General features: G+C 58.2%; 48 protein-coding genes and 2 tRNA genes (1 of these 50 only partly in view). 30 read left to right on the top strand and 20 right to left on the bottom strand.

The features are described from left to right. Window positions 1-67: 67 nt before the first annotated feature. From ispF to glmS, 23 genes are all read left to right on the top strand, one after another. On the top strand, window positions 68-1234 hold the full coding sequence (gene ispF / locus ACNSPV_RS12215) for a 2-C-methyl-D-erythritol 2,4-cyclodiphosphate synthase (protein ID WP_418268283.1): 1167 nt from the start codon (window positions 68-70) through the stop codon (window positions 1232-1234). A 16-nt stretch (window positions 1235-1250) separates the two neighbouring features. Beyond that, the gene (gene cdaA, locus ACNSPV_RS12210; protein ID WP_249236962.1) at window positions 1251-2150 is read left to right on the top strand and encodes a diadenylate cyclase CdaA; all 900 of its coding nucleotides are present in this window, start codon (window positions 1251-1253) and stop codon (window positions 2148-2150) included. Continuing rightward, a complete protein-coding gene (locus ACNSPV_RS12205) occupies window positions 2147-3451 on the top strand; it encodes a YbbR-like domain-containing protein (RefSeq protein WP_348583195.1) in 1305 nt (434 codons plus the stop codon). Before cdaA ends, ACNSPV_RS12205 begins: the two co-directional genes overlap by 4 nt. A gap of 20 nt (window positions 3452-3471) precedes the next feature. Next, window positions 3472-5067, top strand: a complete 1596-nt coding sequence (locus tag ACNSPV_RS12200) for an NAD(P)/FAD-dependent oxidoreductase (protein WP_348583197.1) — start codon at window positions 3472-3474, stop codon at window positions 5065-5067. Window positions 5068-5077: 10 nt separating this feature from the next. Next, entirely contained in the window at window positions 5078-6415 is a 1338-nt protein-coding gene (locus tag ACNSPV_RS12195; protein ID WP_348583199.1) for a 5-bromo-4-chloroindolyl phosphate hydrolysis family protein, read from the top strand. Next, the gene (recJ, locus tag ACNSPV_RS12190; protein WP_348583201.1) at window positions 6412-8544 is read left to right on the top strand and encodes a single-stranded-DNA-specific exonuclease RecJ; all 2133 of its coding nucleotides are present in this window, start codon (window positions 6412-6414) and stop codon (window positions 8542-8544) included. Before ACNSPV_RS12195 ends, recJ begins: the two co-directional genes overlap by 4 nt. A gap of 1 nt (window position 8545) precedes the next feature. Next, window positions 8546-10885, top strand: coding sequence for a bifunctional (p)ppGpp synthetase/guanosine-3',5'-bis(diphosphate) 3'-pyrophosphohydrolase (locus ACNSPV_RS12185; RefSeq protein ID WP_348583202.1), 2340 nt, complete (start codon window positions 8546-8548; stop codon window positions 10883-10885). A 3-nt stretch (window positions 10886-10888) separates the two neighbouring features. Beyond that, window positions 10889-11350 carry a D-aminoacyl-tRNA deacylase gene (dtd, locus tag ACNSPV_RS12180; RefSeq protein ID WP_249236956.1) on the top strand — a complete coding sequence of 154 codons (462 nt, stop codon included), beginning with the start codon at window positions 10889-10891 and terminating at the stop codon, window positions 11348-11350. A 5-nt stretch (window positions 11351-11355) separates the two neighbouring features. Then, window positions 11356-11967: an MBL fold metallo-hydrolase gene (locus tag ACNSPV_RS12175; RefSeq protein ID WP_348583204.1), complete on the top strand. Its 612-nt coding sequence runs from the start codon at window positions 11356-11358 to the stop codon at window positions 11965-11967. A 149-nt stretch (window positions 11968-12116) separates the two neighbouring features. Next, window positions 12117-13586, top strand: coding sequence for a coproporphyrinogen dehydrogenase HemZ (hemZ, locus tag ACNSPV_RS12170; RefSeq protein ID WP_348583205.1), 1470 nt, complete (start codon window positions 12117-12119; stop codon window positions 13584-13586). After that, window positions 13552-14514: a uridine kinase family protein gene (locus ACNSPV_RS12165; RefSeq protein ID WP_348583207.1), complete on the top strand. Its 963-nt coding sequence runs from the start codon at window positions 13552-13554 to the stop codon at window positions 14512-14514. The genes hemZ and ACNSPV_RS12165 overlap by 35 nt, the downstream gene beginning before the upstream one ends. 169 nt (window positions 14515-14683) lie before the next feature. Further along, window positions 14684-15118, top strand: a complete 435-nt coding sequence (locus ACNSPV_RS12160; RefSeq protein WP_348583208.1) for a zinc ribbon domain-containing protein — start codon at window positions 14684-14686, stop codon at window positions 15116-15118. Window positions 15119-15290: 172 nt separating this feature from the next. After that, on the top strand, window positions 15291-16001 hold the full coding sequence (locus tag ACNSPV_RS12155; RefSeq protein ID WP_348583209.1) for a MazG family protein: 711 nt from the start codon (window positions 15291-15293) through the stop codon (window positions 15999-16001). Window positions 16002-16055: 54 nt separating this feature from the next. Further along, a complete protein-coding gene (locus tag ACNSPV_RS12150) occupies window positions 16056-16325 on the top strand; it encodes an HU family DNA-binding protein (RefSeq protein ID WP_249236950.1) in 270 nt (89 codons plus the stop codon). A 73-nt stretch (window positions 16326-16398) separates the two neighbouring features. Continuing rightward, window positions 16399-16644 (top strand): RNA-binding S4 domain-containing protein, encoded by a 246-nt coding sequence (locus tag ACNSPV_RS12145; protein ID WP_339395148.1) that lies wholly within the window; start codon window positions 16399-16401, stop codon window positions 16642-16644. A 57-nt stretch (window positions 16645-16701) separates the two neighbouring features. Next, a complete protein-coding gene (locus tag ACNSPV_RS12140; protein WP_249236948.1) occupies window positions 16702-16989 on the top strand; it encodes a YabP/YqfC family sporulation protein in 288 nt (95 codons plus the stop codon). Then, window positions 16986-17414, top strand: a complete 429-nt coding sequence (locus ACNSPV_RS12135; RefSeq protein ID WP_339395146.1) for a hypothetical protein — start codon at window positions 16986-16988, stop codon at window positions 17412-17414. Before ACNSPV_RS12140 ends, ACNSPV_RS12135 begins: the two co-directional genes overlap by 4 nt. 44 nt (window positions 17415-17458) lie before the next feature. Next, on the top strand, window positions 17459-17764 hold the full coding sequence (locus ACNSPV_RS12130) for a septum formation initiator family protein (protein ID WP_249236946.1): 306 nt from the start codon (window positions 17459-17461) through the stop codon (window positions 17762-17764). A gap of 39 nt (window positions 17765-17803) precedes the next feature. Then, window positions 17804-18373 carry a S1 RNA-binding domain-containing protein gene (locus tag ACNSPV_RS12125; protein WP_249236945.1) on the top strand — a complete coding sequence of 190 codons (570 nt, stop codon included), beginning with the start codon at window positions 17804-17806 and terminating at the stop codon, window positions 18371-18373. Between the two features lie 103 nt (window positions 18374-18476). After that, the gene (locus ACNSPV_RS12120) at window positions 18477-19682 is read left to right on the top strand and encodes a class I SAM-dependent RNA methyltransferase (RefSeq protein WP_348583211.1); all 1206 of its coding nucleotides are present in this window, start codon (window positions 18477-18479) and stop codon (window positions 19680-19682) included. 270 nt (window positions 19683-19952) lie between these two features. Further along, window positions 19953-20822, top strand: a complete 870-nt coding sequence (locus ACNSPV_RS12115; protein ID WP_348583212.1) for a DUF5685 family protein — start codon at window positions 19953-19955, stop codon at window positions 20820-20822. Continuing rightward, complete coding sequence (locus ACNSPV_RS12110; protein ID WP_348583213.1) at window positions 20819-21376, top strand: hypothetical protein; 558 nt, start codon at window positions 20819-20821, stop codon at window positions 21374-21376. The genes ACNSPV_RS12115 and ACNSPV_RS12110 overlap by 4 nt, the downstream gene beginning before the upstream one ends. A 301-nt stretch (window positions 21377-21677) precedes the next feature. Continuing rightward, window positions 21678-23498 carry a glutamine--fructose-6-phosphate transaminase (isomerizing) gene (gene glmS / locus ACNSPV_RS12105; protein WP_348585182.1) on the top strand — a complete coding sequence of 607 codons (1821 nt, stop codon included), beginning with the start codon at window positions 21678-21680 and terminating at the stop codon, window positions 23496-23498. Window positions 23499-23633: 135 nt separating this feature from the next. On the opposite strand, the gene ACNSPV_RS12100 is transcribed toward glmS, so the two are convergent. From ACNSPV_RS12100 to typA, 6 genes are all read right to left on the bottom strand, one after another. After that, window positions 23634-25163, bottom strand: a complete 1530-nt coding sequence (locus tag ACNSPV_RS12100) for an Ig-like domain-containing protein (protein WP_348583215.1) — start codon at window positions 25161-25163, stop codon at window positions 23634-23636. Window positions 25164-25212: 49 nt separating this feature from the next. Next, window positions 25213-26325 carry an HlyD family secretion protein gene (locus ACNSPV_RS12095; RefSeq protein WP_249236939.1) on the bottom strand — a complete coding sequence of 371 codons (1113 nt, stop codon included), beginning with the start codon at window positions 26323-26325 and terminating at the stop codon, window positions 25213-25215. A gap of 2 nt (window positions 26326-26327) precedes the next feature. Further along, window positions 26328-26777, bottom strand: coding sequence for a hypothetical protein (locus tag ACNSPV_RS12090; RefSeq protein ID WP_339395140.1), 450 nt, complete (start codon window positions 26775-26777; stop codon window positions 26328-26330). A 241-nt stretch (window positions 26778-27018) separates the two neighbouring features. Further along, window positions 27019-29352: a peptidase domain-containing ABC transporter gene (locus tag ACNSPV_RS12085; protein ID WP_339395139.1), complete on the bottom strand. Its 2334-nt coding sequence runs from the start codon at window positions 29350-29352 to the stop codon at window positions 27019-27021. 458 nt (window positions 29353-29810) lie between these two features. Continuing rightward, a tRNA-Asn gene (locus tag ACNSPV_RS12080) sits at window positions 29811-29887 on the bottom strand. 161 nt (window positions 29888-30048) lie between these two features. Next, window positions 30049-31872, bottom strand: a complete 1824-nt coding sequence (gene typA / locus ACNSPV_RS12075; protein WP_005945857.1) for a translational GTPase TypA — start codon at window positions 31870-31872, stop codon at window positions 30049-30051. A 375-nt stretch (window positions 31873-32247) separates the two neighbouring features. On the opposite strand from typA, the gene ACNSPV_RS12070 reads away from it, so the two are divergent. Then, the gene (locus ACNSPV_RS12070; RefSeq protein ID WP_348583217.1) at window positions 32248-33855 is read left to right on the top strand and encodes an MBL fold metallo-hydrolase; all 1608 of its coding nucleotides are present in this window, start codon (window positions 32248-32250) and stop codon (window positions 33853-33855) included. A gap of 178 nt (window positions 33856-34033) precedes the next feature. Here the strand turns inward: ACNSPV_RS12070 and ACNSPV_RS12065 are convergent, their stop codons facing one another. The 10 genes from ACNSPV_RS12065 to ACNSPV_RS12020 form a co-directional block, all read right to left on the bottom strand. Further along, a complete protein-coding gene (locus ACNSPV_RS12065) occupies window positions 34034-38323 on the bottom strand; it encodes a PolC-type DNA polymerase III (RefSeq protein ID WP_348583218.1) in 4290 nt (1429 codons plus the stop codon). A gap of 73 nt (window positions 38324-38396) precedes the next feature. Next, a complete protein-coding gene (fic, locus tag ACNSPV_RS12060; RefSeq protein ID WP_348583219.1) occupies window positions 38397-39011 on the bottom strand; it encodes a protein adenylyltransferase Fic in 615 nt (204 codons plus the stop codon). Window positions 39012-39025: 14 nt separating this feature from the next. Then, window positions 39026-40072, bottom strand: a complete 1047-nt coding sequence (ispG, locus tag ACNSPV_RS12055) for a flavodoxin-dependent (E)-4-hydroxy-3-methylbut-2-enyl-diphosphate synthase (protein ID WP_249236932.1) — start codon at window positions 40070-40072, stop codon at window positions 39026-39028. A 16-nt stretch (window positions 40073-40088) separates the two neighbouring features. Continuing rightward, complete coding sequence (locus ACNSPV_RS12050) at window positions 40089-41201, bottom strand: M50 family metallopeptidase (RefSeq protein ID WP_348583221.1); 1113 nt, start codon at window positions 41199-41201, stop codon at window positions 40089-40091. Window positions 41202-41275: 74 nt separating this feature from the next. Beyond that, window positions 41276-42427, bottom strand: coding sequence for a 1-deoxy-D-xylulose-5-phosphate reductoisomerase (gene dxr, locus ACNSPV_RS12045; protein ID WP_348583222.1), 1152 nt, complete (start codon window positions 42425-42427; stop codon window positions 41276-41278). A 15-nt stretch (window positions 42428-42442) separates the two neighbouring features. Beyond that, the gene (locus ACNSPV_RS12040; protein WP_249236927.1) at window positions 42443-43303 is read right to left on the bottom strand and encodes a phosphatidate cytidylyltransferase; all 861 of its coding nucleotides are present in this window, start codon (window positions 43301-43303) and stop codon (window positions 42443-42445) included. 112 nt (window positions 43304-43415) lie between these two features. Continuing rightward, window positions 43416-44129, bottom strand: a complete 714-nt coding sequence (gene uppS / locus ACNSPV_RS12035; RefSeq protein WP_339395133.1) for a polyprenyl diphosphate synthase — start codon at window positions 44127-44129, stop codon at window positions 43416-43418. A 111-nt stretch (window positions 44130-44240) separates the two neighbouring features. After that, window positions 44241-44795 (bottom strand): ribosome recycling factor, encoded by a 555-nt coding sequence (gene frr, locus ACNSPV_RS12030; protein ID WP_249236924.1) that lies wholly within the window; start codon window positions 44793-44795, stop codon window positions 44241-44243. A gap of 80 nt (window positions 44796-44875) precedes the next feature. After that, window positions 44876-45586 (bottom strand): UMP kinase, encoded by a 711-nt coding sequence (gene pyrH, locus ACNSPV_RS12025; protein WP_249236923.1) that lies wholly within the window; start codon window positions 45584-45586, stop codon window positions 44876-44878. Window positions 45587-45706: 120 nt separating this feature from the next. Next, the gene (locus tag ACNSPV_RS12020) at window positions 45707-46402 is read right to left on the bottom strand and encodes a DNA alkylation repair protein (protein ID WP_348583225.1); all 696 of its coding nucleotides are present in this window, start codon (window positions 46400-46402) and stop codon (window positions 45707-45709) included. A gap of 145 nt (window positions 46403-46547) precedes the next feature. Here ACNSPV_RS12020 and ACNSPV_RS12015 point away from each other — a divergent pair. Next, window positions 46548-46622 (top strand) — tRNA-Gly (locus tag ACNSPV_RS12015). A gap of 223 nt (window positions 46623-46845) precedes the next feature. On the opposite strand, the gene ACNSPV_RS12010 is transcribed toward ACNSPV_RS12015, so the two are convergent. After that, window positions 46846-48540 (bottom strand): DAK2 domain-containing protein, encoded by a 1695-nt coding sequence (locus tag ACNSPV_RS12010; RefSeq protein WP_339395131.1) that lies wholly within the window; start codon window positions 48538-48540, stop codon window positions 46846-46848. Between the two features lie 72 nt (window positions 48541-48612). After that, entirely contained in the window at window positions 48613-48963 is a 351-nt protein-coding gene (locus ACNSPV_RS12005; protein WP_249236920.1) for an Asp23/Gls24 family envelope stress response protein, read from the bottom strand. 439 nt (window positions 48964-49402) lie between these two features. Here ACNSPV_RS12005 and ACNSPV_RS12000 point away from each other — a divergent pair, with 439 nt between their 5' ends. Then, complete coding sequence (locus ACNSPV_RS12000) at window positions 49403-49852, top strand: CBS domain-containing protein (protein WP_348583227.1); 450 nt, start codon at window positions 49403-49405, stop codon at window positions 49850-49852. 701 nt (window positions 49853-50553) lie between these two features. Then, entirely contained in the window at window positions 50554-52332 is a 1779-nt protein-coding gene (locus tag ACNSPV_RS11995; RefSeq protein WP_249236918.1) for a Na/Pi cotransporter family protein, read from the top strand. Window positions 52333-52402: 70 nt separating this feature from the next. Here the strand turns inward: ACNSPV_RS11995 and ACNSPV_RS11990 are convergent, their stop codons facing one another. Then, window positions 52403-52573 carry a hypothetical protein gene (locus ACNSPV_RS11990; RefSeq protein WP_154255643.1) on the bottom strand — a complete coding sequence of 57 codons (171 nt, stop codon included), beginning with the start codon at window positions 52571-52573 and terminating at the stop codon, window positions 52403-52405. Between the two features lie 132 nt (window positions 52574-52705). After that, window positions 52706-53080: a hypothetical protein gene (locus ACNSPV_RS11985; protein ID WP_339395130.1), complete on the bottom strand. Its 375-nt coding sequence runs from the start codon at window positions 53078-53080 to the stop codon at window positions 52706-52708. Between the two features lie 268 nt (window positions 53081-53348). Here ACNSPV_RS11985 and ACNSPV_RS11980 point away from each other — a divergent pair, with 268 nt between their 5' ends. The 3 genes from ACNSPV_RS11980 to ACNSPV_RS11970 all read left to right on the top strand — a co-directional run. Next, window positions 53349-55877 carry a transglycosylase domain-containing protein gene (locus ACNSPV_RS11980; RefSeq protein WP_348583229.1) on the top strand — a complete coding sequence of 843 codons (2529 nt, stop codon included), beginning with the start codon at window positions 53349-53351 and terminating at the stop codon, window positions 55875-55877. 187 nt (window positions 55878-56064) lie between these two features. Continuing rightward, on the top strand, window positions 56065-56505 hold the full coding sequence (locus ACNSPV_RS11975) for an ACT domain-containing protein (protein ID WP_005945891.1): 441 nt from the start codon (window positions 56065-56067) through the stop codon (window positions 56503-56505). Between the two features lie 47 nt (window positions 56506-56552). Beyond that, window positions 56553-57671, top strand: partial view of a homoserine dehydrogenase gene (locus ACNSPV_RS11970; RefSeq protein WP_249236912.1) — the 5' portion only. The gene runs 117 nt beyond the window's last position; only the first 1119 of its 1236 coding nucleotides appear in the window; its start codon is at window positions 56553-56555; its stop codon lies beyond the right edge, outside the window.

The raw sequence follows: 57671 nt of genomic DNA, 5'->3' as shown, positions 1-57671 counted from the left end.
TGCAGTTTGAGAAGTTATACGCTATAATAAAATATGGCTTATTATAGGGATCGGGCAGGTGAAGAGATTGGAAAAGAAAGTATCGGCGGTATTGGTGGCGGCAGGCTCCTCCACGCGCATGGGTTTTGATAAGCTCAGCTTTGATCTGGGCGGGGAGACGGTGCTGCATCGCAGCATCCGCGCATTTGCGCAGTGTCCGCTGGTGGACGAGATCATTCTGGTGGCAGGCAGTAACCGTGCCTTTGCCCAGCAGCAGGCCGCAGACTGCACAAAGCCTGTATGCGTTGTGGCGGGCGGTGCCACCCGCGCAGAGAGCGCGAAAAACGGTGTGCTGGCAGCTTCCGGTGCGCTTGTGGCTGTGCACGATGCGGCCCGGCCTTTCGTCAGCCAGCAGGTCATCACTGCTGCGCTGGAAGCTGCAGCCCGATGCGGTGCCGCAGCGCCTGCCGTGCCGGTGAAGGATACCATCAAGGCGGCAGTGCGGGGCAGCGGAAAGACGGTGCCGGAGGACTGTTTTGTACATGCCACCCCGGACCGCAGCACCCTGTATGCGGTGCAGACGCCGCAGTGCTTTGACCGCGCAGCCTATCTGGCGGCGCTGGAAGAGCTGGACGCCGAAAAAGCCCGCCTTGTCACGGATGACTGCAGCCTGTTCGAGCTGACCGGGCGCCCCGTGCAGCTGACGCAGGGCGATTACGCGAATCTGAAGATCACCACCCGCGAGGACCTGCCCCGCCCGGAACAGAAAGAGGAACATAAAATGCGCATTGGACATGGTTATGACGTGCACCGTCTGGTGGAAGGCCGCAAGCTGATCCTGGGCGGCGTGGAAGTGCCCTTTGAAAAGGGCCTGCTGGGCCACTCGGACGCCGATGTGCTGGCCCATGCTGTGATGGATGCAGTGCTGGGTGCAGCGGCGCTGGGCGATATCGGCCAGCATTTCCCGGACAATGACCCTGCCTACTCCGGCGCAGACAGCCTGAAGCTGGCCCGCCGTGTGGCTGAAATTTTAAAGGAGCACGGCTTCCGCATTGAAAATATCGACGCAACGCTGCTGTGTCAGCGGCCCAAGCTGGCACCGCACATCCCGGCCATGCGCCGGAATCTGGCCGATGCCTTCGGCCTGCCGGTGGACGCGGTGAGCGTGAAGGCTACCACCGAGGAACATCTGGGCTTTACCGGCGAGGGGCTGGGCATTGCCGCCCATGCCGTTGCCCTGATCGAAACACTGTAAACGGGAGCGTGTACCAATGACTCTGAACGCGATCATTGCAAATTTCCAGACCTTCAAACTGGTCGATTTGCTGGATATCATCATCATTTCCTTCCTGATTTACCAGCTGCTGGGCATTGTCAACCGCACCCGTGCCGGTCAGCTGTTCAAGGGTGCGCTGCTGGTGATGGCAGTCTATCTGGTGGCGGAAACGCTGAACATGCGTACCGTCACATGGCTGCTGAACTCACTGCTGCAGGTGGGCCTGCTGACCCTGGTGGTGCTGTTCCAGCCGGAGATCCGCCGTGCGCTGGAGCGCATGGGCCAGACCGACCAGTGGGCTGCCAAGCTGTTCAATGTCAAAGGCCGCTACAACGACCCCAGCCTCAAGGGCGCATGGCGCAGTGCCATCATTGCCATCTGTGACGCCGCCGAGCGCTTTTCGGAGACCAAGACCGGTGCGCTGATCGTGCTGGAACGCCACACGAACCTTTCTGAGATCGTGCGCACCGGTACGCCGGTGAACAGCGCCGTCAATCTGGAGGTGCTGGGCACCATCTTCTATGAGGGCACGCCTCTGCACGACGGTGCCGCCATCATTGAGAATGGCCGCATCAAAGCGGCGGGCTGTGTGCTGCCGCTTTCCAATAATCTGGATCTCGGCAAGGATATGGGCACCCGCCACCGCGCCTGCCTTGGCATTGCCGAAAATTCCGACGCCATCGCTATCGTGGTCAGCGAGGAGACCGGCATCATTTCCATGGCGAAAAACGGTGTGCTGATCCGCCACTTTGACCGCCAGACCCTGTATACCCGTCTGGTGGACGAGATGATCCCCAAGGAGACCGCTGCCGAAAAGACGACGGTCAGCGGCTGGCGTGGTCAGCTGGACCGTCTGTGGAAATGGGTCAGCCAGAAGGAGGACGATGCGCAATGAACAACGAACCCAACAAGAAAAACGGCGCAAAGCCGGCGGTCGCCCATAAGAAAAACATTCTGGACGACCGCCGCATCCGGCTGGCACTTTCGGTGCTGGGCGCCATCGTTGCATGGATGGTGGTCACGATCATCGTCCAGCCCGGCACCACCAACACCATTTATAATGTGCCGGTGGATTATACCTACGATTCCGCTGCTTACACCTCCCGGGGCCTGAGCATCGTCAGCGCACAGGACAAGACCGTGAACCTGAAGATCTCCGGTGACGGCTACACCATCGGCGGCCTGACCGCTTCCGATTTTGTGGTCTACCCGGATTTTTCCAGCGTGCGCGACAGCGGCGAAAAGACCCTGCGCCTGCTGGTGCGCGGTGCCAACGGCCTGCTGAACGGTGTTACCGTGACCATGGAAGGCAATGATAACACGGTGGACGTGGTGTTCGACGTGGTGGAGGAAAAGACCCTGCCCGTTACCGTTACCACCAACTACCTGACCATTGCGGATGGCTATATCCTCTACAGCACCGATGTTTCCAAGGAGAACATCACCCTTTCCGGCCCCAGCAGTGAGCTGGACAAGGCCGTTACCTGTACCGCAGAGGTGACCTACAGCGGGGAGCTGACCGAGTCGGTCACACTGAGCACGCCGCTGCGCTTCTACACCTCCGGCGGCAGGGAGGTCAAGTTTGAGTACACGGAGCTGGAAGAAAACAGTGTGGACGTCACCCTGCAGGTGTACAAGATGGCCACCCTGCCGGTGAATGTGAATTTCATCAATGCACCGCGCGATTTTGATGATTCGGTGCTGGTATACGCGCTCAGCCGCAAGCAGCTCAAGGTGGCCGGCCCGGAGGCTAAGATCGATATGCTGTCCACATTGCCCATTGGCAGCATCGACCTTTCCACCTTTACGCTGAACAAGAGCTACGAGCTGCCCATCGACCTGCCCACGGACATCTATCTGCTGGATAACATCTCCACCATCACAGTCAGCTTTGACTGCTCTGCTCTGGAGACCAAGACCATGAACCTGCCCAACACCTGTGTGCAGGTGGTCAACCTGCCGCCTACCTATCAGCTGACGGTGCAGACCGAACGCTTGATGAACGTGACTCTCTGCGGGCCCAAGGCCGCCATGGCGTCCCTGACCCCGGAGCAGGTGGTCATTGAGATCGATGCAGAGGACTTCTCGGTGGCAACGGGCGAACAGAACATCGCCTGCCGCCTGTATGTGCCCTCCAACGGCAAGATCTTTGCGCTGGGCAGCTATGTGCTGCAGTGCCGCATCGACAGCAACTGAAAAAAGGAACACACGATACTATGATTCTGGTTCGCAATATCCGTCTGCCGCTCTCTGCCGGAGAGCCGCAGGCATTTGAAAAAGCCCTGCACGCTGCCCGCATCCCGCGCGGAAAGGTGCAGCATCTGGGCGTGGCAAAGCTCTCGGTGGATGCCCGCCATGGTCAGCCCAAGCTGGTGTACACGGTGGCCGTCACCCTGAAAGAGCCTGCCGAAGAAGCAGCGTTTGCTGCCCGCTGCGGCGATGCATCGCTGCAGAAAAAGGTGAATCTTTCGGTGCAGAATGGCACGCTTCCGCTGGCGCACCGGCCTGTGGTGTGCGGCCTTGGCCCGGCGGGCCTGTTCGCGGCGCTGTTGCTGGCCCGGCAGGGCTACCGGCCCATTGTGCTGGAGCGCGGCCCGGCGCTGGACGAGCGCGTAAAGGCGGTGGAGCACTTCTCTGCCACCGGCGAGCTGGATGTGAATGCGAACATTCAATTTGGCGAGGGCGGTGCCGGTACTTTTTCGGACGGCAAGCTGACCACCCGCATCGGCGATGAGCTGTGCGGTTTTGTCACCGAGGTGTTCCTGCAGCACGGTGCGCCGGAGGAGATCGCCTGGAAGCAGAAGCCCCATGTGGGCACCGACCTGCTGCGCGGCGTCATCACCTCCATCCGCAAGGAAATTGAAGCTCTGGGCGGCGAGGTGCACTTCAACACGGCCCTGACCGGCTTTGAACAGAAAAACGGCACGCTCACCGGTATTTTTACCACCAGCGGTACCTTTGCCTGCGAAGCTCTGGTGTTTGCAGTGGGCCATTCGGCCCGGGACACCTTCGGGATGCTGATGGATGGCGGCTTTGTGCTGGAGTGCAAGCCCTTCAGCGTGGGATTCCGCGCCGAACACCTGCAGAGCGAGATCGAAAAAAGCCTGTATCACGAAGCTGCCGGGCACCCGGCCCTGCCGCGGGGCGAGTACCAGCTCTCCCAGCATGTGGGGGAGCGGTGCGTGTACACCTTCTGCATGTGCCCCGGCGGGCAGGTGGTGGCATCGGCCAGCGAGAAAGGCTGCGTTGTCACTAACGGCATGAGCTACCACGCACGCAGCGGCAAAAATGCCAACGCGGCTGTGGTGGTGAGCGTGGGTGGAAAAGATTTTGGGGACGACCCGCGCCGGGCCATCGCATTCCAGCGGGAGCTGGAAGCCAGAGCCTACACCGCCGGGCGCAGCGCAGGGGAGTATGCTGCCCCGGCTGAAAATATCCAGAGCTTTCTGGAAGGGCGCGGTCAGCTGAACATCGGCCGTGTGCAGCCTACCTACGACCGCGGCGTGACAGCCGCGGATCTGGGTGCACTGCTGCCCGGGGAGCTGGCCGATACGCTGCGGGCAGGCCTGCGCGCCTACGAGCGCAAAATTGCAGGCTACACCGCACCGGAGGCCATCCTGACCGGCCTTGAGACCCGCACCAGCAGCCCGGTGCGGCTGAAACGGGAAGAGAATTTTGAGTGCTCTCAGCTGGCAGGCCTGTATCCCTGCGGCGAGGGTGCCGGATATGCGGGCGGCATCATGAGCGCCGCCGTGGATGGCCTGCGGGTGGCCCGCGCCATCATCAGCCGGTATGCACCGGCAGAAGGGTGAGAAAATTTTGATGAACGATCGTGAAAACGATACAAAAAAACAGACCGATGGCCGTCAGGTGCAGCAGGAGCTGGAATCCCAGCTGCGCGCCTTTGGCGATACCATGTCCGATGCGTTTGCCCATGGCTTTGAGGGCAGAGGCGAGGACATTGGCGACCGCGCCTATGGCGTGGGCCGTGCTGCGGTGGATGCCGCGAACTATGGCATCAACGAGGCGGCAAAGGCTTTCCGCAGCCGCCGGAATGCGCACAGCGGTGCACCGGAACAAAAGGAACAGGGCCTGAACGAAGAGCACCGCGCCCCGCAGGCCGCCGGGATGCCCGGCTGGTTCCGGCAGATGTTCGGCAAGGCAGAGATGACCCCGGCAGACGAGATCCGCGCCAGCGCCAAAAAGCGGTACAGCGCAGGCTGTGCATTGCTGGCAGTCGGCATCACGTTTACGGTGATCTTTGGCATCACGGCAGTCTCCTGTCTGGGTGCGGCGGGCCTGTTTACGCCCAATACGGCTGTTCTGCAGGCCATTCTGCAGGACAGCTTTATGGCAGAAAATGCTGCAGCCATGGGCAGCTTTGCACTGGGGGCGGTGCGCATCACCGGCTGGTGCTTTGCGGCTGTCACCGCCGTGTTCGTGTGGATGATCACTGCCGGTGCGTCCCGCCTGAAGGCCAGCAAGACACTGCTCCGTCTGGCCGAGGCGGCGGAAGGCTTTGACTGCAAAAAGGGCCTGCCGCTGGAAGCCGTGGACGAGAAAAAGACCCGGGCCCTCAAGTGGGTGCGCAGATTCATCCGCAATGGCTGGCTGAGCGCATGGGTGGACGAAAAAACGGAAAAACTCTATCTGACGGCAGAGGATTACCGTGCCGCGCAGGAGGCCGCTGCGGCCCCCAAAGAGCCGCAGCCGGAACCGGTAAAGGAAAAAACAGACGATGTGTCGCTCAATCTGGAAACGGCCCGCCGCTTTGCCGTCGTGCTGCAGCAGGAAAAACAGCTGATGCAGGATGCGCAGGGCCGCGAAGAGCTGGACCATATGCAGACCACCACCACCGCCATCTGCGACTGGCTGGAGGCACATCCGGAAAGCCTGCCCAAGGCCCGCCGCTTTGCGGAATACTATATCCCCACCACCCTCAAGCTGCTGCACACCTACAACGACGTGCAGGGCCAGCAGGGCGAAAACGCCGAGACCATCCGCCGCGATATCGCGGGCATCCTTCACACGCTGAATCAGGCGTACGACACCCTGTATGATACGCTGCTCTCGGATGTTGCTATGGATGTCTCCTCGGAGATCGCCGCATTGCAGGGTATGCTGGCCAGCGATGGGCTGACGGGAGGGGATTTTCAATGACCTACCGTGCATGGGAGCTGAAAAACCTTGACCGCGCTGCCCTGCGGGAACTGACCGCAGCCATTGCGGAGCAGGCAGCTGAAGAACTGGAATACAATGCGCAGGAGGGGGAACCCTGGAGCGAACAGAAATACAAGGCCGTGCTTGCTGCCCAGCAGAAGGAAAACGCCCTGCTGGCGGGCGTTCTGACGGCCCGCGGCGTCACCGACCCCACCGACGCGCTGACCCTGCTGGCCGGTGAGGAAGAGCTGAGCGACCCGTTTTTGCTGACCGATATGCAGAAGGCCTGTGAGCGCATCTGGCGGGCCATCGATGACGGGGAGACCATCGTGGTGTTCGGCGATTACGATGTGGACGGCGTGACCGCTACGGCCCTTTTGTACCAGCATCTCAAGGGCATGGGAGCGACCGTCAAGTGTATGCTGCCCAGCCGCGAGGGCGATGGTTACGGCCTTTCCAAAAACGCAATCCGCTCCATCCACGACAAGGGCTGTCAGCTGATCGTGACCGTGGACAATGGCATTTCTGCCGTGGAAGAAGCGGACTACGCTGCAGAATTGGGCATCGACCTGATCATCACCGACCACCATCTGCCGCCGGATACATTGCCGAAGGCGGCTGCTGTGGTGGATCCCCGCCGCAGGGATGATACCAGCCCTTTCAAGGGCCTGTGCGGTGCGGGCGTGGCCTTTAAGCTGTGCGCCGCGCTGGACGGCTGCCCGCCGGAGGAAATGCTGGATTACTGCGGCGACCTTGCCGCTGTGGGCACGGTGGCAGATGTGATGCCGCTGACCGGCGAGAACCGCACACTGGTAAGATCCGGCCTGCATCAGCTGCAAAACACCGACCGTCCCGGGCTGGAAGCCCTGCTGGAAGAGGTGGGCCTTACGGGCAAGCCCGTTACGGCGGAGAATGTCAGCTATGCCATTGCGCCGCGCATCAACGCGGCGGGCCGTATGGACAGCGCCGTGACCGCCCTGCAGCTGGTGCTCTGCGAGGATCCCGACCGTGCTGAAGAGCTGGCCCGCAAACTGAACGAGATCAACGCCCGGCGTCAGGAGATCGAGCTGCAGATCTTCAATGCGGCGCAGGAGCTTCTGGAACAGGAGCCGGAACGGCTGGAAGACCGCGTGATGCTGCTGTGGGGCCGCGACTGGCATCCCGGCGTCATTGGCATCGTGGCCTCCCGGCTGGTGGAGCGCACCGGCCGGCCGGTGATCGTGGTGACGGTGGACGAGCACGGCGAGTGCAAAGGCAGCGGCCGCAGTGTGCAGGGATTCAACCTCCACGACTGTATCGGCTCCTGCGCAGACCTGCTCATCCGCTACGGAGGCCACGCCATGGCGGCGGGCCTTTCGGTGCGGGAAGAAAACCTGCCTGCCCTGCGCCGCCGCCTGAACGAGTGGGCCGCGCGGGAATGCCCGGTGCTGCATGCGACCCCGCTGGAATGTGACCTGTCCATTCATCTGGACCGGGTCACGGTGGAGAGCGTGCGCAGGCTGGATCAGCTGGCACCCTATGGTGCCGAGAATCCCACCCCGGTGTTCCTTTTGCAGAACGCCGTGGTGGACGGGGTGTATCCGGTGTCGGATGGCAGGCACAGCCGCCTGCGCCTGCGGCAGGGCAACGCCAGCGTGTATGCGGTGTGGTTCGGCATGCACCCGGAGCAGCTGCCCTACACCACGGGAGACGTGGTGGATGCGGCGCTGAATCTTTCGGTCTACGATTCGCCCCGGGGCGCACAGCTTTCGGGCCGCATCCTGGATCTGCACCCGGCGGGCCTTGGCGGCAAGCTGGCGGAACAGGCCGCACTGGTGGCGGCGCTGCGCCGGGGCACGCCGCTGACGGCAGAACAAAAAGCACTGATCACGCCCGACCGCAGCCACATGATCACGGTATATCGTGAGCTGCAGGCACGCCGCTGGCATGCAGAGGATCTGCAGCCGCTGTGTGCGAAGCTGGGCGAGGAAAATACAGGCAAAACGCTGGTGGCAGTGACGGCTCTGGAACAGGTGGGCCTGATCGCCGCTGTGGAAAAGGGTGGGGCAAAATATCTGGAGCTTGTGCCTGCGCAGGGTAAAAAGAACCTTGCGGATGCCCCGGTCCTGAAATGTTTGGAGGGAATGTAAAATGCCAGAGGGAAAGAAAGCTGCGGTTCCGGCACCCAAGCCGGTACGGGACGAAGATCTCTACTCCGCAAAGACCCACCTGCATCAGCCGATGCCAGTGCAGGAAACGGCCACCGTTTCAGCCACGGCCCAGCTGGCTGATGCACCGGAAGGCGCTCTGCCTTCGGAGGTGCGGCCGGAGATTGTTACCTGGGAAAAGCTGTGCGAGGCCATCAAGGCAAGCGGCCGCTCCTATAACATGGAAATGATCGAAAAGGCCTACGACCTTGCTAACACTGCCCACAAGGGGGTATGCCGCCGCAGCGGCGAGCCCTATATCTGCCATCCGCTGGCCGTGGCCCGGCTGGTGCTGGATCTGGGCATGGATACCGAAAGCATTGCCGCCGCCCTGCTGCACGATGTGGTGGAGGATACCCCCACCACGCTGGCAGACCTGACCGACGCCTTTGGCGAGGAAGTGGCCCTGCTGGTGGACGGCGTGACCAAGCTGACCAAGATCCAGTTCTCCAACATCGAAGAGCTGCAGGCTGAAAACCTGCGCAAGATGCTGCTGGCCATGAGCCGCGATGTGCGCGTGATGATCATCAAGCTGTGCGACCGGCTGCACAACATGCGCACCGGCGATGCATGGCCGGAGCAGAAGCGCCGCGACAAAGCCCGCGAGACCATGGAGGTGTATGCCCCCATCGCCAACCGTCTGGGCATCCTGAACGTGAAGGAAGAGCTGGAGGACCGCAGCCTGCATTACCTCGACCCGGTGGGGTATGAGGAGATCAGCCGGATGCTCAGCGAGCGCGCCGGCGAGGAATTCCTTGCCAGAGTGTCCGGGGTCATTGAGCAGCGTCTGGTGGAAAGCGGCATCGAGGGTGCCACCATCAAGCGCCGTGTCAAGAGCATCTACGGCATCTACCGCAAGACCATCATGCAAAACAAGTCCTTCGACGAGATCTATGATATCTATGCGGTGCGGGTCATTCTGGATACGCTGGCCGAGTGCTACAGCACTCTGGGCCTCATCCACGATATGTACCACCCGCTGCCCAACCGTTTCAAGGACTATATCTCCACCCCCAAGCCCAACGGCTACCAGAGCCTGCACACCACCGTCATCGGCCACGAGGGCATCCCCTTTGAGGTGCAGATCCGCACCCGCAAGATGGACGAACAGGCCGAGTACGGTGTTGCCGCCCACTGGAAGTACAAAGAGGGGCTGGACGGCCACGACAAGCTGGACGAACGTCTGGCGTGGGTGAGCCAGCTGCTGGAAAACCAGCGCGTCAGCGAGGATTCCGGCAACCTTCTCCACGACCTCAAGAGCGACCTTCTGCCGGAAGAGGTGTTTGCCTTTACCCCCAAGGGCGATGTCATCAACCTGCCCACCGGTGCCACCTGCATCGATTTTGCCTATGCCATCCATTCGGCGGTGGGCAACCGCATGGTGGGCTGCAAGGTGAACAACCGCATGGTGCCCATCGACCACATCGTTTCCACGGGTGAGATCATCGAGGTCATCCTTGGCCCGGCAGACAAGGGCCCCAGCCGTGACTGGCTCAAGATCGTGCGCACCAGCGAGGCCAAGAGCAAGATCCGCAACTGGTTCAAGAAGATGCGCCGCGAGGAAAACATCACGCAGGGACGCGATGCGTTGGCCCGTGAGCTGCGCCGCGAAATGATCATCATTCCGGACGACCAGCTGGATGATTTTATCAACAGCTGCTCCCGCCGCCTGCGCCAGAACAACGCCGAGGAGCTGTATGCAGCCATCGGTTACGGCGGCATGACCATTGCGAACTGCCTGCCCAAGATCAAGGAAGAATGGCAGAAGCTGAAGGCCGCCGAGGATAAGAACGAGGAAGATCTGCCCAAGGTGGATCTGAGCCGTGTGCATGCCACCGACGGCGTGGTGGTGGAAGGCTTCGACAACACGCCCATCAAGTTTGCCAAGTGCTGCAGCCCGCTGCCGGGCGACCCCATCGTGGGCTTCATCACCCGCGGCTTTGGCGTGTCTATCCACAAACAGAGCTGTGCCAATGCCATTTCCAGCATGAAGGACCCCACCAACGCCCCACGCTGGGTCAAGGCCTACTGGGCCGACAGCGTCAAGGACAGCTATAAGGCTGGCATCGAGATCATCGCACTGAACCGCAACGAGCTGCTGCAGGATGTGCTGGCTGCGCTGGCAGACATCCGGGTGCCCATCTATGCGGTGAACGCCCGTCAGGTGGAAAACGGCTGTGCGATGGTCAGCCTGACCATCGGCATCAACAATACCGAGCACCTCAACCGCGTGGTCGCAAGACTTTCCAAGGTGAAGGACGTGCTCAAGGTGACAAGGAGCTAAAACATGCGTGCAGTCATTCAGGCAGTCTCTTCCGCCAGTGTGCGGGTGAACGGCGGCGAGCCCCGCGCCATCGGCCCGGGACTTGTGATCCTGCTGGGGGTCAAGGATACCGACAGCCTTGACATCGTGCCCAAGCTTGCCGACAAATGTGCGGGTCTGCGCATCTTTCCGGATGCTGAGGGCAAGCTGAACCTCAGCGCCCGGGATCTTGGCTATTCCGCGCTGGTGGTGAGTCAGTTCACCCTTTATGGTGACACGAAAAAAGGCTACCGTCCCAGCTTTATCAAGGCCGCAAAGCCGCCCCTTTCGGTGGATGCTTACGAGCTGTTCCTTGCCGAGATGAATAAGCACGGCCTCAAGGACGTGCAGCACGGCGAGTTCGGCGCGGATATGCAGGTGTCGCTTGTGAACGAAGGCCCCTGCACCATCATCATCGACACCGACGAGTGGAAGAAAAAGGAGTAAATGCCATGCAGGCTTTTCATATTCCGGGCGCTGCGCCGCTGTATACCAATACCTTCCTGCTCATTTCCGATGCAGGCCATGCCGTGGTCATTGACCCGGCGGCAGATGCGCAGACCTACGATAAAATTTTAAAAGAGAACCATGCCCGGCTCACCACCATCCTGTGCACCCACGGACACTACGACCATGTGGGCAGTGCCGAGGCCCTGCGCACCGAGTGGAACGCAAAGCTCTACTGTGAGGCTGCCGACCTTGCAGGCGACCGCATGTATCCGCTTTCTGCGGCAGACTGCGGCTATGCCGAGGACGGCACCGTGACGGTGGATGAACTGGTCTTTACGGCATGGCACACGCCCGGACACACCCCCGGCAGCGTGGTGCTGCTGTGCGGCGGTTATCTCTTCTGCGGTGACACCCTGTTTGCAGGCAGCATCGGCCGTACCGATCTGGAGGGCGGCAGCAGTGCACAGATGGCTGAGAGCCTGCGTAAACTGGCAAAGCTGCCTATCCCACGGGAAACGCAGGTGCTGCCGGGCCATGGTGAGTTCTCCGCCTTTGGCGATGAACTGGACAATAACTACTATATCCGCAGCGCTCTGCGCGGCGGCGAAATTTAAAGAAAACCCTCTCCGTCATCGCTGCGCGATTCCATCTCTTCCTAGGATGGAGGCTTTATGCATCTGACGGTGATGCAGAATAAAAGCTCCCCTTTCGGGGGAGCTGCCGAGCGGATGCGAGGCTGAGAGGGTTGAAAGAGTGAACGAAAATGAAGATCTATATTACCGGCCTGCCCTCCGGCTACGAAGTGGAGCATCTGGTGCGTTTGTTTTACCCCATGGCACCGCTTACCCTCACCCCACCGGAGGACGCCGAGGACTGCGTCTGGGCAGAAAAAACGCCGGACGGCCTGCATGCGCTGGTGCGTCAGGGCGGCAGAAGTGCTGAACGGCACGCACCGCTGCCTGCGCCTGTGGAACAGGGCGGCGAGACCCCGGAATTCAGCCTTGCCAGCCTGACTTATGATCTGCTGCGCCAGTGGACGGGGCTCCGCCCGCCCTGGGGCAAAATGACCGGCGTGCGCCCGGTGCGGCTCATCCATGACAAGCGCGCCGCAGGCTGGACGGAAGCGGAGATCGACCGCTTTTTTCTGGAGCGGTTTGATTGCTCGCAGCAGAAATACACCATGGCCAAGGCCATTGCAGATCTGCAGGAGCCCATCCTGAAGGTGGGCAGTGAACCCAAGACCTACAGCCTGTATATCGGCATCCCGTTCTGTCCGTCCCGGTGCAGCTACTGCAGCTTTGTCAGCTGCAATCTGGACCGCGACCGCAAGATGGTGCAGCCCTATGTGGACTGTCTGTGCCGGGAAGTGGAGGAGATCCGCATTCAGGCCGACAAGGCGGGGCTTACCCTTTGCAGCATCTACATTGGCGGCGGCACGCCCACCAGCCTGTCTGCCGACCAGCTGCGGCAGCTGATGGGCACGGTCCGGGCGAATTTTGACCTCTCGAAGGTCGTGGAATATACGGTGGAGGCGGGTCGTCCGGACTGTACGGACGCGGAAAAGCTGGCCGTCATCCGGGAATACGGCGCTACCCGCATTTCCATCAACCCGCAGACCTTCTCGGACGAGGTGCTGGCCGGCATCGGCCGTAAGCACTCGGCGCAGGACATTCTGGACTGCTATGCCGAAGCCCGCAAAGCCGGTCACGATGACATCAACATGGATCTCATTGCCGGCCTGCCCGGCGACACGGTGGAAAGCTTTGAGCACAGCCTGCGGCAGGCCATTGCGCTGGACCCGGAGAACATCACCGTGCACACCCTGACCCTCAAGCGGGCTTCCCGCATCGTCATCGAGGACCAGAGCACCAACGACTACGCCGATGTCGCCGCCATGCTGGAAAAATGCCGTCTGCTGGCAGAAGCGGGCTATCGGCCCTACTACCTCTACCGCCAGAAAAACACCCTGCAGAACCTTGAGAACGTGGGCTGGTGCAAGCCGGGCCACGAGGGATATTACAACATCTATATCATGGAGGAAGTCCAGACCATCCTCTCCGCCGGTGCAGGCGGCAGCACCAAGCTGGTGGCCGACGGCGGCAAACGGATGCAGCGCATTTTTAACTTCAAATATCCGAACGAATATATCCAGCGTTTTGCGGAGGTGCTGGAACGCAAAAAAGGAGTGGCTGATTTTTATGATCACGATCTGGGTACCGAAACGTCTGGTTGAGGTCGATCTGTACAATGTGGCGGCCCGCAGCCCGCAGATGCTGGCAGATTTGAGCGAGCGGAGCTACAGGCAGCGTGTGGATTATGCCGCCCAGAAGGTGCAGCTCTCCGGCGCAAAGATCGTCATGCTCACCGGCCCGTCGGCCAGCGGCAAGACCACCAGCGCCCACTGTCTGGCAAAAGCTCTGCAAAAGCGCGGGACTCCGGCGCAGGTGGTCAGTCTGGATAATTTCTTCAAAGGGGCAGAGTTCTACCCCCGGCTGCCGGACGGCACGCTGGATTACGAAAACCCCGATACGCTGGACCTGCCCCTCATCAAGCAGTGCCTGCGGGAACTCAGCGAGACCGGAAAGACCGTGCTGCCGGTCTATGATTTCTCTGCAGAGAAGCGCTCGGAGCAGGTGGAGCCCATCGACCTGCAGGGCGGTGTATGCATCGTGGAGGGCATCCATGCCCTGAACCCGGAGCTCACCGGCCTTGTGAAAGGCGACGATATCTACCGCGTGTATGCCGGCCTGCGGGAGGAATACTGCATCGATGGCCGGAGAGTCATCAATACACAGGATATCCGCCTGTGCCGCCGCACCCTGCGCGATGCTGCCGCCCGCGGCCGCAGCCCGGAAAAGACCCTTGCCATGTGGGACCGCGTGCTGGACGGTGAAACACGCTATATCAAGGGCTTCAAATCCACAGCGGACTTCCTGCTGGATACCTCCTTTACCTACGAGCTTGGCCTGATCTCCAAGCTGCTGGGCGTGGTGCGCCGTCAGTTCACGCTGGAAGGCCACAATGCCGAGCTGTGGGATGAGACTGCCCGCCGGTTTGAGCATGTGTCACCGCTGGAGCTGGAGCTGCTGCCGGAAGACAGTATGCTGCGGGAATTCTACGGCGGCGCGGCCGACCGCATGGCACAAGATGCCAATGTGTGAAAATGTCGTGTAAATTTAGTCTGAATGCGAAAAAACTGTTTCCAAACCGGCACCAAACTGTAAAAAATGCGGCCCGTTCGTTGCAAACGGGCGGCCTGTGCGCTATAATGGAGATAACATCCGCACATGGCCCACGATAAACAGGCCGATAGTAAGAGAGGTGTCTTTTATGGATTTCAACAGGATCAAGGAAATGGGTCTGGAATATGCCGAAAAAGGCAAGAACGCTGCACTGGATCTGGCCGAAAAGGGCAAAACGCAGGCTTTGATCGTCAACGAACAGGGCAAGCTGCTCAAGGCACAGCGTCAGCTGGGCGCATTGGTGTACAGTCTGGCCAAGGGCAAGGAAGAAAACCAGCCGCTGGTGGATAAGTATATCGAAATGATCGATAACATCGAGAAGGAAATCACCCGCCTGAAGGCATCGCTGACCCCGGCAGAAGCCGCAGAGGTGGACTATGTGGTACACGAGGAGGAGCCTGCTGCAGAGCAGGAAGCTCCTGCCGCCGAGGTTGCGCATGCAGAGCACAAGAGCTGCCCGCAGTGCGGTGCGCCCGTTTCGGACGATGCACTGTTCTGCAACAAGTGCGGCGCACAGCTGTAATCTCCGTCAGGCAACAGGGCGGCGCTCCCCGCAGGGCACCGTCCTGTTTTTTGCGGGATAGGCTAAAATGCAGAAAATAAAGGCAAATTGCCGGAATTTGCCGGTGCTGTCTTGAAAAAACGCGGAAGATGCGGTACAATATGCAGTATCTTTTGCAAGGAGTGTGAGCACTGTGCTGGACTGGCAGCCCAAGGCCCCTTACACGGCAGAACAGCTGCTGGAGATCCTGCGCATCCTGCGGGACCCGGAGAACGGCTGCCCGTGGGACAAGGTGCAGACCCATGCCTCCATCCGGAAGAACTTTCTGGAGGAGACCTGTGAGGTGCTGGAGGCCATCGATGCCGATGACCCGGTGCTGATGCAGGAAGAGCTTGGCGATGTGCTGATGCAGGTGGCGTTCCATGCCGTGATGGAAGAGGAGCGCGGACACTTTACCTTTGAGGATGTCTGCCGTGAGGTGTGCGAGAAGCTCGTGTTCCGCCACCCGAACATTTTTGCATCCTCAGCAGCGCAGAATGCCGGTATAAATGGCTGGGATGCGCTCAAAAATAAGGAAAAGGGCCGCACCACTCTGGCCGATGAGCTGGGCACGGTGCCCGCCACCCTGCCTGCACTGATGCGTGCTCAGAAGCTGCAGAAGCGTGCCGACCGCTGCGGTGCGGCGCAGCCGGACAAGACCCGGGCGCAGCAGGCTTTGCAGGATGCTCTGGACGGCTGGAGCCGGGAACAGGATGCCCGGACGGCGGGGGAGCTGCTGTTTGCTGCAGCCAACGCCATGCGGCTGGCCGGAGTGGACGCAGAGGAGGCGCTGACCTTTGCCTCCAAGCGCTTCTGTGCAGGGCTGCTGGAACAGGAGCCACAAAGCGGTACTCAGGTCGAGTGACCTGCTCCGATAGAGAAAGAAGAACACCAAGGAACAAATTTGGAGGGTATTTTTATGACGAAGACCGATCTGATCGCACAGGTTGCTGCGAACACTGAGATGAGCAAGAAAAATGCTGAGCAGGCTGTCAATGCCATGTTCGAGGCACTGGGCAAGGCCATGGCCGAGGGCGAAAAGATCACCATTTCCGGCTTTGGCACCTTTGAGGTGCGCGAGCGTGCAGAGCGTCAGGGCATCAACCCCCGCACCCGTGAGCCCATCACCATTGCTGCTTCCCGCAGCATCGTGTTCAAGCCCGGCAAGTCCCTGAAGGACACCCTGTAAGAAGCTGTTTTCTTTTGCCGCCGCTGCCTCGCAGGAGGTGCGGCGGCATTTTTCATCACAGGAGGATAAGACGATGCGTCTGGATAAGTATCTGAAAGTTTCGCGGCTCATCAAGCGCCGCACTGTGGCAAACGAAGTGGCCGATGCAGGCCGCATCCTCATCAACGGCAAGATCGCCAAGGCCAGTCAGGCCGTCAAGGCGGGTGATGTCATTGAGGTGACCTTCGGCAACCGTCCCATCAAGGTGCGGGTGCTCTCGGATGTGGAGCCCCGCACCAAGGATGTGGCCCGCGAAATGTACGAGATCATCAGCGAGTAAACGGTATAAAAGCTCTCGTCTGGTGCATAGGATGCACCAGAAAAGGGGAGACGAGCAATGCCGGAAAAAAACACCAGAAGCCCGCAGCCTGCGCCGCCGCATGACCTGATCTTAGAGGGCCGTGCACGCCTGACCGTGACCGGCGTGCAGAAGGTTTTGCATTGCAATGCAGACAGTGCCGCAATAGAGACCGGCAGGGGCATCCTGCATCTTGCCGGGGCACAGCTGAGCATGGCGGCACTGGACTTGGAGGCCGGGGAGGCAAAGTTCACCGGCCGCATCGACGCACTGGAATACACGGCCAGCGCCCCGGCGGGCAGCTTTCTGCACCGCCTGCTGCGATGATCCCGGTCCTGCCGCCCTCAGCCATTGCGCAGGAGCTGACCGCCTGCACGGTGTTGGGCGGGTGCACCGGTGTGGTGCGGGCCGTGTTCCCGGTCAGGGGCCGGGCGGCGTGGGTGCCCGATTTTCTATGGGTGGGCACGGTGCTGACCCTGCTGCAGAGCTATGCGGCGGGGCAGAGCCCGGCGGGCGTGCTGCGCTGGTACATGGCAGCAGCTGGCTTTGCCGGAGCAGGCGCTGCGGCCTTTGTTCTGGGCGTGCCGCTGCGCGCGGCAGGGAAGGCTTTGCAGCGGCGGGTGCTCCGGCCTGCCGCACAGCGGCGTGTCCGGCAGCAAAATGCCCGCAAATTACGCCGCAACGCAAAAAGAACCGCAAAAAAGCGCAAAAAGAACTTGCCAAACCAGCGCCGGATGATGTATAATTCATAAGTGACATCAGTAAGAACCAAATTGCAATGGGGGCAGAAGAAACAATGGCAGCACCGGACCGCAGAAAACGCAAGAAGAAAGTGGTCGTTAAAACGCTTGTGCGGGTGTTTTTTGTCCTGTTGCTGCTGAGCATGCTGGCAGCGTACATCTCCAATCAGGTCAGCATCAGCTCCAAACGCGCAGAGCTGGACACACTGAACGAGCAGATCGACCAGCAGAAAACCGAGAATGAGGAAATGCAGCGTATCCTCAGCGGCGATTCGGATCAGATCACAGAATGGGTCGCGCGGGATTCTTACAACTACGCCGCACCGAACGAGCGCATCTTTGTGGATGTGACCGGCAGCTGAACGGCTGCCGATACTATGGAAAACAAGGAGTATTGAGTTTTGGCAATTGAGGTAGGGAACGTATTTGAGGGCCGTGTTACCGGCGTAAAGCCGTTTGGCGCATTTGTCGCACTGCCGGAGGGCGGTACGGGCATGGTCCATATTTCCGAGGTGTCCAATGAATTCGTGCAGGACATTGCAGCAGTCCTGCACATTGGGGATACGGTCAAGGTGCAGGTCATCAATGTTGCACCGGACGGCAAGATCGCGCTGTCCATCAAGCGTCTGCTGCCTCCTCCTCCGCGCCAGCCGCGTGAGGGCAGAGGCCCCGCAGGCGGAGCACGTCCCGGCGCTCCGCGCCCGGGCGGCCCCCGTGAGGGTGGACACTTTGGTGCAGGCCGCGGCGGCAATGGCCGTCCCCCCCGTGAGGGCGGCAGAGGCCCTGCCCGTGACAGCGCACCCCGTGTGTGGCAGCCCAAGGCTCCGGTCCATTCCGACAATATGAGCTTTGAGGACATGATGAGCCGCTTCAAGAGCCAGAGCGAAGAGAAGATGGCAGATCTCGACCACGAGACCAACAACCGCCGCGGCGGTGGTTATGCGCCCCGCGGTCGTGGCGGACGCCGCTGAGAAACGGCACTTCTTCTCAGTCTGCTCTAAGTCAAAAGGATGGAACAGACCTGTCTCATTTGATCGGGCAGGTCTGTTTTTTCGCTGAAAGAAAGGAATTGCAATGCCTGCAAAATTTGAATTGATCGCTCCCTGCTTTTTTGGGTGCGAGTCCACTGCAAAATTTGAGCTGACCCGCATCGGCGCAGAGAACATCCGGGTAGAGGATGGCCGTCTGAGCTTTGCCGGCGGTGCTGATATGATCGCCGCAGCCAACCTCAACCTGCGCACGGTGGAGCGCGTGATGCTGCTGCTGGCCCGCTACAGGGCCGCCACCTTCGATGATCTGTTCGACGGTGTGTACGATATCCCGTGGGAGGAGCTGCTGCCCGCAGACGCTGCCTTTCCGGTCACCGGCTCTTCGCTGAACAGCCAGCTGTCCAGTGTGCCCGCCTGCCAGAGCATCATCAAAAAAGCTGTGGTCAAGCGCCTGATGACAAAGCACCACACCTCTGTGCTGCCCGAGACCGGTGTCGAGTACAAGATCCGCTTCATGCTGCGCAAGGATCAGTGTGAGATCATGCTGGATACCACCGGCGATGGTCTGCATAAGCGCGGCTACCGCCGCAACGCCATGGAGGCGCCCATCCGCGAGACCCTGGCAGCCACCATTGCAGACCTTGGCCGTGTACGCCGCGACAGTCTGGTGGAGGACCCCTTCTGCGGCAGCGGCACACTGCTGATCGAAGCCGCTCAGAAGGCCATGAACATTGCCCCCGGCCTGAAGCGCCGCTTTGCTGCCGAGCGCTATGGCTTTGTGCCGACAGCCATCTGGGCCGAGCAGCGTCAGAAGGCGCTGGCCGAGGCCAAGCTGGACGTGGGCTTTGAAGCTTTCGGCTATGACATCGACCCTGCTGCTGTGGCGCTGGCCAATGCCAATGCCAAGCTGGCCGGTGTGGAAAAGCGCTGCCACTTTGAAGTGGCTGATGTGGCCGACTTTGCCGCAAAGCAGGAGGCCATCGTGCTGACGAATCCCCCCTACGGCGAGCGCATGAGCACCATTGAAGGTGCCGCTAAGCTGGCCCGCACGCTGGGCCGGCAGATGGAAGCACACCCCTGTGCAGGCGTGTACGCCATCACTGCCGATATGGATTTTGAGACCCACTACGGCAAGCGTGCCAACAAGCGCCGCAAGATGTATAATGGCATGATCCCCTGCCAGCTGTATATGTACTACAATGCACCAAAGTTTGAGCACACCGCAAAGCCCATGCCGAAAAGCGGTTTTGACGGCAAGCGCACTGCGCCGAACCGCTTTGACAAGAAGTAATTGATAAATGTTACCTGCCGCACCGGAGCTGTCCCGTGCGGCTTTTTACATTACAGCCGGTAATTACCGGAAAAATCAAAACGGGAAAATTCCTGCCAAAGCAGGGGAAACGGACGCACACACAGAAAGTTTTATCCCATGTTCAGTGCCGTGTGCTGCAAAGATGAGACAAATTCATGCTCTTTTTACAAAGGATGGTTGAACCCGGGCTGAAAATGGATTATACTTACCTTACTATTCTGCGGTTCTTCCGAGGAGGAAAAGGTGTATATGAAGGGTAGGATGCGGCCATATCTGCCGGAGCTCACCATCCGGGATTACAATATCTACCTGCGGTATCTGCGCGGGGTGCGGCGCCAGCTGTACGAGGCATACGGACTATATTCCTGCCATCTGCTGCGGAGTAACGGCGTGCTGTTTGCCATCCTTTCGGACAGTCTGGCCGGGCGGCAGGCCACCTGCCAGCGCAAGCGGGTCCCGGGCACAATGGCCTGGCGCAGGCTCATGTGCCAGACCCAGGGCATCCGGCTGGCCGCACAGGTGGAGGTGCTGTTGGGCTGGCACAATTTGCAGGATCGCAAATACAGTGAGCTGAAGCCGCTCAAGCGCCTGCGCCGTGCGGTGGACCGGCTGCTGCTGCGCCGCGCCTACATGCGTGCTGTGGAGGAGAACCCGGCACTGGAACGCCTGTTCGTGCAGGAGCGGGAGCAGGCTGTGACGCAGATGGAACTGAGCGCCAAAAACTACACCCTCGCAGCGGAACCCATGAGCAACATCTATGGTGCCCTGTATTCCACCCTTGCCACCGATGATCCCAGCCAGCGCAAGAGCATGCGCTACATTGGCAGCAGCATCGGACGCATCTTCTATCTGCTGGATAAGGCTGAGCGGTTTGAAACGGACAAGCGCAGCGGCCGCTACAACGTGTTTGTGGTGAACGAGCTGAAAGGTCAGTCTGCTGCGATGGAAAATGCCCGCCGTCAGGCGCTGGCGGTGGCCAACGACCTGATCCGGGTGTACAGTATGCTGGATATCAAGCTGAACCGCAGTCTGCTGGATAATATCATGCTGCTGGGCCTGCATCATGCGGTGGAGCCGCTGGAAGCAGGCGTTGAGAGGGAAAACTGGGAGATCCCATGAATCGGAAACATCAAAAAAGCTGGGGCATGGCTTACTGCGGCATCGTGACGGCACTGTGTGTCGCCCTGATGCTGCTGGGGGCCGTGATCCCCATTGCCATGTTCATTGCGCCTGCAGTGGCGGGCTTTCTTGTTGCAACAGTCTGCGTGGAGTGCGGGATGCAGCTGGCCCTGACGGCCTACGTTGCGGTCAGCCTGCTGGCACTGCTCTTTGTGCCGGATAAGGAAGTGGCGCTGATCTTCATGTTCCTGCTGGGGTATTACCCGCTGGCAAAGCCGAAGTTTGAGCGCATCCGCCCTGCTGTTCTGCGCATTGTCTGCAAGCTGCTGCTGTGCAACGGCGCAGTGCTGGCCATGTATGGACTGGTATTTCTGCTGGTGCCGGCAGGCAGCATTTCGCAGGAGCTGCGCACCACCGCGCTGGCTGTCTCGCTGGCAACGCTGGTCATGGGCAATGTTGCCTTTGTGCTGTACGACCGGGCATTGCATAACATGCTCATGATGTACCGGCTGGTCTGGCGGCCGAAACTTCATAAAACTTTGGGCTGGCGCTGAGCCAGCCTTTGTGCTATAATGGGGCATCAGAAAGGGGAGAGCGCAGCACACAGGTAACGCAAAGCGCCGGGCCACGCGGGTGACAGCCGCGAGGGTGACGAGGAGAGGAATCATCGAAAGATTCGGCGGATGTTTCTCCGGCTGAGGGCTAGACCAGCCGCAGAGAAGGGCAAAAAACGGCAGCAATACCGCAACAGATCCCTTCAAAGAAAGCCATACAAGAACATAAACTGTACAAGAGAGCTGACCGTGTGTCACTGCGCCTTTCTGCGTGGGAGCGGTCGGTATGGAGGTGTTTTGTATGTGCGGCATTGTTGGTTATGTCGGTAAGCGCAGTGCGCAGGACGTGCTGCTGGATGGTCTGGAAAAGCTGGAGTATCGCGGATATGATTCCGCCGGTGTGGCGCTTGCGCTGGACGGGGGGATCTGCGTAGTAAAAAGCAAGGGGCGGCTCACAGCCCTGCGGGAAAAGCTGGCAGCGCAGCAGCTGGCACAAAGCTTCTGCGGCATCGGCCACACCCGGTGGGCTACCCATGGCGAGCCCAGCGACGTGAACAGCCATCCGCATTCCACGCCGCGTGTGAGCATCGTGCACAACGGCATCATTGAAAATTACGGGCTGCTCAAGGAGCGGTTGGCTGCAAAGGGCTATACCTTCCAGAGCGAGACCGACACGGAAGTGCTGGTAAAGCTGATCGACAGCTGCTATACCGGCGACCCGCTGCGGGCGCTGCAGCAGGCCCTTTCCAAGGTGCGCGGCAGCTACGCGCTGGCGGTGCTGTTCTTCGATTACCCGGATACTATTTTTGCGGTCAAGCGGGAAAGCCCGCTGATCGTCGGCTGGGGGGAAGGCGAAAACTTTATTGCATCGGATATCCCTGCGCTGCTCAAATATACCCGGAAATACAGCGTGCTGGAAGAGGGCGATATGGCCGTCTGCACGGCTGAGGGCATCCGCTTCTACAACGAATTTGGTGAGCCGGTGGAACGTCGGCAGCTCACGGCGGACTGGGATATGGAAGCGGCTGAGAAGGGCGGCTACCCCCACTTCATGCTCAAGGAGATCAACGAGCAGCCTGCCGCCATCACGGCCACAGTGAGCCCCCGTGTGGAGGATGGAATGCCGGAGCTGCGCATCCCGGTGCTGACGGACGAGGTGCTGCGCGGCATTGGCCGGGTGCATCTGGTGGGCTGCGGCACGGCGATGCACGCCGGCATGGTGGGTAAATCTGCCATTGAAGCGCTGGCCCGTGTGCCCGCCGAGGTGGATATTGCCAGCGAGTTCCGCTACCGGGACCCGATTTTGGAAAAGAATGACCTGGTCATCATCATCAGCCAGTCCGGCGAGACCAGCGACACGCTGGCAGCACTCAAGCTGGCCAGGAGCCGCGGTGTGCCGGTGCTTGCTATCGTGAATGTGGTGGGCAGTTCCATTGCGCGCGCGGCCGACTACGTGATGTACACCTATGCGGGGCCGGAGATCGCTGTGGCCTCCACCAAGGCTTACACGGTGCAGATGTGTGTGCTGTACCTGTTTGCCCTGCGTCTGGCCTATGCGCGCGGCCGACTGAGTGAGGCGGAGACCCGCCGCTATACGGCGCAGCTGCTGCATGCACCGGAGGTCATCAAGCCACGCCTGGCGGACTGCGAGCAGATCAAATACCTTGCCAGCCGCTATGTGAACACCCAGAGCTGCTTCTTTATCGGGCGTGGCTTTGACTATGCGCTTTCGCTGGAAGGAAGCCTTAAACTCAAAGAGATCAGCTATGTGCACTCGGATGCCTATGCGGCAGGGGAGCTCAAGCATGGCACCATCAGTCTGATCACGGATGGCGTGCCGGTGATCGCACTGGCGACCCAGAAGCAGGTATACGAAAAGACCATTTCCAATGCCAAAGAGACCCGCAGCCGCGGCGCAAGGGTGCTGCTGTTCACCACAAAGGACGCCGTGGTGCCCGAGGGTGTGGCCGATGCGGTGGTCCGGCTGGATGAATACGAGGATATCCTGATGCCGCTGCAGCTCATTGTGCCGCTGCAGCTGTTTGCCTACTATATGGCTGTTCTGCGCGGCTGTGATGTGGATAAGCCGCGCAATCTGGCAAAGAGCGTGACGGTGGAGTAATGGCATAAACCGCGCTGGAAAGGCCCGCAGGCCGCTCTGAGAAGATGCGGACGCCGGACCGATGGATAGAACGAAAAAAGCTCCCCTCTCTGAGCTGTCAGAGAGGGGAGCTGCTGTTTTTATAGAGATTCCGGCTTACCAGAACCAGTAGCGCTTTTTCAGCACGATATAGGCGATGCCGATAATGATGATCGTCACGCCGCCGGCAATGAAGAAGGTCCAGTTGATGTTGGCAAATTTCAGGTTCTGATTGGTCAGCAGATAATGGCCGGCGGTATCTGCTGTGATGATGCCGTCCGTGTAGCTGTTCAGGTACTGCCACTTGCCAGAGGTGGGGTTGTAGAGATACAAGCGGGTATAGGTGCTCACATCCAGATCGATGCGCACCGAGCAGGGGAGGGCTTTGCCCTTGTCCAGCTCAAACTCAATGCCCTCCTTGCTCTCGGTCAGCACGAGCATGGTATCCAGTTCACTGGTGGTGCTCTTGACGTTGCTGCCCGCGATCTGCATGGTGTAGCCGTCGCCCACCACACACAGGGTCTTGCCGGTGGTGCGCAGGGCGTTGAGGATATCACCGGTCACAGTGGGAACTTCGGCCTGCGTAAAGACGATCTCGTTGTCCGTGCTGTCCTGGATCGCCTGCACCACGGGATCGATCTCAATGGGAGTATCGTCCTCCGGCTTTGTGGTGCTGCTGTCCGAAGATTCCTCCGAGGAAGCGGCAGAACGGTTGACAATGACCGTGACCATAGCAGAAGCCGTGCCGTTGGAGACCGTGATGGAGGTTGCACCGGTCCCCACAGCCGTGATCACGCCGCTGGGGCTGACCGTGGCAATGTTGCTGTTGGCGGACTTAAAGGTGAACTTCTGAGAAGCAGAGGAAGGCTTGACGCTGGCGGTCAGGGTGCGGGTGGCACCGGGCTTGAGTACAACGTAGGAAGGGTTCACCGTGACGACCTGACCGCTGTTGGAAGAACCGGTGCTGGCAGTGCCGGTGCCGGTGCCGGTTCCGGAGTTGGGAATGCTCATGACCGTAACATTGGTGGTAGCAGTCACCGAACCGCAGGTAGCGGTGATGGTGGCAGTGCCGGGGGCGACACCGGTAACGCGGCCAAAATTATTCACCGTGGCTACTTTTTCGTTGGAAGAGGTCAGGGTGACGGTGGCATAATTGGAGGCCGAGGTGGGCCGCACCTGCAGCTGTGCCGATACCGAGTTGCCGACATAAATGGTATTGGAGGACAGGGAAAGATCCATTTCGGTCACGATCATGGAGGAATCCATGGAGACCACGATGGTGTAAGCACAGATCTGATTGCCGGCAGCAGCTGTGATACGGGTAGTACCCACACCCACGGCCTGCACAACACCGGTGTTGCTCACGGTCAGAATGGAGGTATCGTCCGATATATAGACCACCGAATCGGTAGAGTTGCGGGGACGCACCACGGGGGACAGCTGCTGAGAAGAACCCAGCAGCATATTGGCGGTATAGCTGCCGGCTTCAATGCTTTCGGCAGGTACATTCTGATCCCACGGCATGGTAATGCCGCTCAGGGCGAGGCCGGAGACCGGGCTTGCTGCGGCCGCAGACACAGCTGTGCCGCAGGCCAGCAGGCAAAACGCTGCCGCACAGACGGCCAGTTTTTTTGCGGTTGATTTCATAGTAAGTATACCTCTTTGGGGTGATTTGGCAGCGGCTGACAGTCCGGTTTTAATGGAACAGAACACCCAGTGCTTCCATTGCGTACTCAAAGTAAGTGATCTGGTCATACTCCACACGGGCGGTAACGCTCATGCCGTTGGAAAGGTCTACCTTATCACCGCTCTTGCTTACCACGTAGGTGGTATCCGGCTTGATGGTCATTTTGTAGTAGGATGCATTGGTGCTGGCGGTCACATCGCTGTCAATCGCGGTCACGGTGCCGGTCAGAGTACCGTAGGAGTACTCCGACAGGCCGGTGATGGCAATCTTGCAGGGGTCGCCCACATGCAGCAGGGGACGGTCGTTCACGGTGACCATGGCAACGACCTCCAGATCGTCGTTCTCACTGGCGACAGTAGCCAGCGGAGAACCGGCGCTCAGGACCATGCCCTCCTTATAGGGGGTATCCATGTGGATCACACCGGAGGTGGGAGCATAGATATAATAATCGTTGGCACCGGTGTTCAGGGTATCGATCTGGGCCTGAATGTTGTCCACGTTGCTCTGCGCACTGGTGATGCTCTGGGAAATGGACTGCATGGTGGAGTAGTACAAGGCCTCCACCTCGCTCTGGCTCTGCTCCATCATGGTCTTGATCTGAGCATCCGAATAGCCGGCAGCCTGATAGGCAGTAGCGTCAAAGGTCTTTTGCGAGACCTGACTCTTGTAGGTCTCGTACTGGTAGTAGTAAGGCTGATCTTCCGGGTTCGTCTCGCTGAAGTAGTTGGTGTCGTCCTGCACGCACTGCAGCAGCTTATTATACTGGTCCAGCTGGGTCTGGTAGATCTTGAGCTGGCTTTCCAGATTGTCCTGCTGCATATCGATGTCGGTGCTCTTGATGTGCGCCACAAGGTCGCCCTCGTTCACATAGCTGCCTTCCGAGATATACATTTCAGTGATGGAACCGGAATAGCTGGACATGATGTAGGTCTTGTTGCTGGCCTGCACAGTGCCGGTGTTCTGGCTGACATAAATGCGGTTAGTCTGGGTGCTCCACACCAGAAGGAACACCATAAAGATGCCCACCAGAATGACAAAGGCGTAACCGTAGGGCGGCACATCCCTGTCCAGCATGATACGGCGGTCCTGCAGGTCCGTCAGGCTTTGAACTTTCATTGTCATAATTATTTGGTCTCCATAAAGACATCGATCACAGCATCGTCAGAATCCTGATTGACATAGATCGTATAAGAAGTGCCGGTCAGCTTCTGGTCGTTCTCAAAAGCGTGGACCTGCAGCTTGTAGGAGGCCAGCTGGCTGTTTTCCATGGGTCCGGTGTAGTGGGCGTACAGGCAGTTCTTAACGCGCAGGATGGCATCCATGTGATAGCCCGGGTCCATCTGAGGGATGAGCTGGGTGGCCTGCTGCATCATGTACAGGTGCATCTGATGATCCTCGCCCAGTGCAAAGGACTGGATGATGGGGCCGATGGGCTGAGCGTTGTTGCTCTTGATGAAATTGTGCATCTGGGTCAGCACCACCGGCAGGCTGGCCATTTCTTCCGGACGGATCTCGCGGGAGAGCACATTGGTGAGCTTGAGGGTCTTGTTTTCAGCTACTTTGATCTCATTCATGATAAATACCTCTGTTTCGTTTCAGATTTACTTTACATCGGCGTTAGATAAAATGTGCCCGGAGGCGCTTTGTCTCCGGGCACACCATAGTAAGGCATTGTCACCTGAGCAGGCCGCGCCGCTTCAGGGTAACACCATCTTCCTTATTCAGGACAGACGAGACAAACAGGTCTTCTGTTGTCAGCATCGATGGCCCTGGCAGTCATATTATGGAACCGGAACTCCATCCGATCTCAGCATATCAATAGGTGATCGACTCGCCGTCGTCATCCTCTTCCACGACAGCCTGCATGACAGGCTGCTTGGGTTCTGCCTTTTTCTTGCTGCGGTAAATACCCTGCTGCATGTTCCACAGCTCGTAGTATCTGCCTTCCTTGGCAAGCAGCTCCTCATGGGTGCCGCGCTCCACGATCTGGCCGTGATCCATCACCAGGATCATGTCACAGTCACGGACGGTGGACAGGCGGTGAGCAACGATCAGCATGGAACGATCCGCAAGCTGGTCATAGATCATGTTGAAGATCAGGTTTTCCGTTGCAAAGTCGAGGTTGCTGGTGGACTCATCCAGAATGTAGAGGTTGGAATCCTTCAGGAAAGCACGAGCCAGTGCAATGCGCTGCTTCTCACCGCCGGACAGGCCGTTGCCGGCTTCTTCCAGATAGGTGTTGTACTGCAGGGGCAGATGACGGATAAAGTCGTGCGCATCGGCCTTCTTGGCAGCTTCCTTGACCTCGTCCATGGTGGCATCCATGCGGGAAACACGGATGTTGTCATAGATGGTCTTGCTGAACAGCTCAACGTTCTGCGGCACATAGGAAATTGCGCGGCGGACAGAATCGTTGGTGTACTCCGTCAGATTCACACCGTTGAAGTCGATCTCGCCATCCTCCGGCTCATAATACTTGAGCAGAAGCTTGGTGATGGTGGACTTGCCGCTGCCGCTGCTGCCCACCAGAGCCACCTTTTTGCCGGCCGGGATGGTAAAGCTGATGTGATCCAGTGCAGGAGCACGGTTGCCGTAACGGAAGGTGACATCCTTGAACTCGATGTCGCCCTCCACCTTTTCCAGATCCGTGCGATCCTCGTCACCGGCAGTCTCAGAAGGATAGTCCATGATCTCGGTCAGACGCTTCATGGAGATGTTGGCTTCCTGGATCTGCATCTGCAGACCGATCAGGTTGCTCAGCGGAGAAGTGAAGTAGGAAGACAGGGTGCTGAAAGCCATATAGCCGCCCAGCGTCATTTCGCCGTTCAGCACCTGACTGATGCCCACATACGTGGTCAGCATGCCAAAGATCATGGAGATGAAGGCGGAGATCAGACCCTGTGTGGTGCTGATGCGGCTGGAACGCAGGCTGATCTTCAGGCTCTTGATGTATTCACGCTCGAGGTTTTCCAGCTCGGTGTCCTCGTTGGCGTTGCACTTGACGGTCTCAATGCCGCGCAGGCTTTCGATCATCTGGCTGTTCAGTGCAGCAGACTGCACCATGGTCTCTTCGTTGATCTTCTTATACGGCTGCTTGTAGATCAGCACCAGCAGGATGCTGACCAGAGCCATGAACAGCGAAATGGAGAACAGCATCGCGTTCATGCGGAACAGAATGATGCCGGTGATGATGGCCATGGAGATATCCATGATCAGACTCAGTGCAATGCTGGTGAAGATGGACTTGATGGTGTTTGCGTCCGAATAACGGGTGGTGATATCACCAGTCTTGCGGGTGGCAAAGAACTTCATGGGCAGGTGGAAGATGTGCCCGAAGTAGCCCATCATCAGCGGGATATCGATTTTGATAGACAGATGGATCAGCACCCACTGCCGCACAAAACCGATCAGAGTATTGGTCAGGCTGACCATGCTGAACACGAGGATCAGTGTGACCAGCAGATTATTCAATCCGTAGGGCAGCACCTCATCCATCAGGATCTTGTTGAACATGGAGGATGCAATGCCGAGGATCGTTGTGATCAGAGAGGCAAAAATTGCATAGAAGAAAAGCTTTTTCTGGGGCAGCAGCAGATCAATGTAGCGCTTGAACATGCCGCCCTTTTCTACCTTGCCGCCCTTGAACTCCGAGGTGGGGTTCATCAGCAGCAGAACGCCCGTAAAGTTCTTGTAGAACTCATCCAGACTGATCTTTTTCAGCTCTGTGGCGGGGTCGCCGATGATGACATAATCCTTGCACTTGTGCTTTTTGCCGTTCTTCTCGTCTTCCTTGGCAGATTCCGACTCCTTCAGCATGTGCTTGCGGCGCTCACCCTCATCCTTGATGGTGGTCTTTTTAAAGACCACCACAAAGTGGGCCAGACCCTGGTCGGTAATGACCTGTGCGATACAGGGCAAAGAGAAATCGCTGAGGAAATTTTCACGGTCCACGCGAACCGCTGCGGTGGAAAAACCCAACTCGTTAGCGGCTTTCTGCAAACCAACAAGGTTCGTGCCTTTCAGGTCAGTGCCCATCATATCGCGCAGGCGGGTGATGGTAACTTCCTTTTTGTAATGGAGGCACACCATTGCGAGGCAGGCAGCCGCACAGTCGGTAGTGTCATGCTGCCGGACGTAGGTATAACGCATAGATGCTTCCTTTGATCATATACAAATTTATTCAAACGACTGCAGAACACTTCCAAGGGAAGCGGACGGCAGCAGCTCTGACAACGCAAAAAAACACAGTCTGTAAGCAGTATAAAAACCGGTGGCTTACCCCGTCCTGCGGAGAACGGCGGCAAAGCACCGGTCAGCTGCTGCTAAAAATGGCAAAATGCCCATGGAACTGTGTACCGGACTTTGGAAAATCAGATACTAATTCCCAAAGAACATAAAAAGTATACCACAATGCAACATCTTCTTCAAGTGGTCAATTTTTAAGAAATCATTAAGCTGAATGCTTTTTTCTGCATAGATGCTGCTTTTTCCGGGGCTGTGGACAGAGACCGGAGACGACGGGACAGAGGGGAAAATCCATGCGGCATCAGCTGCCGGATATGACACAAACAAAAAGAGCAATGTCCGCAAGGAACATTGCTCTGCTTTGGCGCCTCTTGCCTGACTCGAACAGGCGACACCCTGATTAACAGTCAGGTGCTCTAACCGACTGAGCTAAAGAGGCAGATCACAATTGTGACTGCGAGAGATATTATACCGCATAAGAATGCCTTTTGCAAGCCCTTTTTTACAAAACCAGAAATTTTTTGCAAAAACAAAAAGCCCTGCGGCGTTTTTGAAACGCTGCAGGGCGGGAAATACATATTATATAAGGGGACAGAACGCTTACTTCAGCTTGCTCTTGGCCTTCATGCGCTGCTCATGGTTCAGGATCTGCTTGCGGATGCGCAGATTCTCGGGGGTGACCTCCAGCAGCTCATCCTGTGCCAGGAACTCCAGACAGCCTTCCAGACTCAGCTTGCTGATGGGGATCAGGCGCAGGGCGTCGTCGGAACCGGATGCACGGGTGTTGGTCAGATGCTTGGTCTTGCAGACGTTGACATCCACATCCTCGCCGGAAGCGGTGTAGCCGATGACCATGCCTTCGTAGACCTTCTCACCGGCGCCCACCAGCAGAGTGCCACGCTGCTGTGCGTTGAACAGGCCGTAGGTGACGGCCTCGCCGGTCTCGAAGCTGACCAGAGAACCGGTGGAGCGATTGGCGATCATGCCGGCCCAGACATCATAACCGTCGAAAATCTGGTTGATGATGCCTTCGCCGTGGGTATCGGTCAGGAACTGGTTGCGGTAGCCGAACAGGCCGCGGCTGGGCATACGGAACTCCAGACGCACGCGGTCGGTGCCCAGAGATTCCATCTGCTGCAGGATGGCCTTGCGCTGGCCCAGACCGGTCATGACAGCGCCCTGATACTGGGTGGGCACATCGATGACAACATGCTCCATAGGCTCGTAGGTCTTGCCGTCGATGACCTTGGTCAGAACGTGCGGGGGAGAGACCTGCAGCTCATAACCTTCGCGGCGCATGGTCTCGATCAGGATGGACAGATGCATTTCGCCACGGCCCATAACGCGGAAGGAATCGGTAGTGGCAGAATCCTCCACCTTCAGAGCAACGTCCTTCAGCAGTTCCTTCTGCAGACGGTCACGGATCTGACGGCTGGTAACGTACTTGCCCTCACGGCCGGCCAGCGGGCTGTCATTGACGGAGAAGGTCATTTCCACGGTGGGGTCGTTGATCTTCACAAAGGGCAGCGGCTCCACATTGGAGGGGCTGCACAGGGTGTTGCCGATGGTCACATCGGGCAGGCCGGAGAAGGCCACGATATCGCCGGCGGTAATGTTATCGCAGGGCTGACGGCCATTGGCCTGGAAGTCGTACAGCTTGGTCAGACGGCCGCGCATCTTCAGATCCTGATTGTGCCAGTCGCAGACGACAACTTCCTCGCCCACCTTGGCAACGCCGTTCTGGATGCGGCCGATGCCAATGCGGCCCACAAAGTCGTTGTAGTCCACAGAGGACACAAGCATCTGGAAGGGAGCCTCGGGGTCGCCCTCAGGCGGCTTGATGGTGCTCAGCAGAGTATCGAACAGGGGGATCAGGTCGGTGCCGGGCACATCCGGGTCCAGGCTTGCGGTGCCATCACGGCCGCAGCAGAACAGCATGGGGCAGTCCAGCTGCTCATCGGTGGCGCCTAGATCCATCAGCAGGTACAGCACCTCATCGATGACTTCCTTGATGCGGGCATCGGGACGGTCGATCTTGTTGATGGCCACCACCAGGCTCAGGTTCTGCTGCAGAGCCTTCTGCAGCACGAAACGGGTCTGGGGCATGCAGCCCTCGGCAGCATCCACCAGCAGCAGAACGCCGTTGACCATCTTCAGCACGCGCTCGACCTCGCCGCCGAAGTCGGCATGGCCCGGAGTATCGACGATGTTGATCTTGACGCCCTTGTAGGTGCAGGAGCAGTTCTTGGCCAGAATGGTGATGCCGCGCTCACGCTCGATATCGCCGCTGTCCATGACGCGCTCAGCCACGACCTGATTGTCGCGGAACGCGCCGCTCTGACGCAGCATTGCGTCCACCAGGGTGGTCTTGCCGTGGTCAACGTGAGCGATAATGGCAACGTTGCGCAAATCGTTACGAACCATAAAATTCAACCTCTCTATTATTAAAACTCATAAAATACGAACGAACGTCATACAATCCTAAGTTTATAACAGAAGAGGGTGGTTTGTCAAGATTGTATAAAAATTTTTTCAGTCTTTCGGCAGAATGCCCGAGAAAAGCGGCGTGATTTGTGCGGCGTGTTCCTTGAAAATATGCTATACTAAGGGTGCAAAAGCAAAATGCGGAGAACGGGGTTGCGAGCCGGGGGCTTTTCCCGCGAAATTTCGGGGCTTCCAGCTCCCGCCCTATTGCCCTGCGGGCAACAGGGTCCCACCCTCGGATCATTCGCTGGGAAAACTCCCGGCCCTCAGCCCGGAGAAGTACCGATAAAATGCTGCAAAACCGGAGGTGTTTTTATGAAGATCACGTTTCTGGGCGCGAACCATGAGGTCACCGGCAGCTGTACGCTGATCGAAGCGGCCGGACGGCGCTTTCTGATCGACTGCGGCATGGAGCAGGGCAAGGATGTCTACGAAAATCAACCCATCCCGGTTGCTCCCGGGGAAATCGACTGGGTGCTGGCTACCCATGCCCATATCGACCATACCGGCATGCTGCCGCTGCTGGTGCGCAACGGCTTCCGGGGCAACATCTATGCTACGAACCCTACGGTGGAGCTGTGCGGCATCATGCTGCGGGACTCGGCCCATATTCAGGAATTTGAAGCCGAATGGAAAAACCGCAAGGGCCAGCGTTCCGGTGCAGAGCCGGTGGAGCCCATGTATACCGTACAGGATGCCGAAGCGGCCATGAAGCTGTTCAGGGGAGTAAACTATGAACAGCGCGTGGAGCTGGCGCCGGGCATTGAGGCGCGCTTTGTGGATGTGGGCCATCTGCTGGGCTCGGCCAGCATCGAGCTGTGGATCACCGAGGGCGAAAATACCACAAAACTGGTGTTCTCCGGCGATATCGGCAATACGGACCAGCCCATCATCAGGGACCCCACCTACATCAAAGAGGCGGACTATGTCTTTATGGAGTCCACCTATGGCGACCGCAGCCACGGTCCAAAGCCGGATTATGTGAACGAGCTGGCAAAGATCCTGCAGCGCACCTTTGACCGCGGCGGCAATGTGGTCATTCCCAGCTTTGCGGTGGGCCGCACGCAGGAGATGCTCTACTTTATCCGTGAGATCAAGGAAAAAGGGCTGGTCAAAGGCCACGGCAATTTCCCGGTGTACATCGACAGCCCGCTTGCCATTGAAGCAACGCGGATCTTCCGGGATACCGACATGGAGTGCTTTGACGAAGAGACCCGGGCCATGCTGGCAAAAGGCATCGACCCCATTGCACTTCCGGGCCTGCGGGTGACCGTGACCAGTGATGAATCCCGTATGATCAACGCAGACCGTGTGCCCAAGGTCATCCTCTCGGCCAGCGGCATGTGCGAAGCGGGCCGCATCCGCCATCACCTCAAGCATAACCTGTGGCGTCCGGAGTGCACGATCCTGTTCGTGGGCTATCAGGCGGTGGGCACGCTGGGCCGCACCCTCATTGATGGCGCAGTCAACGTCAAGCTGTTTGGTGAGCCCATTGAGGTACAGGCGGAGATCTGCCAGCTCACCGGAATGTCCGGCCATGCGGACAGGGAGGGCCTGCTGCGCTGGGTGGGTGCCTTTGAGCAGAAGCCGAAGCGGGTCTTTGTGATGCACGGCGACGACGAGACCGAGGATCACTTTGTGGAGACCTTGACCGAACAGGGCTTTACCGCCTGCGCACCCTACAACGGGGCACAGTGGGCCATTGGTGCCGAGGGTGCTGTCTGTCTGCAGGAGGGCTCCCGGGTGCGCATTGAGCACAAGGCATCCGAAGGCCAGAGCCGTGCCGCCAGCGTGTTCCAGCGGCTGGTCAGTGCCGGCAAGCGCCTGCTGCGTGTCATTGAGCACAACGAGGGTGGTGCCAACAAGGATCTGGCAAAGTTTGCCGACCAGATCAACGCCCTGTGCGACAAGTGGGATCGATAAGGCAAAACAATACAAGAACAATGTTCGCCGTTTCCACAAAGAAACGGCGAATTTTTTGTGCAAACCGGTGTCTGCCCAGCCCGTGAACGTTCTTCCCTGACATAAAAATACCCCCGGAGCGTGCAGAGTTCTGGCTCTGCTCTGCCTGCTCCGGGGGTATATTATTTTGTGGCGTCTTTCAGAAAAAGCTCACCTGACTGCTTTCCGGCAGATCGCCCAGAGCGCCCACCTGTCGCAGGCGGTCCAGAATGCTGCTGCCGACGCCGGACGCCTGCTGCAGCTCCTCCACCGAGATATACTCTTCGCCATGGATGGTGGCACGTTCCAGCGCTTCGGCGGCAGCACCGCCAAGACCCTTCAGCGAAGAGAAAGGCAGGCGCACCTTGCCGTCCTCCACCACATACTTGGAGCCGCGGCTCTTGCCCAGCTCAATGGGCAAAAACTCGTAGCCGCGCACCAGCATCTCGTTGACGAGCTGCAGGCTGACCAGCACATCCTCGTCCTTGGCGTTCTTCTCTTCCTTCAGGCGGCGCTTGACCTCCTCCATGTGGGCACGGGCCACTGCCGCGCCGCCCACCGCGGCCTCGTAGTCGATATCATCGCCGCGCACGGTAAAGTACACGGCATAGAACTCCGGCGGGCGGTAGATCTTGAACCACATCAGGCGGATGGCCGACATCAGGTAGGCCACAGCATGGGCCTTGGGGAACATATACTTGATCTTGCGGCAGCTCTCGATGTACCAGTCCGGCACCTCGTGCTCCCGCATGGCTTCCTCCCAGCCATCTTTGAAACCGCCCTTGGCTACCTTGCCCTTACGCACAGCCTCCATGATATCAAAGGCCATCTTGGGTTCCAGACCCTTGCGCAGCAGGTACAGCATGATGCTGTCACGGCAGCCAATGACCTCCGCAATGGTGCAGGTGCCGCTGCGGATCAGCTCGTCCGCGTTGCCGGTCCACACATCGGTGCCGTGGGACAGGCCCGAGATCTGGATCAGTTCGGAAAAGTTCTTGGGGCGTGCCTCCACCAGCATACCGCGCACGAAGTTGGTACCCATTTCCGGGATGCCGAAGGTGCCGGTCTGGCTGTCGATCTGTTCCGGGGTCACGCCCAGCGCTTCCGGGCTGGTCAGCAGGCTGTACACCTTGGGGTCGTTCATGGGGATGCTGTCGATGGGGATACCGGTGTACTCCTCAAAATACTTGTAGAAGGTGGGCATATCGTGGCCCAGCTCGTCCAGCTTGAGCAGGGTGTCGTGCAGATACTTGAACTCGAAGTGGGTGGTCAGCAGGCCGCCCGCCACATCATCCGCCGGATGCTGGATGGGGCAGAAATCGTAGATCTCGTAGGTGTCCGGCACAACGACCATGCCGCCGGGGTGCTGGCCCGTGGTGCGCTTGACGCCGGTGCAGCCCAGAGTCAGGCGGTTCTCCTCGGCGTGGTTCACCGTGCGGCCGCGCTCGTCCAGATACTTTTTCACATAGCCGTAGGCGGTCTTGTCCTGAATGCCGGATACGGTGCCTGCCTTGAACACATTGGCTTTGCCGAACAGCTCCTCGGTGTAGCGGTGCACGTTGGACTGGTACTCGCCGGAAAAGTTCAGGTCGATATCCGGCTCCTTGTCGCCGTAGAAGCCGAGGAAGGTCTCGAAGGGGATGTCGTGGCCGTCCACCAGCATCCGGGTGCCGCAGTGGGGGCAGTTTTTATCCGGCAGGTCAAAGCCGTCATCCACGCTGCCATCGGTGATGAACTCGCTGTGTTTGCACTTGGGGCAGCGATAGTGGGGCGGCAGGCTGTTCACCTCCGAGATGCCGGAGAAATGGGCCACGGCCGATGAGCCGACCGAACCACGGCTGCCCACCTGATAGCCGCCCGCGTTGGAGTAGGCCACCAGCTTGACCGCAATGACGTACAGCACGGCGTAGCCATGGCCGCAGATGGAGTCCAGCTCCTTCTGCAGCCGCTTCTCCACGATCTCGGGCAGGGGATCGCCGTAATCACGCTTGGCGTGTTCCCACGTAGCATCGCGCAGCTGCTGCTCTGCGCCCTCGATGCTGGGCGGGTAGGTGCCGCGCGGGATGGCACGAACATTGTTGTCGATCATTGCCGCGATCTTGCGGGGGTTCTTCACCACCACCTCGTAGGCTTTTTCCTTGGGCAGGTAGTAGAACTGTGCCAGCATATCCTGCGTGGTGCGGAAGAACAGGGGCGGCTGGTTGTCCGCATCCTTGAAGCCGTTGCCCGCCTGCAGCACGGCACGGTACGCCGCATCCTCCGGCTCAGTAAAGTGCACGTCGCCAGTGGCAATGACCGGCTTGTGCAGGTCCTCGCCCAGCTTGATGACCGTGCGGTTGAAGTTTTTGATGTCCTCTTCGCTGTCCACCTTGCCGTCCCGCACCATGTAGGCGTTGTTGCCCAGCGGCTGGATCTCAAGGATGTCGTAGTAGGCGGCGATCTTTTTCAGTTCCTCGTAGCTGGTGCCATCCACGATGGCGCGGTACAGCTCGCCGGCTTCGCAGGCGGAAGTGAGCAGCAGGCCGTCCCGGTATTTGTTCAAAAGGCTCCGGGGCACCCGGGGCTTTTTGAAAAAGTAGTTCACATGGGCTTCGCTGACGATCTTGTACAGATTTTTCAGGCCCATCTGGTTCTTGACCAGAATGATGAGGTGGTAATACTTCTTTTTCAGCACCTCACGGTTGCCGCCAAGGCCGGTGTTGATCTCACTGACCTTGGCTACCTGCTTTTCTTCCAGATCCTTCAGCATGACACCAAAGATACGGCCCAGCGCGGCAGAGTCCTCACAGGCACGGTGGGCCTCGTAGGCAGGCAGCTCCAGATGCTTGTTGATGGTGCCCTGCTTGTAATTGTGCAGGCCGGGGTACATGGCCTGCGCCATGGTCAGGGTGTCGATATAGGTCGGCTCCAGCCTGATGCCGCTGCGCTTGGCGGCGGCGCGCAGGAAACGCATATCAAAGGCGTGGACGTTGTGGCCCACAAGGATGCGGTCTCCCGCAAATTTGAGGAAGGCTTCCAGCGCTTCCTTTTCGCCGGGAGCATCCGCCACCATTTCGTTGGTGATGCCGGTCAGCTCGGTGATCTTGGGAGTGATGGGCTTGCCGGGCTTGACAAAGGTGTCAAATTCCTCCACCACTTCGCCGTTTTTCACGATGACGGCACCGATCTCGGTCATATACTCCACGCCCGGGTCAAGGCCGGTGGTCTCGGTATCAAAGACACAGAACTCCCCGTCCAGCGGCTGATCCTTCACGCCGTACACGCAGGGGATCATGTCGTCCACAAAGTAGGCTTCGCATCCATAGATCAACTTGAAATCCGGATCGGATTTATGGATATCGTCCGCTGCCAGCATGGCTTCCGGATAGCCCTGACACACACCGTGGTCGGTGATGGCAATGGCCGGATGTCCCATGCGGTGGGCCAGCTTAACGATGCCGCCGGGGTCGCAGAAGCCGTCCATGCTGGAAAGCTTGGTGTGCAGATGCAGCTCCACCCGCTTCTCCGGTGCGGTATCCTCTCGCTTTTTGCGCTCCACGATGAGCACATCGTAGGGATAGACGATATAATCGTGCTCGTACTTGTCGTAGGAGCAGTCGCCGCGCACGATGAGGGTGGTGCCCTTGCCAAGGCTCTCCCACTTGGAGCAATCCTCACCTTCCTGCGCACGGATCTTCAGGTTGATGGAGCCCTGATAGTCGGTGATGGACACGGTGTAGATCTTGCGGTAGTTGCCTTTGACCTCCGAGAAGAATACATCGCCCCAGATGACGCACTTGCCGCCCTCACCGCCCAGATCCTTCAGCGGGGTGAGGTTCTTGGGGGTGAACATTTTGCCATGGAAAATGGTGACAGGCTTATCGGTCAGATCCAGACCATCCACCTTGATGGACGGTGCGGTGTTCTTTTTCTCGAACTTGACCACCGGCGGCGCGATCTTGCGCTCCAGTTTTTCCTCCAGCTGATGCTGCTCCGCCTCACTCACGGTGCTCTGCAGTGTTACCTGCGGCGTTACCCCGGTGTGCGCCGCAATGCGCTCGGCAAGCAGCTTTTCAAAGTGCATCTCCTGCAAAAATTTTGTGCCATGGCACACGCCGATGGTGATTTTCTGGCCAACGATCTGGATGGTGCACCGGTCCAGAAAGCCGTTGATGGGCACGCCGTCCCGCTTCATTTCGTCCATCAGGCCGCGCAGAGCGGTTTCATCCAGCATGGCATAGCCAAACAGGTTCTGGATACGCAGCTCAAAGCCTTCATAGTCCGGCTGCAGGGATGCCAGCAGCCGGGCACAGAGATCTTTGTCCAGCGGCGCACCGCTGCGCAGGGTAAAGATGACCTGCCGCTCCTGCCGCAGCATCTGCGCATGCTCCACAATGACCTGCCCGAAGCAGGCCGCAAATGCCGGGTCCACCATGAACTGCGGCCACAGGTTGGATACGAGTGGTGTCACAAATGGTACTCCTTTTTATACAGCACAAACTGCCGCACCCGTTTTTTGCAGGTGTGGCAGCAAAAATGTGGTTTTATTTCTTTGCAAGTTCCTCTGTTCTGAAAATCTGGTAGCCCTCATAATGATAGCTTGCATCAATACCCTTCATATACACCTGACGGTCATTGATCTGTTCCGTCAGTGCTTTATGCAGCAGTACCTTGATTTCCAGATCTTTCACCGGACTGCGCTCCATGGCCATTAGATAGTCGCTTTTATCCACGCGGCTCCAATCCACCACCTGATGCAGTTCTTTTTTCAGGATGCAGTCCAGCCAGATACGGGTACTGCGGCCATTGCCTTCCCGGAAAGGGTGCGCCACGTTCATTTCCACATATTTTTCAATAATTTCATCAAACGTGGACTGCGGCATCCGGTCAATGCTTTCCAGTGCCGGGCGCAGATACATAACCGGTGCAAAGCGGAAATTTCCCTTTGCGATGTTTACGGTGCGCATCTGACCGGCAAATTCGTAGATATCTTCAAACAGATATTTATGGATCATTGCAAGGCCTGCAAATGTTCCTACCGGAAAAGTATCCAGCAAACCCGTATCATACAGAGCCAGCGCCTTTTGTTTGCTGATCCTTTCCTCTTCACGGGCAAGCTCCAGTTCATCGGTCAGGCCCAGTTTATTTTGCAGTGCCATAGCATTCTCCCACTTTACAGTTTATAGATCTCATCCATGAACTGATCCAGAATGTTGTCTCCGGTCAGCTTTTTGATGGGTTTGCCGTGGATGAACAGCACCGCCTCGCCCTTGCCGCCGGCAATGCCGATGTCTGCTTCGCGGGCTTCACCGGGGCCGTTGACCACGCAGCCCATCACGGCCACCTTGATGGATTTTTTGCAGCCCTGCAGCCGCTTTTCCACCTCGTTGGCGATCTGGGTGCAGGGATACTGGGTGCGGCCGCAGGTGGGGCAGGTGATGACCTCCGGGCCCGCCACCGGGAAGCCTACAGCACGCAGGATGTTGTAGCCGGCTTCTACTTCCTTTTCCGGCTCTGCCGCCAGCGAGACACGGATGGTATCGCCGATGCCTTCCAGCAGCATCCCGCCGATGCCCATGCCGCTCTTGAGCAGACCCATCTGATAGGTGCCTGCTTCGGTGACGCCCACATGGAGCGGGTAATCTGTAACTGCACTGAGCTGGCGGTAGGCCTCCATCATGCGGGGCACATTGGAGTTCTTGATGGAAATGACGATGTTGTTGAAATCGAATTTTTCCAGCAGGCGCACATGGTACAGTGCGCTCTCCACCATGGCTTCCGGGGTGGGGGCGCCATATTTGGCAAGGATATGCTTTTCCAGACTGCCGCCGTTCACACCGATGCGGATGGGAATGTTCTTCTGCTGGCAGGCATCCACCACCGCCTTCACCCGGTCGTCGTCGCCAATGTTGCCGGGGTTGATGCGGATCTTGTCCACACCCACGTCCGCGCAGGCCAGAGCCGCCTTGTAGTCAAAGTGGATGTCTGCCACGATGGGGATGTTCACCGCATTCTTGACGGCTTCGATGCACTTTGCATCTGCCGGGCTGGGGCAGGTCACCCGCAGGATCTGGCAGCCGGCAGCTTCGCACCGTTTTGCCTGAGCCACATTGCCCTCAATATCCTCCACCGGCACATTGAGCATCGTCTGCACCGCAACAGGATTCTTGCCGCCGATGGTCACATTGCCGATCTTTACTTCCCGCTTTAATTGCCGCATAGGGTTCCCCTTTCGTTTACATTGCACCGGTCAAAAGCCGGATGATATCATTGTAGGTTGCAAAGAGCATCAGACCGAACAGCAGTGCAAAGGCTGCAAGTGTCAGCCAGCTCTGCAGCTTTTCCGGCACCGCATGGCCCGTGATGCCCTCAATGACCAAAAATACGACCTTGCCGCCGTCCAGCGCAGGGAAGGGCAGCAGATTGAACACGCCCAGATTGATGGTGATAAGCGCCAGCAGCTCCAGCAGGTCCTGCCAGCCGTAGCTTGCCGCCTGACCGATGGCGGTCACGATCCCCACCGGGCCGGAGAGGTTGTTGATGCTTTCCCGTCCGCGCACAAGATCTGTCAGGGAGGTGAACGCGATGTGCCCATAGTACAGGGTGCTGTTCCACGCTTCGCTCAGCACATGGAGCGGTGTTTTCGGGATGCCGTATACCGTAAAGCCGAGGCTCATATGGGTCTGGCCGTCCTCGTCCTGCCAGGTGTCGAACTGCACGTCCGGCAGCTCCACCTTCTGGCCATCCCGCTTCACGGTGAACCGGGCGCGGTACTGTTCGGTGCGCACCAGCTCATAAAGGATGTCGTTGGCCACAAAGCAGCGCCTGCCGTTCACGGCAACGATCTCATCGCCCGCCTGCAGGCCGGTCTGACCGCAGAGGGCGCTGCCCTCAATGGAGTAGATGACCCTGCTGGTGATGGGGCCTTCCTGCGCTGCCACAAGAATGACCAGCACCACAAAGCCCAGCACAAAATTCATGAAGGCACCTGCCGCCATCACCAAGGCACGCTGCCATACCGGGGCATCGTTCAAAGGGATGCCGGTGCGCTGCTCCGGCGGGATGGGGCTTGCGGTCTCTGCTTCCCGCTCGTCACGGGCTGCTTCGGCCTGCTGGCTCTCGGGGCTTTCCTCGCCCTCCAGCGCCACATAGCCGCCTACCGGCAATGCACGCAGGCTGTACTGAGTGCCCTTATAGATCTTCTTCCACAGAGCCGGACCCATGCCGATGGAAAACTCGTTGACCTGAATGCCGCAGAGCTTTGCCACCGCAAAGTGCCCGAACTCGTGTATGGCGATCACCGCGCTGAACACGATCAGTGCGGCGATCAGGGTAATGAAAATTGACATTGCGTCTCCTAAAGCTGAAAAGTCGGAACCCCTCTCAGTCAGAGCTGCCGAACGCAGTGAGGCTGAGAGGGTTTTTATAAGTGCGCTCTTACAAATTCCCGCGCCATGCGGTCACACTCGTACACATCGCTGAGGGTATAGTCCCCGCCAAAGCTGTCGCTGTCCACGACTGCCTCCACCAGGCGGCCAATGTCGAGGAAACCGATCTTGTCCTCAAGGAAGAGTCTGACGGCTTCCTCGTTGGCACCGTTGGCGGCGCAGGGGCCCAGGCCGCCCTTCCGGATGGCCTTTTTGCAGGCGGCAAGACACCGGAAGGTCTCGTCGTCCGCCACATCAAAGGTGAGCACCTTCAGCGCGGCAAAGTCCAGTTCCGGCACGACGCCCGGCACCCGCTTGGGGTAGGTGAGGGCGTACTGGATGGGAATGCGCATATCCGGCACGCCCAGCTGTGCGATCACTGAGTTGTCGCTGAACTGCACCGCCGAGTGCACGATGCTCTGGCGCTGGACAACGATCTGAATCTTTTCCGGCGGCAGGCCGAACAGCCATACGGCCTCGATCAACTCCAGACCCTTGTTCATCAGTGTGGCAGAGTCAATGGTGATCTTTGCACCCATGTTCCAGTTGGGGTGCTTGAGGGCGTCAGCTTTGGTCTTGCCGCGCAGCTCCTCGGTCTTCATCCCGAAGAAGGGCCCGCCGGAAGCCGTGAGCAGGATCTTGGTCAGGCTGGGGGCGCTCTCCTTATCCTGCAGGCACTGGAAAATGGCAGAGTGCTCGCTGTCCACCGGCAGCAGCTTTACACCATGCTTCGCCACAGCCTGTGTGACCAGATGGCCGCCGGTGACAAGGCTCTCCTTGTTGGCAAGCGCCAGATCATGGCCGCTTTCAATGGCGCACAGGCTGGCACCCAGACCCGCAATGCCCACCACGCTGTTCAGCACCACATCGGTGCCGTCCAGTGCGGCCAGCTGCTTGAGCCCCTCCGGCCCTACCAGCAGCCGGGGTGCATCTGCACGACCGGAAAGTTCCGCATCCAGCCTGCGGGCTGCATCCGGATCGGTCATGCAGACATAACGCGGATGGAACTCCTCGATCTGCTGCAGAATTTTATCCACGTGGCTGTGGGCGGAAAGGCCGAACACCTCGTACCCCTGAGCCCGGATCACATCCAGACTCTGGGTGCCGATAGAGCCGGTAGAACCCAGCAGCGTGATTCTTTTTGACATCACACATTCCCTCCCTTAATAGTAGAACACCGCCGTAATGACCATGGTCACAAAGGGCGCAATGAACATCACACTGTCAAAACGATCCAGAATGCCGCCGTGGCCCGGGAAGATGGTGCCGTAATCCTTGATACCGCACTGGCGCTTGACCACACTGGCAAACAGGTCGCCATAAATGCCCAGCACCGCAGCTACGCAGCCCAGCAGCGCAATGATCACATACATGGAAACGCCAATGTTGGAGCGGGTGAAGGCTTCCATCCGGTTTGCTGCCACCGAGTACACCAGCGTGATGATCACACCGAACACCATGGTGCCCAGAACGCCGCCAATGGCACCCTCCACGGTCTTTTTGGGGCTGACCACCGGGCAGAGCTTATGCTTGCCAAAGGCACGGCCTGCAAAGTAGGCACAGGTATCGCCGCCCCAGGCAAAGCAGAGGATGAGCAGGATAAAGAACACCGCATCATAGCCGTACTGCTCCACCGGCAGCAACTCCTTGAGCCGGATAAAGGAATAGAAGCAGAAGATCACGATGCCGGAGAACATCAGCAGGCCGCTGGCCTTCTGATAGCTGATGGTGCCGTTGCGCACCACCAGATAGATGGCGTAAAACGTGACCAGCAGAAAGGACATCGGCATCACCAGCCGCCGCATGACCTGATAGTTGCTCGTCATGACCAGCAGTGTATACGGCACCAGAACCGCATACATCAGCCAGTCCTTCTTTTCAAAGCCGAGGGCGCTGTAGATCTCGTGGATGGCGATCAGCGTAATGGCCGCGATGACCAGATTAAAGATCAGGGTGTTGAAGGTGAACATCACGCCGATCAGTACGATGATGCCCACGATCGCAGTAATAACACGTGTTTTCATAGATTGGATCTCCTTTTCACCGGTCGGGTGCCGCACCCCTCTGGATTAAGTTTGGCTCCGGCAAAGCCGCCGGGCCGTCCGGTCCCTGCACCGCGTGCAGGAGGTCTTGGGTTTACAGTCCGCCAAACCGGCGGGAACGATGGTTGAATTCCTCAATGGCGGCGTCCAGATCGCTGCGGGTGAAATCTGGCCACAGAACGTCCATTTCCACCAGTTCGGAATAGGCTGCCTGCCACAGCATAAAATTGGAAAGCCGCTTCTCTCCGCTGGGGCGCAGGATAAAGTCCGGGTCCTTCTGGCCTTCTGTATACATCGCGTCGCTGAGCATCTGCTCGGTGATCTCTTCCGGACGGATCTCACCGGCCGCTGCTCTTGCAGCCAGACGCTGCGCAGCGCGCACGATCTCCGGGCGGCCGCCGTAGTTGATGGCGATGTTCAGAGTCATGCCGGTCTTGACCGAGGAATCCGCTTCCAGCTGATCCATCAGAGCCTGCAGCTTCGGGTCCAGTACGGTGCGGTCACCCATGAATTTGATGCGGATGTTGCGGTTCTTATAGTCAAAGCCTTTCAGCAGATATTCGCCGAACAGCCGCATAATGGCGTTGACTTCTTCCAGCGGGCGCTTCCAGTTCTCGGTGGAAAACGCATAGAAGTACACCGACGAAACGCCCAGTTCGTCACAGTAGTCGGCAATATCGCTGAAGACCTCTGCGCCTTTTTTGTGGCCCGCAGTACGGGGCAGGCCCCGGTTTTTTGCCCAGCGGCCATTGCCATCCATAATGATGCCGATGGAAAGCCCCTCGGCAAACTCTTTCGGATGCTCCATTCCTTCCTCCCGGCGGTCAGACCGCCTCCAACAAAAGTGCCGCGCACCACAGAAGCATAACTCCTCACCAGCGCACGGCACCTTGCGTTCTTTTTGACTTTATGCAGCCGATCAGACGGACATGATCTCCTTCTGCTTCTCTTCCACTGCAGCATCAATGTTCTTGATATACTTGTCGGTCAGCTTCTGGACATCCTCTTCCATGGTCTTCTGGCTGTCCTCGGTCAGCTCGCCGGCCTTCTTCATTGCCTTGGCCTTGTCCATTGCCTCGCGGCGGATGTTGCGCACGGCGACCTTTGCATCCTCACCCAGCTTGGAGACCTCCTTGGCCAGCTGCTTGCGGCGCTCCTCGGTGGGAGCAGGGAAGTTCAGCCGGATGGTGGAGCCGTCATCGATGGGGGTGATGCCCACATCGCTTGCCATGATGGCCTTGCTGATGGGGCGCAGCAGGGTGCGGTCCCAGGGAGTGATGGTCAGGGTGCGTGCCTCGGCAACAGCCACAGATGCCACCTGCTGGATGGGCGTGGGGGCACCGTAGTAGTCCACGCTGACCTTATCCAGCACAGCGGGGTTTGCGCGGCCTGCGCGCACAGCGGCCAGCTCGCGGCTGAGATGCTCGACCGAGCTCTTCATCTTTTCTTCGTAAACCTTGGTGTTGCTGCTCATTGTGGTAGTCTCCTGTTCCTTTTTATCTCAGGGCGGTGCGCAGAGCACTGCCCCTATAATGTATGTCTGCTGCGGGCTTCTCAGCCCTCGTAAACCAGCGTGCCCACATTCTCGCCCTGCACGGCACGGGCAATGTTGTCCGGATCGGCCAGATCAAACACGAGGATGGGCAGCTTATTGTCGCGGCACAGGGTCGCTGCAGTGCCGTCCATGACAGCCAGCTGATCCTCCAGCACCTTGGTAAAGGTAAGGGTATCGTACTTCTTTGCATCCGGGTACTTGTGGGGGTCCTTATCGTAGACGCCATCCACCATGGTAGCCTTGAACATTACATCCGCGCTCACTTCCACAGCGCGCAGAGCGGTAGCCGTGTCGGTAGAGAAGAACGGGTTGCCGGTGCCGCCGCCGAACACGGCGATCTTGCCCTCGTCCATGGCGCGCAGGGCCTCCTTGCGCGTAAAGGGCTGTGCCACCTGCGGCATCGTGATGGAGGTGAACACCTCGGTGGGGACACCCAGCTGCTCCAGCTTGTCGGAGACAGCCAGTGCATTCATCACCGTTGCCAGCATGCCGATCTTATCGGCCAGAGTGCGCTCCATTTTGCCGCTGGAACGGCCGCGCCAGAAGTTGCCGCCGCCAACCACGATGCCGATCTGCACGCCCAGCTCGTGTGCTTTCTTCACGCCGCCGCAGATCGCGTCCATGGTGGGTTCGTCAAAACCCATGCCCTTTTCGCCGCCCAGTGCTTCGCCGCTGATTTTCAGAAGGATACGCTGATATTTCAATGCCATAATCCAAACACCACCTGTTTATATTCCGTCGGGTCTATGCCCGGCATTGTTATTCAAGTATATTTTACAATAAAACCTGAATAAAGTAAACAGGAAATCTGCGCGGAAATCCGGAAGCTTTTATGAACGGCTGCGCAGACCGCGCAGCAGCTGCTTCATTCCGGGCGGAATGCGGCGGCTTTCCACCGCTTTCTGGATAGCTTTGTTGTGGGTCCACAGATCCAGCCGCTTTTCTGTGAGCCACGGCAGCGCGGCATCCGGCTGCTTTGCCAGTGCCGTGGCGAAATACCATGCCCGCATCATATTGATGTAGTATTCCGTGCTGCGCACATCGGCCACCCATTCCAGATATTCCGGCCGGAATGCATCATCCAGATAATAGCGCATCAGCATCTCCATGCCATAGCGCACGGTGTACACCTCACCCGAATCCAGCCAGCGGCGAATGGGCACCAGCAGCTCCTTCTTGTGCTTTGCAAACGCTTTGGGACAGAAGCAGTCGCAGGTGGCCCAGTTGTTGATGTAGGGCAGGAAAGCTTCCGTTTCAGCCAGCGCCCTGTCATAGTCCCGGATGAGCTCGATCAGGAACGCATGGAGGTTGTTCTCTTCGTAGTATCCATGCGGCAGGGCCTGTAAAAACACCTCTGCCTGCGCTGTGCCCGCGAGCTGTTTTGCCAGCCTGCGCAGAGCCGGAACGCGCACGCCGATCACCGTTTCCGGCGGAACGGTGGGCATCAACGCACTGTGAAAGGTGCGGTATGCTTCATCCTGCAAGGCAAACAGCTGCGCACGAATGATTTCTGCTTCCGGCTCCATCCTCTCTCCCTCCATTCTATTCTATTGTAGCAGAGCCGTATGGAAAAGCAAGGCCGTTCCGGAATTCTTTTCCGGTGCTTTAAGGAACACGCAAAAATTGGGCTGGACATTTGCGCCGGAACATGCTATAATATCGTTCGTAAATGCGGGCATCGTACATCGGCTAGTATATCAGCCTTCCAAGCTGAGGAGGTGGGTTCGATTCCCATTGCCCGCTCCATGCAGAAGAGACGCTGGTTCGTTCAGAACCAGCGTCTTTCTTTATACTCTGACCCCACTTTTGGCCTCACTTCGGATTTTGAAAGTCAAAAAGCCCTTGCGAAATCCAAAAAGAAAAGAGCCGGGCGGCTGCCTTCCAGCAGCTTCCCGGCTCGATTTTTTCTCGATCCCAGATATGGCAAAAGGGGAAAGCTCCGCTTTTGCGATGGAAATAGAAGGAGTTTTTACTCCACGCTGATCATATAATAGTAAACGGGCTGGCCGCCGCGGATGTGGCTGACCTCCACGTGATTGGGGCACTTTGCCTTTACGATCTCGGTGACCTTCTCGGCATCCTCATCGCTGACATCGCAGCCGGAGATGATGGTGACAAAGCTGGAATCCTTCTTGCACATGCTGCGTGCCAGACGATAGGTGGCCTTGGTGATGTCGTTGGAGGTGGAGACGATCTTGCCATTCTCCAGCGCCATGATCTCGCCCTTCCGGATGCGCTTGCCGTCGTACTCACTGTCGCGGGCTGCGTAGGTGATCAGGCCTGTGGACACCTTATCGGCAGCAGCCATCATGTTGATGGTGTTGGTCTCGGCGTTCACAGAGGGATCAAAGTTCAGCATGGCGGTAATGCCCATGGGCACGGTGCGGGTGGGCAGAACGACCACCTGACGGTCGGCCAGCTTCTGGGCCTGCTCAGCAGCCATGATGATGTTCTTGTTGTTGGGCAGCACGAACACGGTCTTGGCGGGCACACTCTGGATGGCTGCAAGGATGTCCTCGGTGGCGGGGTTCATGGTCTGACCGCCGGAAACGACCGCGTCCGCAGACAGATCGGTGAACACAGCCTTCAGGCCCTCACCGGCAGCAACAGCCACAAAGCCGTAGTCACGGCTGGGGTCCACGGCAGCATAAATGAACTCGCTGGACTGGGAAGGAGCCTTCTCGGCAGAAGCCTGCTTTTCCAGGCTCTTGCCCTGCTTCTGGCGGGCCAGGAACTGCTCGTGCATGTTCTCGATTTTAAAGTTGGTCAGGTAGCCATACTTGATGGCCTCGCTCAGGATCTTGCCGGGGTCGGCAGTGTGAACGTGCAGATTGATGACGTCATCATCCTCAATGCACACCACGCTGTCGCCGTTGGATTCTGCAAAGGCACGCATCTTTGCGGCGCTTGCGCCCTCATACTTGTTGATGAGGAACTGGGTGCAGTAGCCGTTCTTGATGTCTTCCACCTTCATCAGGTCGTCGGTGAACACGCCCTTGCCGGCGTTCTCGGTGGACAGCTTTGCCTTATTGGGGGCAGCTTCGCCGCCAGCCACGATGCCTTCACCGTGGAACACCTTGCCCATGCCCTCGAAGATGACCATGATGCCCTGACCGCCGGCATCCACAACGCCGGCCTTTTTCAGCACGGGCAGCAGGTTGGGGGTGTCCTCCAGAGCCTTCTGGCCGGCGGCCATCACCACATCCCACAGGGCCGGCACATCCTCAGCACCGCAGGCAGCGGCTTCCTCGGAGGCAACGCGGGCCACGGTGAGGATGGTGCCCTCGGTGGGCTTCATGACGGCCTTGTAGGCACCCTCAACGCCCTTCTTCAGAGCCTCGACGATGTCGGCGGCGGTAGCTTCCTTCTTGCCTTCCAGAGCCTTGGAGAAACCGCGGAACAGCAGGCTGGTGATAACGCCGGAGTTGCCGCGTGCGCCGCGCAGCATGGCAGAAGCAGCGGTCTTGGAGGCCTCGCCCACAGTGCAGCTGTCGTCCAGAGCCTCCAGCTCGCGCACGGAAGCACCCACGGTCATGCCCATGTTGGTGCCGGTATCGCCATCGGGAACAGGGAAAACGTTCAGCTCGTCCACACGGGAACGCTGATTGTTGATGTTGTTGGCGCCAGAGATAATGGCGTCACGCAAAATCTTACCAGAAATCATTCTTTTTTACTCCTTGTACTTGCCGGAAAAGCCCGGCGCTTTCAGACACACCCTGGGATGGTCAGACAAAAATCAGGCGATCACATCGTCTACGGAGACCACAACGCGTGCCACCTTCAGGCCGGTAGAATGCTCCACCTCGTCCTTGACGCGGTGGGAGATGCTGCGGGCGGCTGTGGAGATATTCAGGCCGTAGCTCACGGCAATGTGCAGTTCGATCACCAGACGGCCATCCTCCTGCGTGACACGGACACCCTTTTCCGGGTAATCGGAACCGTGCACCATGCTCTTGACGGCATCGGTCATATCACGGGGTGCCATTGCGGCAACGCCGTAACACTGTTTGGCTGCTTCACCTACCAGAGTAGCAAAGTACCCGGACGTAAAGCTGACATCCCCCAGAGGGAAACGGGAAGTGATCATAGTCGCTCTGCTCCTTTATGTTCGTTTTCGTAAAACACATTCAAGGTCTGGGGTACAGCAGGCATCTGCACATGCTGCACCGAGAAACACCCACCTTATTATACAACTTCCGGGGACGGTTGTACAGTTCTAATTGCTGGGATATCCACTTTTTGCACAGTTTTTTGCGGCTTTTGCAGAGTTCGGGCTGTTTCGCAGGAGGCCGATGCTAAGATGCTGAACGTGAGCCGCTTTTTTATCAAACACGAAAGTATGACGAAAGAAAGCAAACAATCTGTTAAAAAATTATAAAAGATGGAAGGGAATGCTTTATCTGACTATGAAAAAGTGCTAAAATAGAATCAAGGATAGGGACCGCGGCGCAGGGTTCCCGCTTGTGCGGATGGACTGCGTTATTTTTTGCGCACGGCGCATGGATCAATGTTTAGGAGCTGTTGTCATGAATATTCTGTTCTTCCTTTCCCCCAAGCAGGATCTGATGTACGTTTACGACGATTTCACCCTTCGGCAGACACTGGAAAAGTGGGAGAATAACCGCTACGCCTCCATTCCGGTGCTCAACCGTCAGGGCAAATATGTGGGCACTCTGACCGAGGGCGATATCCTCTGGGGCCTGAAAAAATACCACGGGCTGGATCTGGAAGCGGCTGAGGATGTGCCCATTTCCGCTTTTCCCCACAAACGGGACTACAAGGCCGTCACCGTGACCACCAGCATGGATCAGCTGATCGAAGCGGCTATGAACCAGAACTTTGTGCCGGTGGTGGATGACCGGGGCATCTTCATCGGCATCGTGCGGCGGCAGGCCATCATCCGGTATTGCTACGATAAGACCCGTGCTGAGCAGCACGAGGAAAAACACATTTTGGAATATGCGGCAGCCCATTGAGAAAGGAAAGCTGCGTCACGCTATATTATAATATGTAGGAGACCGCCCTGTTCGGCTGAAGGAACAGGGCGGTCTTTGTTCTGAAAAACTTTGAAAATCCGGTTTATGGTACCTGAACTGTGCGATAATACAGCCATGGAACCAAAAAGGTTCCAAAAATCTGCAAAAAACGGATATGGGAGGGAACCCCTATGAAGGATTTTGAAATGCGTTATGTAGGAAGCCATGTGGAAGTATACAGCGGCAGCGGAGCGTTCCTGTTCTCGGCAGATACCGTGCGGGAAGCCATGGAGGAACTGGCAGAGTAAGAAGCTGCGTTCCCTTGTGATACGGAAAACCGCCTTGCCGGGCCGGATAACTCGGGCCAATCGGTATACTCTTCCTGCAAAAAACAACTTCTGTGTATGGAGCGACTACAGTCGTTTACGGCTTTAATGTAAAATCAATGTAAAATAATTGAAAAAAGAAAGAGCGAAACTATTAAGAGACGGAAAAATGTGTAGAAAAAGTGATTTTCTTGTAAAATAAACCTTGTTGTGACGGGATAAAAAATGATATAATAAATCCAAGCGCGGTCATTGTGCGCTGTTCTGTGCAGCAGAGCGGCAGACCGCGGCATCTGCCAGATAAAGCAGGCCCGGTGTGCGGGCAGGGCAGATGGACAAGGATCAAAAGGAAGATCATTTTTTAGGAGTATCGTTATGGATATCACACACATTACCTCTCTGTTGGGTGGAATTGCGCTGTTTCTGTACGGCATGTCCATTATGGGCGCTGGTCTGGAAAAGCTGGCTGGCGGCAAAATGCAGGGCGTGCTGCAAAAACTGACCTCCTCTACGCTCAAAGCAGTTATTTTCGGCACCCTGATCACGGGTGTCATTCAGTCCTCGGCCGGCACGGTCGTGATCTGTGTCGGTCTGGTCAACTCCGGCATCATGACCCTTACGCAGTCCGTAGGCGTCATCATGGGTGCAAACATTGGTACGACTGTTACCGGTCAGCTGATCCGCATGGCGGACATCTCCGGCGACAGCCTCTGGCTGACCCTGATCCAGCCTAAGACCTTTGCACCGGTGGTGGCGTTTATTGGCTGCATTTTTTATGTGTTTCTGCGCAGTGCCAAAAAGAAGAACATCGGCCAGATCATGCTGGGCTTCGGCATCCTGTTTACCGGCATGAGCCTGATGGACACCGGTGTGGCTCCCCTGCGTGAGAGTGCCGTGTTCCAGAATTTGTTCGTTACTATGACGAATCCCATTCTGGGCATTCTGGTGGGCGTGGTGGTCACGGTGGTCATCCAGTCCTCCTCTGCATCGGTGGGTATCCTGCAGGCGTTGTCCAGCACCGGCCTTGTCACCTTCAGCTCGGCCATCCCTATCATTCTGGGTGCCCACATCGGCACGGCGTTCACGCCGCTGCTGACCATCGGCGGCTCCTCCAAGGACGGTAAGCGCGCTGCACTGATCCACCTGTACTTCAACATCATCGGCAGTGTGATCCTGCTGGCACTGGTGTATGCGGTGCAGTTCACCGTTGGCATCCCCATGTGGAACGACGTGATGAACAAGAGCACCATCGCAAACATCCACACCCTTTCCAGCGTGTGCGCCATGCTGCTGTTCCTGCCCTGCAGCGGTGTGCTGTCCAAGCTGGCCATGCTCACTGTGCCGGACAGTGCCGAGGAAGCACAGGAGCTGAGCATGCCGGTGCTGGACGAGCGCCTGTTCAAGAGCCCTGCGGTTGCCCTGCAGCAGGCCAAGAGCGCTGTGGTCAAGATGTCCCGCCGTGCTGCCCGCAATGTGAATCTGGCCGCACCGCTGCTGCTGAAAATGGACGAGGATACGGTCAGCGCCATCCGTGTGCGTGAGAACCTGATCGACCGGATGGAGGTGGCAATCTCCAACTACCTGATCAAAATGACCGATCAGGAGCTGGGCGACGACGAGAGCCACACTGTGACGGAGCTGCTGAACTTTGTTACTGAGTTCGAGCGCATTGGTGACTATGCGGTGAACATCATGGAAAAGGCAGAGGAGCTGGAAGAGAAGGAAGCTTCGTTCAGTGAGAGTGCCACCAAGGAGCTGCTGCTGCTGGAAAATGCACTGGAACGCATCCTGACCCTGACCAACGATGCCTTTGACAACAACGATATGCGCATGGCGGCTCAGGTGGAACCGCTGGAAGAGGTGATCGATGTGATGGCAGAGCGCCTGCGCGACCAGCACATCCTGCGCCTGAAGGACGGCGTGTGCTCCATTGACACCGGCGTTGTGTTTCTGGATGTGCTGAACAATGCAGAGCGCATCTCGGATCACTGCTCGAATATTGCCGCGCGTCTTATTGGCATGGATGCCAGTGAGGACTACGACTCCCATACCCTCAAGAGCATCATGCATCACAATCCCACCAAGGACTACATGCTGGAATACGAGGAGTGCCGCAAGACCTACCTTGTTCCGCTGGAAGAAATGGAAGCCTGAACCTGAATGAGAAAAGGACCTCCGGAGAAGCATCCGGAGGTCCTTTTTGCATCACAGTGAAATGGAGTGCTCAGGCACTTTTGGGCAGAGACACAATGACCCAGCGGTGCGGCCCATGGAAGCCGTCCACCTTGGCAGCTTTGCTGCAGGTACCGGGGCTGGGCGGGCCGAGGTGGATGCCGCGGTCCAGCTGCTTGCCGCAAAGACGGCACTGGTAATGGAGGGTGATCTGTTCTGACATAAGGACGCACTTCCTTTTATAACTGCTGAAACGGGTTAAAAAACTTTACCTTACATTCCTATTATATGTTTTTTATATCGGAATGTCAACAAAAACGATTATAAAATTGGAATAAAAGTAGGCAAATTGCACTTACTCTCCCAAGTCTTCCAGCAGCAGGTCCAATTCCCGTTCGCTGTACACCGTCACGCCGCGCTTGATGCGCAGAGCATCGTTCTCCGGCAGGAGATTCGTGTAGATGCCGGTGATGGTAATGAGCACTTCCGGCTGACCGTCGGTGCCGCAGCGGTACACGGCCACCCGTCCGCCTTTGTCGCACAGACGGTAGCTCTGCGCGGCAAGCTCCGGCAGCGCCTGCGCGGCAAGATCTGCTGCAGAGGAGGGCGGGGCTTCGCTGCCGGGATCGGGCACCGGCAGGCGCAGCTTTGGCAGGGCCATCCAGAACAGGCTGAACACAATGGTAAATACGCACAGCCCATAAAACAGGCAGACACACAATTTGCGCATGGGGTAACACGCTCCCTTCTGGCACAAGTATGCCCAAAAACAGGGGAGAACAGTCAATTTTCACACGGGAATGCTGTACTTTGCATGGCAGGATGTGCTATACTACAATCGATTAGACCTGTTATGGCCGAAGATTGGTTCTTGCCCGCATTCTGTGTGCGTGCTATAATATGGTATTGTGTGCAGCTGTGTGCGCATGGATGGAAGATACCAGCGCACGGCGCTGAAATGCAGCCTGAAATGTTAGGAGGCGATTCCTATTTCCAATATGAAGAAGATCAACCGCTCCGACAACGGACGCCCTGCTGCGCCCAGAGGCCGGAGGGTGAATACGAGCAACAGCCGCCGGGAACCTCAGCATGCCCCCCGGTCCGGACGGGAACCGGAGGAGCTGCAGGAATCCCGTGAAAAGAAAAAGCATCCGCTCCTGCGGTTCATTGGCCGGACCATTGCCACCCTGCTCTGTCTGGGCGTGATGGCAGGCAGCCTGCTGGCTGTGGGTGCCGTCTATTACGTGGTGCAGGCCACGGCCAATGACGGCGATTTGCTGGATCTGGATAACATTGAACTGAGCCAGTCCAGCGTGGTGATGGCCACCGACCCGGACACTGGTGCACAGGTGGAGTACGCGACCCTGCGCTCCTCCAACAGCCACCGCGTGTGGGCAGATCTGGAACAGATCCCTGCCAACCTGCAGTATGCGTTCATCTGCACGGAGGATAAGGATTTCTACAATGAGCCCGGCGTCAACTTCAAGCGCACCATCGGCGCAATGATCAATGAGTATCTGCTGCCCATCTACAGCTCCAAGCAGGGTGCGTCCACGCTGGAACAGCAGCTCATCAAAAACCTGACCGATGACAACAGCGCCAGCGGCATCGATGGCGCACTGCGCAAGCTGCGTGAGATCTATCGTGCCCTCTGCCTGAGCCGCAGCTATTCCAAGGAGACCATTCTGGAAGCGTACCTGAACACCATCAGCTTTACCGGTACTATTCAGGGCGTGCAGACTGCTGCCAACGAGTACTTTAATAAAGATGTCAGCCAGCTGACCCTGTGGGAATGCGCATCCATTGCGTCCATCACCAAGAACCCCACCAACTACAACCCCTATACGAATCCCGAAAACCTCATCAACCGCCGCAACTTCCTCATGTACAACATGTGGCAGCAGGGCGTGATCAGTGAGGAAGAGTACCGCAATGCAGCTGCCCAGCCGCTGGTGCTGGCTGAGGAAGAGGACAGCAAGAAGAACTCTTCTGTTACCTCTTATTTTACCGATGCACTGTTCACGGAGCTGGTGCAGGATATCATGGCCAAGGAGAACATCTCCGAATCCGAAGCCCAGAAGCTGCTGTACACCGGCGGCTTTACCGTGGAGGCTACGGTGAACACCAAGGTGCAGTCTGCCATGGAGAACCTGATGCTGAATGCCAACGACGCATATTTCCCGGCGGGCTGGCATGAGGAAGAGGTGACCTCCATTTCCGATGACGACGTTCAGGTGATGAACGACGACGGTACCCCCAAGACCCGCACTGGCGATGACGGCACGGTCTACTATTATCGCAACGTCCGCACACAGGCGGCGATGGTCACGCTGGACTATGACGGCAACGTAATCGCCATTGTGGGTGGTCTGGGCGAAAAGACCAGAAGCCTCTCGCTGAACCGCGCTTACAGCGTCACCCGCCAGACGGGTTCTACCATCAAGCCCATTGGCGCGTATGCACTGGGCATTGAATATGGTCTGGTGAACTGGTCTACCATGCTCAACAACTCGCCCCTGTACCAGAAGCAGGACATGGTGATCCGTGACGAGGACTACTGCCGCAAGAACGGCTTGATGGGCCTGTCGGACAAGCAGCTGCGTGCTTACCCCAACGCATGGCGCAGCTGGCCCCGGAACTACGGCGGCAATTATGGCGACCACAGCGATATCCCGCTGTGGAACGGCCTTGCCCGCTCGTTGAACACCATCGCAATCCGCGTGGGCGATCTGGTGGGCGCAAGCAATATCTTCAACTTTGTTTACAACACCCTGCAGCTGAACACACTGGACCCGGCGAACGATGTGGGCCTTGCCCAGATGGTCATGGGCAGCCAGACCCATGGTGTTACGCCCACGGCTCTGGCGGCTGCATTCCAGATCTTCTACGATGGCCAGTACACCACCCCGCACCTGTACACCCGGGTGCTGGATCGTGATGGCAACATTTATCTGGAAAACAATGCTACCAGCTATCAGGCACTGACGCCGGACACCGCTTACGTGATGAACCGCCTGCTGAAGAATGTGCTGTACTCCAGCGTGGGTACCGCAGGCGGGCGCTACCCCAATTCCAACGGTATGGAGTCCTTTGGTAAGACCGGTACGGCCAGCGACGAAAAGGATCTGTGGTTCGTGGGCGGCACGCCGTATTATGTCACCGCTGTGTGGTGGGGCTACGACGCACCCTACGATATGACCAAGACCCTTGGCAAGCAGCAGGCAAAGACCCGTACCTGTGTTATGGCATGGAAGGCGCTGATGGAACAAGTGCAGGCAGACCTGCCTTATAAGGCATTCCCCAGTTCCGCTGGCGTTGTGGAGCGCCGTTACTGCACCCAGAGCGGTCTGCTGGCCGGCGGTTCCTGCCCCAGCACGGCCGTGGGCTACTACCGTGCAGATGATCTGCCCGCCGCCTGCAACTATTCCCATGCGGCAGCACCCGCTGCGCCTGCAGCAGATGCAGCAGATGCAGCACCGGAGCAGACTGTCATCCCGGCAGATACAAGTAATCTGGATACCGAGTGATCTGTATTCGGCGGGAAAACAAAACGCAGAAGGCGTACTTTCAACACAGTCCCGGGGTGAATCCGGCAAGGAAACACCGCACTTCACACAACAAAACTGGGTAATCTGACAAAAACGCATCCGACCCCTTGCATTGCAGGGGGCCGGATGTTATTATATTCACTGCAAGAACACTTGTGTTTGTGAGGTGAACAAGTTGGAACGCCGCTTTTATCTGGTGGACGCGCAGGTGCTGCCTGAGGTTTTTCTCAAGGTGGTACGCGCCAAAGAGCTTCTGGCCAGCGGGGAGGCACGCAGCATTTCCGCTGCTACCCGTGCAGTTGATCTTTCGCGCAGCGCTTTTTATAAGTATAAGGACTGCATCTTTGATTCCGAGAATGGCCGTGAAGTGATCACCGTCATGGCCACTCTGCGGGATGAGACCGGTGCGCTGCAGAGCCTGCTGGCAGGCATCAGCGCTGCAGGTGCCAGCATTGTGACCATCAACCAGTCCACGCCGGAAAACGGTGCAGCACTGGTGGCAGTCACCATCCGCACCGACACCATGCAGATGACTCCGGAAGAGCTGACCGAAAAGCTTTCGCGTCAGCGCATGGTGGTGGGTGTGCACTGCGGATACAATCTGTAAAGTAGATATCAAATCAGGAAAACTCAGGAAAACGAGGGAGAGCAACAATGGCTAAAATTGCAATTCTGGGCTTTGGCACGGTGGGCAGCGGCGTGTACGAGGTTTTGTGCCGCAACGCTGCGAGTGTCTCCCGCCGTGCAGGTGAGCCGGTAGAGGTCAAGTATATTCTGGACCCGAAGGATTTTTCCGGTCATCCGGCCGCAAACCTGTTTGTCAAGAACTTTGATGTCATTCTGGAAGACCCGGAGATCAGGGTGGTGGTGGAGACCATCGGCGGCACCCGCTTTGCCTACCCGTATGTAAAGGCCTGTCTTGAGAGCGGCCGCAGCGTGTGCACCTCCAACAAGGAAATGGTGGCTACCTACGGTGCCGAGCTGCTGGGCCTTGCCAAAGAGCACGGCTGTGCCTTCCTGTTCGAGGCTTCTGTGGGCGGCGGCACCCCCATCATTACGCCGATGCACCAGTGTCTGGCCGCGAACGTCATCACCGAGGTGGAGGGCATCGTGAACGGCACCACCAACTTCATGCTCACCAAGATGGTGCGCGAGGGTCTGGGCTTTGACGATGCACTGAAAATTGCGCAGGAGCTGGGCTACGCGGAGACCAAGGATCCCAGCGACGATGTGGATGGCCGCGATGCCTGCCGCAAGATCGCCATTCTGTCCTCGCTGGTCTGCGGCCACCAGATCTACCCCCAGAACATTCCCACCCGCGGCATCCGCGATATCACCGCCGCTGATGTGGCAGCAGCTGAAAAGCTGGGCTGTGTCATCAAGCTGATCGCATGGATGAAGCGCGGCAAGGACGGCAGTGTGGCGGCGGGTGTGGAGCCCTGTCTGGTGCCCAAGGCAAACCAGCTGGCCAGCGTGGACGATGTGTTCAACGCCGTGCTGGTCAAGGGCGATATGCTGGGCGATGTGGTGTTCTACGGCAAGGGTGCCGGCAAGCTGCCCACCGCCAGCGCCGTTGTGGCCGATGTGGTGGATGCCCTGAAGCATGGCGCCAAGGTGCACGACAGCCTGTTCTGGCAGCCCGCTGAGCCGGTGGACGGCATGCTCACCGATCCTGCTCCTGCCGCATATTATGTGCGTGTGGCAGGCATTGCTCCCGCAGTGGTGGAAGCTATCTACGGCTACGGCAAGGTGGTGGATGAGCGCTACGAGGGC

Origin of the sequence: Faecalibacterium sp. 3, from assembly GCF_048323735.1 — a bacterium.
GTDB lineage: Bacteria > Bacillota > Clostridia > Oscillospirales > Ruminococcaceae > Faecalibacterium > Faecalibacterium wellingii.
The sequence above is the reverse complement of the archived record's forward strand: the minus strand, read 5'-3'. Positions and strand labels throughout refer to the sequence as shown.

What these genes read in the sequence shown, in the direction of transcription:
- ACNSPV_RS12050 (WP_348583221.1), bottom strand. Translation starts at nt 41,201, where the DNA reads ATGTCAATTTTCATTACCCTGATCGCCGCACTGATCGTGTTCAGCGCG.
- ACNSPV_RS12200 (WP_348583197.1), top strand. Translation starts at nt 3,472, where the DNA reads ATGATTCTGGTTCGCAATATCCGTCTGCCGCTCTCTGCCGGAGAGCCG.
- ACNSPV_RS11980 (WP_348583229.1), top strand. Translation starts at nt 53,349, where the DNA reads ATGAAGAAGATCAACCGCTCCGACAACGGACGCCCTGCTGCGCCCAGA.
- ACNSPV_RS12175 (WP_348583204.1), top strand. Translation starts at nt 11,356, where the DNA reads ATGCAGGCTTTTCATATTCCGGGCGCTGCGCCGCTGTATACCAATACC.
- recJ (WP_348583201.1), top strand. Translation starts at nt 6,412, where the DNA reads ATGACCTACCGTGCATGGGAGCTGAAAAACCTTGACCGCGCTGCCCTG.
- typA (WP_005945857.1), bottom strand. Translation starts at nt 31,872, where the DNA reads ATGGTTCGTAACGATTTGCGCAACGTTGCCATTATCGCTCACGTTGAC.
- dxr (WP_348583222.1), bottom strand. Translation starts at nt 42,427, where the DNA reads ATGTCAAAAAGAATCACGCTGCTGGGTTCTACCGGCTCTATCGGCACC.
- ispG (WP_249236932.1), bottom strand. Translation starts at nt 40,072, where the DNA reads ATGCGGCAATTAAAGCGGGAAGTAAAGATCGGCAATGTGACCATCGGC.
- ACNSPV_RS12010 (WP_339395131.1), bottom strand. Translation starts at nt 48,540, where the DNA reads ATGATTTCTGGTAAGATTTTGCGTGACGCCATTATCTCTGGCGCCAAC.
- ACNSPV_RS12020 (WP_348583225.1), bottom strand. Translation starts at nt 46,402, where the DNA reads ATGGAGCCGGAAGCAGAAATCATTCGTGCGCAGCTGTTTGCCTTGCAG.
- ACNSPV_RS12205 (WP_348583195.1), top strand. Translation starts at nt 2,147, where the DNA reads ATGAACAACGAACCCAACAAGAAAAACGGCGCAAAGCCGGCGGTCGCC.
- ACNSPV_RS12150 (WP_249236950.1), top strand. Translation starts at nt 16,056, where the DNA reads ATGACGAAGACCGATCTGATCGCACAGGTTGCTGCGAACACTGAGATG.
- ACNSPV_RS12000 (WP_348583227.1), top strand. Translation starts at nt 49,403, where the DNA reads ATGAATATTCTGTTCTTCCTTTCCCCCAAGCAGGATCTGATGTACGTT.
- pyrH (WP_249236923.1), bottom strand. Translation starts at nt 45,586, where the DNA reads ATGGCATTGAAATATCAGCGTATCCTTCTGAAAATCAGCGGCGAAGCA.
- ACNSPV_RS12120 (WP_348583211.1), top strand. Translation starts at nt 18,477, where the DNA reads ATGCCTGCAAAATTTGAATTGATCGCTCCCTGCTTTTTTGGGTGCGAG.
- ACNSPV_RS12040 (WP_249236927.1), bottom strand. Translation starts at nt 43,303, where the DNA reads ATGAAAACACGTGTTATTACTGCGATCGTGGGCATCATCGTACTGATC.
- dtd (WP_249236956.1), top strand. Translation starts at nt 10,889, where the DNA reads ATGCGTGCAGTCATTCAGGCAGTCTCTTCCGCCAGTGTGCGGGTGAAC.
- frr (WP_249236924.1), bottom strand. Translation starts at nt 44,795, where the DNA reads ATGAGCAGCAACACCAAGGTTTACGAAGAAAAGATGAAGAGCTCGGTC.
- cdaA (WP_249236962.1), top strand. Translation starts at nt 1,251, where the DNA reads ATGACTCTGAACGCGATCATTGCAAATTTCCAGACCTTCAAACTGGTC.
- ACNSPV_RS12090 (WP_339395140.1), bottom strand. Translation starts at nt 26,777, where the DNA reads ATGAATGAGATCAAAGTAGCTGAAAACAAGACCCTCAAGCTCACCAAT.
- ACNSPV_RS12110 (WP_348583213.1), top strand. Translation starts at nt 20,819, where the DNA reads ATGAATCGGAAACATCAAAAAAGCTGGGGCATGGCTTACTGCGGCATC.
- uppS (WP_339395133.1), bottom strand. Translation starts at nt 44,129, where the DNA reads ATGGAGCATCCGAAAGAGTTTGCCGAGGGGCTTTCCATCGGCATCATT.
- ACNSPV_RS12095 (WP_249236939.1), bottom strand. Translation starts at nt 26,325, where the DNA reads ATGACAATGAAAGTTCAAAGCCTGACGGACCTGCAGGACCGCCGTATC.
- fic (WP_348583219.1), bottom strand. Translation starts at nt 39,011, where the DNA reads ATGGCACTGCAAAATAAACTGGGCCTGACCGATGAACTGGAGCTTGCC.
- hemZ (WP_348583205.1), top strand. Translation starts at nt 12,117, where the DNA reads ATGAAGATCTATATTACCGGCCTGCCCTCCGGCTACGAAGTGGAGCAT.
- ACNSPV_RS11990 (WP_154255643.1), bottom strand. Translation starts at nt 52,573, where the DNA reads ATGTCAGAACAGATCACCCTCCATTACCAGTGCCGTCTTTGCGGCAAG.
- ACNSPV_RS12115 (WP_348583212.1), top strand. Translation starts at nt 19,953, where the DNA reads ATGAAGGGTAGGATGCGGCCATATCTGCCGGAGCTCACCATCCGGGAT.
- ACNSPV_RS12135 (WP_339395146.1), top strand. Translation starts at nt 16,986, where the DNA reads ATGATCCCGGTCCTGCCGCCCTCAGCCATTGCGCAGGAGCTGACCGCC.
- ACNSPV_RS12195 (WP_348583199.1), top strand. Translation starts at nt 5,078, where the DNA reads ATGAACGATCGTGAAAACGATACAAAAAAACAGACCGATGGCCGTCAG.
- ACNSPV_RS12165 (WP_348583207.1), top strand. Translation starts at nt 13,552, where the DNA reads ATGATCACGATCTGGGTACCGAAACGTCTGGTTGAGGTCGATCTGTAC.
- ACNSPV_RS12130 (WP_249236946.1), top strand. Translation starts at nt 17,459, where the DNA reads ATGGCAGCACCGGACCGCAGAAAACGCAAGAAGAAAGTGGTCGTTAAA.
- ACNSPV_RS12070 (WP_348583217.1), top strand. Translation starts at nt 32,248, where the DNA reads ATGAAGATCACGTTTCTGGGCGCGAACCATGAGGTCACCGGCAGCTGT.
- ACNSPV_RS11985 (WP_339395130.1), bottom strand. Translation starts at nt 53,080, where the DNA reads ATGCGCAAATTGTGTGTCTGCCTGTTTTATGGGCTGTGCGTATTTACC.
- ACNSPV_RS11995 (WP_249236918.1), top strand. Translation starts at nt 50,554, where the DNA reads ATGGATATCACACACATTACCTCTCTGTTGGGTGGAATTGCGCTGTTT.
- glmS (WP_348585182.1), top strand. Translation starts at nt 21,678, where the DNA reads ATGTGCGGCATTGTTGGTTATGTCGGTAAGCGCAGTGCGCAGGACGTG.
- ACNSPV_RS12160 (WP_348583208.1), top strand. Translation starts at nt 14,684, where the DNA reads ATGGATTTCAACAGGATCAAGGAAATGGGTCTGGAATATGCCGAAAAA.
- ACNSPV_RS12100 (WP_348583215.1), bottom strand. Translation starts at nt 25,163, where the DNA reads ATGAAATCAACCGCAAAAAAACTGGCCGTCTGTGCGGCAGCGTTTTGC.
- ACNSPV_RS12185 (WP_348583202.1), top strand. Translation starts at nt 8,546, where the DNA reads ATGCCAGAGGGAAAGAAAGCTGCGGTTCCGGCACCCAAGCCGGTACGG.
- ACNSPV_RS12140 (WP_249236948.1), top strand. Translation starts at nt 16,702, where the DNA reads ATGCCGGAAAAAAACACCAGAAGCCCGCAGCCTGCGCCGCCGCATGAC.
- ACNSPV_RS12145 (WP_339395148.1), top strand. Translation starts at nt 16,399, where the DNA reads ATGCGTCTGGATAAGTATCTGAAAGTTTCGCGGCTCATCAAGCGCCGC.
- ACNSPV_RS12085 (WP_339395139.1), bottom strand. Translation starts at nt 29,352, where the DNA reads ATGCGTTATACCTACGTCCGGCAGCATGACACTACCGACTGTGCGGCT.
- ACNSPV_RS12005 (WP_249236920.1), bottom strand. Translation starts at nt 48,963, where the DNA reads ATGATCACTTCCCGTTTCCCTCTGGGGGATGTCAGCTTTACGTCCGGG.